Origin of the sequence: Brevibacterium sp. GP-SGM9 (genome assembly GCF_047300845.1) — a bacterium.
In the GTDB taxonomy this organism is placed as follows: Bacteria; Actinomycetota; Actinomycetes; order Actinomycetales; family Brevibacteriaceae; genus Brevibacterium.
In genome coordinates this window covers 1,540,170-1,596,009 of record NZ_CP178563.1, presented here as the reverse complement: position 1 = coordinate 1,596,009, position 55,840 = coordinate 1,540,170, and the positions used below count along the sequence as shown (strand labels likewise).

The window sequence follows — 55,840 nt, the reverse complement described above, 5'->3', positions numbered from 1 at the left end:
TCACTCCGGCCACACCCCCGTGTTCGGCCTCCGCCACGCAGACTCCATTATCTCGTAGGTGATCCGGCCGAGGAGGAGGCCGTCGGCGCGTTCCATCTCCGCGGCCCTGTAGCGCATCGACTCTTCGTCGGGCGGGATGCCGGCCTCGTGGTGGCAACTGCCGTCGTGGGTGAGGTCGATCGAGTAGCGAAGGAGTCCCATGCGCAGATGCTACTGCGGCAGGCCCGCGGGTGCGATTGCGGAGGGGCCGCGGAACGAGAAGAACCCCCGCGATCATCGCGAGGGTTCTTCCTAAGTGGTGGCTCCGACCGGCGTCGATCCGGTGACCTTTCGATTTTCAGTCGAACGCTCTACCAACTGAGCTACAGAGCCTGGTCGCCGGCATACCGAAGTATGCCGAGAGAAACAAAGGCTCTTCCGAAGAAGAGCCTTATGCTCCGCGACCCTGACGGGACTCGAACCCGCGACCTCCGCCGTGACAGGGCGGCGCGCTAACCAACTGCGCCACAGGGCCTTGCTGTTGTTGCGATGTGGAACCTCTCGATCCTACACCGTACCCCCAACGGGATTCGAACCCGTGTCGCCGCCGTGAAAGGGCGGTGTCCTAGGCCTCTAGACGATGGGGGCCTAGTTTGCTCTCGGATTCCCCGTGGGCAACGACGTTAAGCTTATCCCAAGGGTTTCCCGGAATGCAAAACGAACCCAGGTGTCCTCGGTCACAGAATTTCGGCCACCCGGGGCCCGCCTCGGCGAGGGGAACTCCAGAGCGCGAAAGCTAGAGTTGACGGCATGGAATACCTCAGCGACGACGAGTTCGAAGCGATCCTCGACGAGGCGCTGGACGAGCTGCCCGCGGGCGTGACCGACGAACTCGACAACGTTGCCCTCTTCGTCGAGGACCGCCCCGAGGACGGCAGCACCAACCTGCTCGGACTCTACGACGGCACACCGGTCGGCGAACGCGGCATCTCAGGTCTGGAGATGCCGGACAACATCTTCCTCTACCGCGACAACCTCATCGCCTTCTCCCGCGACCGCGATCACCTCAAGGACGAAATCGTCATCACCATCGTCCACGAGATCGCGCACTTCTATGGCATCGACGACGATCGCCTCCACGAACTCGGCTGGGGCTGAGTTGCGCACCGACCACCAGCGAGGACGCGTGCACGTGAAAAGTCGAACTGTCGTTTCACGCAGGGTCTTTGATTGGCGCTCGGCCCTCCACTTCGCCTATTGTGGGCGGGTACCCATCAGCATCGATACAACATTCCGTCCGTGTCGAGGCGGGAACACAGGAGCTGCGAAGCTTCGGGCCCAGTGCCCGCCGTGTCCCGACGCACCACGGGCAGGAGGCACGACCCCTTTATGACAGTTGCATCCACCAAGACGACAAGCGCGGCTACCCCGGCCGTTCGAGTGCTCAACCTGGCAGGCATCGAATACAGCCTGCACAGCTTCGATCATGATCCGAGCACTCGTCGCTATGGCTCCGAAGCCGCCGACAAGCTCGGCGTCGGCTCCGACCAGGTGTTCAAGACCCTGATGATCCAGGTCGACGGCGCCCCCGTGACCGCACTGGTTCCCGTGTCCGGTCAGCTCGACCTCAAAGGTCTCGCCTCTGCCCGCGGTGCGAAGAAGGCCCAGCTGGCCGGCGTCGCCGAGACCGAACGCCGCACCGGCTACCCTGTCGGGGGAGTCTCCCCGTTCGGGCAGCGCCATGCGGCCCCGGTCGTCATCGATCGCACGGCCCTCGAGCATTCCTCGGTCTTCGTCTCCGCCGGACGCCGCGGGCTCGAGATCGAGATCCGCCCCGAAGACCTCGTCATGCTCACCAACGCCCAGGTCGGCAAGATCGCCGCTCTGGACTGACCGTGACCGACCGTCCCCGCGGCTAGATCCATTCGATCTCGCCGATCTCGGGTTCGGCCCGACCGGCCGTGAGGTCGGCGTACATCGCAATCGCCGCCTCCACCTCGGCGACGGGGACGAGGACATCCACGTCGACACGCGCGCCGTACTCGGCCCGCGTCGACCAGCCCCGCACCTCGGCGCCGCGTTCGAGCGCATTGGCCTGCGCGTAGTCGACGCCGGCACGCACCGGCACCAGCTCATGCTTCGTCACGATCGACGCCGTTCCCACCGCCGCCGAGGTGGCCTGACCGTAGGCGCGCACGAGTCCGCCCGCACCCAGCAGGGTTCCCCCGAAATACCGGGTCACCACGGCGACGACATAGGTGAGTTCGTGCCCGGCCAGGACATCGAGGATCGGGGCACCGGCCGTGCCCGCGGGCTCCCCATCGTCATTGAAGCGCTGGGTCCGCGAATCCGGGTCGAGGATGAACGCCGTGCAGTGGTGGCGGGCCTTGGGATGGGCGCTCCGGCGCTCGGCGATGACCTCGCGGGCGGCCGCCTCGTCGACGACCGGAGCCAGAAGCGCGAGGAACCGTGAGCGCTTGATCTCGACTTCCGCCTCGGCGGTCCGTCTGATGGTCCGGTAGGGCATGCTCGTCACTCTATCGAATCTGATCTACGATGAGCGGACACGCGCAGATCACGCGCGCGGACAGCCTCCTCCGTGGTGAAAGGGTGATGCAGATGCAGCAGCTCAGCGATGACGAGATCACAGCGATCAGGGACGAATCGGCTCGCGCCTACGACCTCGATCGGGCCCACGTCTTCCACTCGTGGTCGGCGCAGCGCCTCATCGATCCGATGACCATCTCCCGGGCCTCGGGCTCGACCGTCGTCGACGGTCAGGGACAGTCGTTCCTCGACTTCTCCTCCCAGCTGGTCAACACGAACATCGGGCACCAGCATCCGGCCGTCGTCCAGGCGATCAAGGACCAGGCCGACCTTCTGTGCACGATCAGCCCCGCCCACGTCAACGCCGCCCGCTCCGAGGCGGCCCGGCTGATCACCGAACGCACTCCGGCCGGACTCGACCACGTCTTCTTCACCAACGGCGGTGCCGACGCGAACGAACACGCGATCCGGATGGCCCGACTGCACACCGGCAAACGCAAGGTCCTCTCCCGCTACCGCTCGTATCACGGCGGCACCGAGACGGCGATCAACGTCACCGGCGACCCGCGCCGCTGGTCGAACGACAACGGCGACTCCGGAGTCGTCCACTTCTTCGGCCCCTTCCTCTACCGGTCGGAGTTCTCTGCGACTACCGGGGCGGAGGAGACCGAGCGGGCCCTGCGCCACCTCGAACGGACCATCGAACTCGAAGGACCCTCGACGATCGCCGCGATCGTCCTCGAGTCGATCCCCGGCACCGCCGGAATCATGATCCCCAGCGCCGACTACATGCAGGGAGTGCGACAGCTGTGCGACAAGCACGGCATCGTCTACATCGCCGACGAGGTGATGGCCGGGTTCGGCCGGTCCGGGAAATGGTTCGCCTTCGAACACTTCGACATCGTGCCCGACATCATCACCTTCGCCAAGGGCGTGAACTCCGGGTATGTGCCCCTGGGCGGGGTGATCATGAACGAGGCGATCTATGACTCCTTCGGCGAACGCGCCTACCCCGGCGGACTGACTTACTCCGGGCACCCGCTGGCCTGCGCGGCGGCGGTGGCGACGCTGACCGCGATGGATTCCGAAGGCATGATCGACCACGCCGCGCGCATCGGCGAGGACATCATCGGGCCCCGGCTGCGTCAGATCGCTGAGAACTCCAAGCACGTCGGCGAGGTCCGCGGAGTCGGTGCGTTCTGGGCGATCGAACTCGTCTGGGACAAGGAGACGCGGGAGCCGCTGGCACCCTACGGCGGCGGCTCACCCGAGGTCGCCTCGGTGCTCGGGGCGCTCAAGGAGCACGGCGTCATCCCGTTCAACAACTACCACCGACTCCATGTGGTCCCGCCGATCAACATCAGCGACGAGGACCTCGAGCGCGGCCTCGGCGTCTTCGAGAAGGTCCTCACCGACCTTGACTTCTCCCGCTGACCACCCCGAATCTCCTCCCAAAACTACCTGACGGGGTCCCAGACACCTCGCGCCACGTTGCTGGGACCCCGTCAGGTAGTTGTCAGCGGGCGTCGTGGGTGAACTCGCCGCCGAGGACGGTCGCCCGCAACGGGATCTGCGCGATCTCGGTCGGGGCCACCTCGGCGGGATGAGCGTCGAGGGCGACGAAGTCGGCGAGCTTGCCGCGACTCAGCGTCCCCTTGTCCGCTCCCTGCCCGGAGCCGATCGCCGCGACCTTCGTGTACGCGGCGATCGCCTCGTCCGGTGACAGGCATTCGGCGGCCGAGCCCATCACGTCGCCCTCGCGCGTCGCCCGGGTGACGAAGGCTTCGATGCCGCGCAGCACATTCCCATCGGCGCAGGGCCGATCCGAGCTGCCGGCGAGGATCACCCCGGCGTCGATGAAGGACTTCGCGCGGTAGATCAGCTGCCGCCGGTCGGGGCCCACCGACCGGTTCATCCCGTCGCCGATGCCTTCGGCGAAGGCCGCCTGCGGGGTGACGACGATGCCGTTCTCGGCCAGTGTGCGCAGATGTTCCTCGTGGACGAGTCCGGCGTGTTCGATCCGGTTGGGCACCGCACGCCTGCCATAGCGGTTCTGCGCGTCGACGATATTGGCCACGGCCGCGTCCACTGCCGCGTCGCCGATCGCATGGACGGCCAGCGACCACCCGGAGGCGTAGGTGTCGAGGATCTGCCGGCGCAGCTCCGCGGCGTCGGCCTGCAGATACCCGGGGTGATCCTTGCCCGCGTAGTTCTCACGCAGCGCCGCGGTCTCCCCGCTCATCGCCCCGTCCATGAAGAATTTGACCGGGCCGATCGAGAGGAGCTCATCGCCGAGGCCGGTGCGCAGTCCCGCATCGAGGCCGATGCCGAAGCCGTCGGCGGAGTTCGCCGCGATCGCATGGAGGCCGTCGGCCTGCGGCAGCAGCTGGGCGCGGGCCCGCAGCTTCCCCTGCTCGCGGGCAGCGAGGTAGGCGGAGATCTCGATGGGGGAGTGGCCGATCCAGCCGTAGGCGATGCCGCATTCGCCGAAGGAGGTGATCCCCTCTTTCGCATAGTGTGCGGTCGCGAGGTCGAGGGCGTCGACGATCGTGTCGATCGAGTACGGCCGGATGAGGTTCTGCACGAGTTCTTGAGCGGTCTCCTCGAGCAGTCCGGTCGGATGCCCGGCGGCATCGCGGACGACCTTGCCGCCGACGGGTTCGGTGAAGTCCGGTGCGAGGATCCCGGCCCGCCGCATCGCTTCGGTGTTGACGATCGCGGCATGCCCCGAGGTCTGGCGCATGAACAGCGGCCGATCCCCGGTGATCTCGTCGAGCCGGGCCAGATCCGGGTACTGCCCGTCGTAGTCTCGGTGGGCGTAGCCGGTGGCGTTGATCCATTCGCCGGCCGGTGTCGTGGCCGCGGCGGTCTCGAGGGCCGCGTAGACCTCGTCCAGCCCGCCGGGCAGGGCGGTGACGTCGATCGAGGCGAGGGTGAGTCCGAACCAGGCGGTGTGGCAGTGGACGTCGTTGAAGCCCGGCAGAACGGTGGCACCGCCGAGGGATTCGACGCGGTCGGCATCGATGCCCTCGAGCTCCTCGTCGAAGCCGATGATCCGCCCGCCGAAGACCCCGATCTTCGTCGCCCGCGGCCGTGCGGGATCGAGGGTGCGGGCGTCGAGGTCGGTGAAGATCGCGTCGATTCTCATGAGCTCACTCTTTCATGCTCAGGCTCAGGCCCGGGCACCGCGGATCGCGGGATCGGTGATGCAGTGGACGAGGGCCGGTCCCTCGTGGGCGAGTACCGCGGCGAAGGCCTCCCTGAACTCCGAGGTGGACTCGACCCTGATGCCGAGCCCGCCGAAGGCCTGAGCCATGCCCGCGAAATCGGGATTGACCAGCGTCGTGCCCGTCGCCCGGCCCGGGTATTCGCGGTCCTGGTGGCCGCGGATCGTGCCGTAGACGGAGTTGTCGTTGACGACGACGGTGAGGTCGATCCCGTATTGGGCGGCGGTGGCGAGCTCCTGACCGTTCATGAGGAAGTCCCCGTCCCCGGCGATGCAGAACACGGCCCGTTCCGGATGGACGAGACCCGCGGCGACGGCGGCCGGCAGCCCGAAGCCCATCGATCCGTTCCGCGGTCCCAGAGCCGAGGGGAATCCGTGGGCGGGCAGGAACCGTGTCGCCCAGCCGGAGAAGTTCCCCGCCCCGTAGGTGATGATCGCGTTGTCCGGAAGGAGCTCGCGGACGTGGACGAAGGCCTCGTCCATGTCGACGAACTCCGGCGCCGAGGTGGTTGTGCCCACCCGTGGTTCACGCCAGTCCTCGAACTCGGCCCGGGCGCGACGGATCCATTCGGGCAGCGGCACGGCCGCCTCGGTGGGGGTCAGGGAGGAGTCCTCGGCGGCGGGTTCGTCGATCGACCCGTCCGAGGACACCGAGTAGGCGCGGGACCCGTCTTCGGTGAACAGCGATTGGGCGAAGCGACCCACCGAGGTGACGATGTGCTGGTCGAGGGGGCCGAAGTGACCGTGGGCATCGGCATCGGGGCCGATGACGACGGTCTTCTGCTCGGTGCCGATGGTGAAGCCGGCGGTGGACACATCGGTGCGGACACAGCCGAGGAAGATGTGCAGGTCAGCCTCGGCGAAGGTCCTCTTCGCCACCTCGGAGGCCCCGTAGCCGAGGATGCCGAGGAAATTGGGGCCGGCATGGTCGATGCCGTCATAGGCGCGGAAGGTGCCGATCACGCCGAGGCCGCGGTCGCGGGACCATTGGGCGATGCGCTTCGAGGTGCTCGGTGACCAGTCCTCGCCGCCGATGACGAGCACGGGACGGTCGGCCTGAAGGATCCGGGCGCGCAGCTCGGTGAGGTCCCCGCTGTACGGAGCAGGGGAGCCGAGGGTGCGCGGCGGAAGGGTCCGGGCGGTGGTCTCCCGGACGAGGACCTCCTCGGGGAGACCGACGATGACGGGACCCGGCCGCCCGGCTACGGCGGTGTGCATGGCGTCGGCGACCACCTCGGCGGCCTTGTCGGGGTCATCGAGGGTGAGGACCTTCTTCGCGGTCGTGGAGAACCAGCCGGACAGGTCGAACTCCTGGAAGGCCTCCCGACCGCGCTGCGCGGTGGGGATGAGACCGACGAACACGACCATCGGCGTCGCGTCCTGGAAGGCGGTGTGCACGGCGACCATGACGTTCGAGGCCCCGGGGCCGCGGGTGACCATGGCGATGCCGGGCACCCCGGTCATCCGGCCCTCGGCCACGGCCATGTAGCCGGCTCCGCCCTCCTGGCGGCAGACGATCGCACGGATGGACGAGTCGTGGAGGCTGTCGAGAACATCGAGATAGGACTCGCCCGGGACCAGGTATGCGCGTTGGACTCCGTGCGCCTCGAGCTCACGGACGAGAAGATGACCGGCGGATTTCGGCTCTGAATTGCCCATGCTTCATGCTTATCATTCTTTCGTCTCATATGGGCACACCGTTGACCATTCGGTCGCGGGAGGTCGTATGATCTGTGCACAACGGAATCCGCAGGGGGACGCCGTCCCAGCGAGAAGATTGACAGCCAGGAGGCTTACGCATGACCGGCATCGACTCCGACGACCATCCGGCACCGACTTCGTTCGGGCCGGATCGATCCGCCGCCGGAGCAGCGCCTCGAACGCACGCCGGCTCCGGGTTCCTGTCCCGACCGCGGAAGGCCAAGCTCGAACGCGATCCGGGAATGCCGGCAAGCACCTGGCGGCTGCGCTCCGATGCCTGGGAGTACCTCAAGTTCGCGATCAAACGCCTGGCGATGAGCGGTGGGGACTTCTCGATGATCGCCGAGGACGGGGAGGTCTGGCGCTCGCTGCGGTCGCTGAAGACCATCGAACTCTACTGGGGCGGATTCGGTCAGCGCTACGTTGAGGAGATCGCCGAACTGCTCTCCGACGGGGAGTTCGACAGGGCCCACGACATGATCACCCGAGCCGTCAACCGACTGCGTGGGACGACCGTGCCCGACGTCATGGACGAAGACCTCACCGAGGAGGAACGCGCCGAGCACAAGGACCGGCAGGACCCGCGTCCTCGCTTCGAAGTCCTCATCGTCGACGAGACCACCGAAGGCGGCCGCGATGAGCTGCACACCGACCTGCTCAAGCTGCGCAACGCCTCCGACCAGTTCATCTACGACTACGTCATCGTCCCGACCGCCGACGATGCGGTGGTCGCGGCCCTGACGAACCCGAACCTGCTCGCCTGCGTCATCCGTCCCGGCTTCACCGACCGGACCCGGGAGGTGCTCAGCCGGGACCTGCGCAATGCGGTGGCGCTCGCCCACGAGGGCACGGCCACCTCGCCGACGACGCCGATGAGTCCGCTCAACTCGGTTCGCCGGGTGCTGCGCCTGGCCGACACGCTGGCCGGTCTGCGCCCGGAGCTCGACCTCTACCTTATGGCCGGCGCCCATATCGAGAACCTGGCCGGTGCCCTGACCCACCGATTCCGTCGCGTCTTCCGCCGCGAGGACCAGTTCGAACTCCACCTGTCCCTGCTGCGCCGCGTCCAGCACCTCTACGACACGCCGTTCTTCACCGCGATCCGCGAACACGCCCGCCGTCCCGCCGGTGTCTTCCACGCCCTGCCCGTCTCCCGCGGCGGATCGGTCGTCGGCTCGAAGTGGATCAGCGACTTCGTCGACTTCTACGGCCTCAACCTGCTGCTCGCGGAGACCTCGGCGACCTCGGGTGAGTTGGATTCGCTGCTCGCCCCGGTGGGCACGATCAAGAAGGCGCAGTCCTTGGCGGCCCGTGCCTTCGGCGCCAAGCGGACCTACTTCGTCACGAACGGCACCTCGACGGCCAACAAGATCGTCCACCAGGCCGTGGTCTCACCCGACGAGGTCGTCATGGTCGACCGCAACTGCCACAAATCGCATCACCATGCGCTCATGCTCACCGGTGCCAGGACCGCGTACCTCGAGGCCTACCCGCTCAACGACGTCGCCTTCTACGGGGCCGTGCCGCTCGATAGGATCAAGCAGCTCCTGCTCGACTACCGTGCCGCCGGCCGCCTCGACGAGGTGCGGATGATCACCCTGACCAACTGCACCTTCGACGGCATCGTCTACGACCCGTACACGGTGATGGCCGAATGCCTCGCGATCAAACCGGATCTCGTGTTCCTGTGGGACGAGGCCTGGTTCGCCTTCGCCCGCTTCCACCCGGTCACCCGCAAGCGCACCGCGATGGTCGCGGCCGAACGCCTTGAAGAGGTCATCGGCACCAGCGCGCACGCCACCGCCTATCGTGAGCAGCAGCGCAGGCTCTTCGACCCCGAGACCGGGCAGCCGGCACCGGACGAGGTGTGGCTGAACGAATCGCTGCTGCCGCCGCCGGACGCCAGGATCCGGGTGTACGCGACCCAGTCGACGCACAAGACCCTGACCTCGCTGCGGCAGGGGTCGATGGTCCACGTCTACGATCAGGACTTCGCCCATGGGGCCGAGGAATCCTTCCACGAGGCGTACATGACGCACACCTCGACGTCCCCGAACTATCAGATCCTCGCTTCCTTGGATCTGGGCCGCCGGCAGGTCGAGATGGAGGGCTTCGCCCTCGTGCAGAAGCAGCTCGACCTGGCGATGAGCCTCGCCTCGGCGGTGGCCCGGCACCCCCTGCTGAAGAAGACCTTCCGCGTGCTCACCGCCGCCGATCTCATTCCCTCGGAGTACCGGGAGACCGAGCGGACGATGCCGCTGCGTGACGGTCTGGCGACCTTCTGGAAGGCCTGGGCGACCGACGAGTTCGTCGTCGATCCCAGTCGCATCACCGTCGAGATCAGCGGCACCGGGGTCGATGGGGACACGTTCAAGCACGAGCACCTGATGGACCGCTACGGCATCCAGGTGAATAAGACGAGCCGCAATACGGTGCTGTTCATGACGAACATCGGCACCTCGCGGTCGGCGGTGGCCTACCTCATCGAGGTCCTCGTCAAGCTGGCGCAGAAGTTCACCGATCCGCACGAACTCGACACTCCGGACGCCCGGAACGAACCGGCCGCGGTGATGCCGCCGCTGCCGGACTTCAGCGCCTTCGCCCCGGAATATGCCGCCGAGGTTCCGGCAGAGGATCCCTCGAAGCAGCTGCCCGATGGTGACCTGCGCACCGCCTACTATGCGGGTCTGCGCCGGTGGAACATCGAACACGTCCTGCCCCATGAGCTGCGCCGTCGGGTCGAGGCGGGGGAGCGGCCGGTCTCGGCCGGCTTCGTCACCCCGTATCCCCCCGGGTTCCCGGTGCTCGTGCCCGGCCAGGTCATCACCGCCGAGGTGCTCGACTTCATGTCCGCGCTCGACACCCGGGAGATCCACGGCTACGAGGCGAGGCTCGGGTACCGGGTGATCCTGCCGCAGGATGTGATCGAAGCCAAAGCCGCCGAGGCGGAGAAGAGCTGAGCGAGCATGCGCAGCAACCGTCTTCTGCAGACCGTCGAAGCCCACACCGAAGGCCTGCCCGTGCGGGTCGTTACCGGGGGAGCAGGAGTCTTCCCCGGGACGACCATGGCCGAGCGACGCGAGTGGTTCATCGAGAACTCCGATGACCTGCGCACCCTGCTGATGTGCGAACCGCGCGGGCACGGATGGCTGTCCGGGGCGATCCTGCAGCCGCCGACCCGCGACGATGCCGACTGGGGTGTACTGTTCATCGAGGTCACCGGGGTGCTGCCGATGTGCGGTGCCGGCACCATCGCCGTGGCCACGGTGCTCGTGGAGACCGAGATGGTCCCGGTCATGGAGCCCGTGACGACGGTGCGCCTCGATGCTCCGATCGGACTCATCACCGCCGAGGTGGCCGTTGCCGATGGCAAGGCCGAGGCGGTGACCATCGTCAACGTCGCTTCCTATGCCCATGCCCTCGACCAGACCGTCGAGGTGCCCGGGTTCGGGGCCGTGGCGTGCGACATCGCCTTCGGTGGGAACTTCTATGCGTTCGTCTCGGCCGAGGAGGTCGGCATTTCCTTCGAGCGGAACCGCTCCGAGGAGTTCATCGCCGCTGGGCGAGAGATCATGGCCGCGGTCAATGAGCAGATCGAACCCGTGCATCCGGACTCCGGGTTCCGCGGCTGTGAGCACGTGGTGTTCCTCGCCCCGGACTCGGGTGCCTCCGACGCTCGCCATGTGCTCATCAACCATCCCGGTTGGCTCGACCGCTCGCCCGGAGGCACCGGCACCAGCGCCCTCATGGCCGTCCGCCACGCCCGTGGCCAGCTGGGGCTGAACACGGACTTCGTCAACGAGTCCTTCATCGGCACCTCGTTCACCGGTCGACTCGTCGAGGAGACCACCGTCGGAGAGCATACGGCGGTGATTCCTACGATCACCGGTCGCTCCTGGCTGACGGCCACTTCGCAGTTCATGCTCGACCCGTCGGATCCGTTCCCCGCGGGGTTCACGCTCTGAGGCGCGGCTGAGTGTCGAAAGCAGACCGGAGCGCCGAAAGCCGACTTCCTGAAACCAACTCTCGACGCTCCACCCTGCGCTCGACGAATAGTCGGGCTCAGCCCCGCGGGATACGTGCCAACAGCGTGGGGAAGCGGGTGACGAAACGTCTCTGCCAGGGGGTTTCGACGGCCTTCGGGTCATAGCCTTCGCGGACGAACTCGACCGCTTCCTCGGCCGCAACTCCGTCGATGATCGCAATGCAGGCGAGTGCGGTTCCGGTCCTGCCACGACCGCCGCCGCAGGCGACGCACACCCGCGATGATTCGGCGCGTGTCCACAGGTCGAGCATGGCCGCGGCCGCATCGTGACGGTCGCTCGGCAGCAGGAAGTCGGGCCATTTCACCCATCGGGACTCCTCAGCGGAATCCGCGCCTTCGGCCACGTCGGTGAATTGCCGGCGGGATCCGAGGAGGACCAGCTCAAACTCCGCCGCAGCATCTGCGGCAGTCGACCCACGCAGAGAACGCCCTCGAACAAGCCGCCCAGAGAGCAGTTCGAGGACGTTCGCTGCTGTGGCGTCCCAAGTGCTCATGTGATGAGCCTAAGTGAAACGTCCCCGCGGGGACGTCCCGTGCACGCGAGCCCCTACCCCAGCTGGCCGGGGTTGAGCACGCGGGAGAGGAAGTCCTTCGTCCGCTGCTCCTGCGGGTTGCCGATGACCTCTTTGGCCGGACCGGCCTCGACGACGACTCCGCCGTCCATGAACAGTACGCGGTCGGCGACCTGACGGGCGAACTCCATCTCATGGGTGACGACGACCATCGTCATTCCGGCCTCGGCGAGGTTGCGCATGACTTGGAGGACGTCGCCGACGGTCTCGGGGTCGAGCGCCGAGGTGGGCTCGTCGAAGAGCATGACATCGGGATCCATGCTCAGTGCGCGGGCAATGGCCACTCGCTGCTGCTGGCCTCCGGAGAGTGAGCCGGGCTTGGCCTCGATCTTCTCCGACAGGCCGACCTTGGCGAGATTCGCCTCGGCGACCTTGTTCGCTTCGGCCTTCGAGCGTTTGAGGACTTTGGTCTGGGCGACCGTGAGGTTCTCGCGCACGGTGAGGTGGCCGAAGAGGTTGAAGGACTGGAAGACCATGCCGATGCGGGTACGGGCGGCATCGATGTCGAGATCGAGGTCCGTCATGTCCATGCCGTCGACGACGATGGAGCCGCCGGTCGGGGTCTCGAGGGTGTTGATGCACCGCAGCATTGTCGACTTGCCGGACCCCGAGGGCCCGATGACGCAGACGACTTCACCCTTGTCGACGTCGAGATTGATGTCGGTGAGGACTTTGTTCGAACCGAAGCTCTTCTTGAGTTTCTTGATTGAAATGATCGGAGTCGCGGTGCCCCGCGCCGATGCTCTGGTTCTGGTGGTCATCACTTCACTCCTGGCTCGGCGGAACCGTATTTGCGTTCAAGGACTCGGGACAGATATGACAACGGGATCGTGATGATCAGGTAGCAGACCGCGATGACGATGAACGGTGTGAGGTTCGCTGAGTTGACGATCTCGGCCCTGCCGAGCGCTGCGAGTTCACGTCCGTCGACCGAGGACCCGAGGATATAGGCCAGAGAGGAGTCTTTCGTCAGCAGAATGAGCTCATTGGTCAGCGGCGGCAGGATGATGCGCATCGCCTGCGGCAACACGATCGTGAACATTGCGCGAGAGGAGGACATGCCCAGTGATCGAGCCGCCTCGACCTGTCCCTTGGGCACGGCCTGGATGCCGGCACGGATCGTCTCGGCCATATATGCCGAGGAGACAAGTGCCAATGCGACCATGATGATGACCAGCTGCGGCAGATTGAATCCGGGGAATGCGACCGGGAGACCGAAACCCATGACGAGGAAGACGACCAGGGCAGGCAACCCGCGGAAGAACTCGATGTAACCGAACGAGATCCATCGGTAGATGCCGACCGAGGACAGGCGCATGAGCGCGAGCACGATCGCGATGAGAAGGCCGAGAATAAAGCCGAGGGCTGTGAACACCACAGTGTTCTTCAGTGCCTTGGTGATGACATCGGGAAACATATTGACGGCGATATCTACGCGACCGAAAGTGTCCAAAAGTGTAGGCCAGTCGGCGACCGCGATGATGATCACTACGACGATGAGCAGGATGGCGTACTGAATCCCGCGAGAGATCTTCGCCTTCTTGCGCTTGCTCATCTTGGCTTTGGGCGTCTCGTTGGCGACGGGTACTGCAGGGCCGGTCGGGCCGCGGCCTCCCGCCGTGGGTGAAGTCGACATGGGTATAGTCCTTCAACAGTGTCGGCAGATCGTGATCCGCCTGCGTTCAGATGGGGCTGTGGGCGCGAACACGCCCAGGGAAACGGGCGGCCGGCCCCGGCTCATAAGCCGGGGCCGGCCGCCCGATCACTGATCATTCTTTCGGGGGCTCCTGGTTGAACCATTCCTTGTAGATCTTGGCGTACTCGCCGTTGTCCTTGAGCTCCTTGAGGGTCTCGTCGACGGCCTTCTTCATCTCGGCATTGTCTTGCTTCATGCCGATGCCATAGTGCTCACCGGTGTCGATGTCGAAGCCAACAGCGAATCCGTCATTGTTCGCGGCGTAGTCGTAGAGAACTCCATTGTCATTGATAACTGCGTCGGCCTGCCCGTTCTTCAAAGCCTCGAGTGAGAGTGGCAGGTCTTCGTAGGTGATGACTTCGGCATCCTTGAAGTTCTCCGTCGCGTAGTCGAGACCGGTCGTGCCAGCCTGTGCGCCGACCTTGAAGTCCTTGAGCGCGTCGGCGTCCTTCGCGGTCTTGTCATCCTTGGTCAGGACGGCCTGGTTGGCGGCGAAGTACGGCTCGGAGAATCCGATGGCTTCTTCGCGTTCCGGGGTGATCGTCATGGCAGCTGCGGCGACATCGCATTGGTCCTGATTGAATGCGGCGCCGGTCGTGATCGTCTCGAACGGCGTATTGACGATCTCCTGCTCGACGCCGAGCTTCTTCGCCACGGCATCGACGATGTCGACGTCGAAGCCGACCACTTCACCGTCCTTCTCGAACTGGAACGGCTGGTAGGACAGGTGGGTGCAGGTCGTCAGCTTGCCCTCTTTGACGAGGGGGACACCGCCCTCGGCCGTCGCTGCGGGTTCGGAATCGCCGCCACCGCCGCAGGCGGACAGGGCGAGCATGGCGCCGACGGCCACAGTGGCCAGGGTCAAGCGTCGTTTCATGGTTCCTCCAGGAGTATCGGTGGCGTCGCTGCCACGTATCAAATGTCGCTCGGCCGGAAAGCCTGAGCAACGTCTGAATGGAATCGTACCGTGTCCTGAGTCACACCTGTAACCGACATCACCTCGCCGAGGTGGTCGTTGCCGAATCGTAGTGTTGAGTGCCGTGGCGGCAGAGACGCAAAGAGGCGGCCGCCGTCCCGGAGGACGACGGCCGCCTGGCCGATCACGACTGCGGAGCAGTCAGGCAAGGGGTGTCAGCTCAGCTGATCCTCCATGTCGAGATCCCGAGTGTCCTTGGCCAGCCAGAGGGCTACGAAGGTGAGGATCGCGGCGGCGACGATGTAGAGGCCGCACCAGAAGATCGTTCCTCCCTCGGTCTGCCACAGGGCGACCATCGCGAAGGGCGCAGGCCCGGCGCCGATGACGCTGGACATGTTGTAGGACACGGCCGAGCCGGTGTAGCGGACATTGGCCGGGAACAGCTCCGGCAGGTACGCGGCCATCGGACCGAAGGTCAGTCCCATCAGGATGAACCCGACGATGAGACCGGTGACCACACCGGCGGTGCCGGCATTGAACAGGGTGTTGACGACGAGCCCATAGGCGGCGATGAGCACCGTGACGCCCAGCAGTATCTTCCGCCGGCCCAGCCTCTCGGCCAGCGGACCGGAGACGACGGTGAAGATGCCGAAGAAGACGACGCCGATGATGAGATAGGTGAGGAACTCGCTCTTCTCATAGCCGAGCCCCGCGACGAACCCGGCGGGATCGAAGTCCTTGCCTGCCGCCTCGGCGACGGACTTGGCCTGATCGGTCGTGGCCGGGGAGGTGCCGTAGGTCAGCGTGAACGCGGTCATGAAGTAGAAGATCACGTAGGTCGCGAGCATGATGAACGTGCCCAGCACGAGCGGCTTCCAGCTCGTCGCGAACACGCGGCCGATGGGGGCCTTGGAGATCTGCTGCTTCTGGGCCACCAGCTGGAAGGCCGGGGTCTCCATGAGCGAAAGGCGGACGTAGAGTCCGACGGCGACGAGCAGCGCCGAGAGCAGGAACGGGATGCGCCAGCCCCAGGCGAGGAACGCCTCGGGGGAGGTCCAGGAGTTCAGGCCGATGAAGAGCAGGTTGGCGATGATGAAGCCCACGGGAGCGCCCAGTTGCGGGAACGTGCCCCAGATCGCGCGTTTGCCCTTCGGCGCGTTCTCGGTGGCGAGCAGCGCTGCCCCCGACCATTCGCCGCCGAGGCCCACGCCCTGGCAGAAACGGAGGAGGACGAGCATGGCCGGGGCGAGGACTGCCCAACCCGGCGCCGAGGCGGTCGGTAGCAAGCCGATGAGGAAGGTGCCGATGCCCATGATGAGCAGGGAGGCGATGAGGGTCTTCTTCCGGCCCACACGGTCACCGAAGTGACCGAAGATGATCGACCCGAGGGGACGGGCGACGAAGGCGACGCCGAAGATCGCGAACGAGCTCAGCAGCTGAGTCGTCGAGGTCTGATTGGGGAAGAAGAGGGCCGGGAAGACCAGCGACGAGGCGGTCGCGTAGGCGTAGAAGTCGAAGAATTCGATCGTCGTGCCGACCATCGACGCGGTGAGGACCTTGCCGCGGGTGTTGTTCTTCCGAGTGGCGGCGATGGCGTCGGAATCAGCTCCGGGTGCTGCCCCGGGACCGTTGTGCTGGGTTTCGGTGGACATGGTGGTGTGTGCTCCGCTGTTGAAGTGAATACGAAGGCACGGGCTCGGTGGTGCTCGTGTCGGTGTCAATGAGTTCGCCCGGTGCATTTGGGCACCGAGCGAACTGCAACGAGAAGACACTACGCTTGTCTCAGCATTCGCACGAATCGGATCTCAGGCTATGAGATCGGTTGAATATCCGAGTGTTTCAGAGCACATGAGGCAGCGGCCTCGATGTATTTTCCCGAGGCTCCTCTACTTCGTACTCACACCGGTGATGGTCACGGTTTCCTTGGGAGCTCCGTCTCCTGCACCGGTGTCGGTGCCTTTGGCCGCGATGTCGGCGACGGTCTTCGTGCCGTCCTCGTCGAGCTGGCCGAACACCGTGTAGTCCGGGGGCAGCGAGCTGTCGTCGTAGACGACGAAGAACTGGGAACCGTTGGTATCCGGTCCGGCGTTGGCCATCGCCAAGGTGCCTGCCGGATACTTCTCGGAGCCGTCGACCTCATCGGCGAAGGAGTAGCCGGGGCCTCCGCTGCCCGTGCCCGACGGGTCGCCGCACTGGAGGACGAAGATGCCCTCGGTGGTCAGGCGGTGGCAGTCGGTGTCATCAAAGTACGTCTGTTCGGCCAGGGAGAGGAAGCTGTTGACGGTGCAGGGTGCGCCATCGGCATCGAGGGTGACGGCCAGGTCGCCGACGTTCGTCGACACGGTGGCCGCAACCTCGCCGGAGGATTCCGGGTTCTCCGGTGGGGCCGTGACCTCTTTGGCCGCGCCCTCGGAATCAGCGGGGTAGGCGCAGGCGGCCGAGCCGGCATCGTCGGTCGACACCGAGTCCGCCGAATCATCGTCGGACTCGCCGGACCCGCACGCGCTCAGCGCGAGGAGGGCGAAGATCGCCACCGCGGCAAGAACGGCGAAGGCCGGGAGTCGGCGGCGGGTCAGGTCGTGGGAGCGCAGCCGCGCGAAGAGATCCATGCCCCCATCCTAGCCAGCTCGGTCGACAGCCAGCTCAGTCGACGACGGTGCGGTTCGCGTGCTCGGCGGAACCGCCTCGGCGCAGGGCGATCGCAATGAGGATGACGATGAGTCCGGCCAGGCACAGGCCCACGCCCACCCAGGCCGGGGCCCGGTAGCCGAGTCCGGCGGTGATGACGATACCGCCGAGCCACGCTCCGAGGGCGTTGGCGAGGTTGAAGGCGGCATGGTTCATCGCCGCCGACAGGCTCGGCGCATCCGTGGATTCGCGGAGCAGTCGCATCTGCAGGGCCGTGGTGATCATCGATCCGGCGATGCCGATGAGGAAGAGGGCGATGATCGCGATCGCCGCGATGTGGGTGAACGCGCCGAAGGTCGCGAGCACGAGGGCGGAGAGGATCATGCCGCCGATCCCCGAGCGCTCGATGGACTTGTCGACCAGCGGACCGGCGATCAGCGAACCGGCGGTCATGCCGAGGCCGTAGACCGCGAGCACCCAGGGGATGGCCGTCTCGGGGACGCCGGCGAGGTCGGTCATCGTCGGGGTGACGTAGGTGTAGACGGCGAACATGCCGCCGAAGCCGACCGATCCGGCCAGCAGGGTGAGGATGATCTGCGGGCGGGCGAGTGCCTTGAGCTCGCCGCGGGCCGAGGGTGCCTGGCCGAGCTTCACCCGGGGCACGGCGATGGCGACCATGATGACGGTGAGGATGCCCAGGGCCGCGACCAGGGCGTAGGCGCTGCGCCAGCCGAGCATGTTGCCCAAGGCCGCGGCGAAGGGAACTCCGAAGATGTTCGCGATCGTCAGGCCGAGCATGACCCTCGACATGGCCCGGCCGCGGCGATTGGCCGGAACCAGGGAGGAGGCGACGATCGCCCCGATGCCCAGGTAGGCGCCGTGGGGCAGGCCGGAGACGAAGCGGGCGATGTTGAACAGGGTGGCGTCGGGGGCGAGCATCGAGGCGAAGTTGCCGAGCGCGAAGAGACCCATGAGGCACAGCAGCAGGATCTTGCGATCCATGTGCGCGGCGATCGTGGTGATCAGCGGGGCGCCGATGACGACGCCGATCGCGTAGAAAGAGACCGCATGCCCGGCCTGCGGCACCGTGATGCCCAGCTCCCGGGCGATGTGCGGGAGCAGACCCATCGTCGCGAATTCGGTGACGCCGATCGCGAATGCACCGATGGCCAGGGCGAAGACAGCGAATTTGTAGACTCGACGTGGCACTGGAGCGTCGCTCATGAGGGTCCTTCGCTGGGATGGGTTGGTCAGGGAGATCGGCGGCACGGCAGCTCTCGCTCGGCGCACCGCAACCGCACCAGCCTATTGCCCATGGTCACGGGCCGAAAGCCCGATGGTCACAATGTGACGATTCGAACAGGGCCCTCAGCCCTCCGCATCGACCTCGGCCAGTGCCTGCGAGGCCACCGAGAACGCGGTGTTCGCACTCGGCACCGAGCAGTAGATGGCCGACTGCAGCAGCACCTCCTTGATCTCTTCGCGGCTCAGGCCGTTGCGCAGTGCTGCCTTGACGTGCATCGCGAGCTCGGCTTCGTGGCCGCCGGCGATCATCGCCGTGAGTGTGATGGCCGAGCGCATGCGCCGGTCGAGTCCGGGTCGTGTCCAGATCTCACCCCAGGCATAGCGGGTGATGAGGTCTTGGAAGTCGGCGGTGAAGTCGTCGATCTTCGCGTTCGCGCGGTCGACGTGGGCGCCGGAGAGGACCTCCCGGCGCACGCTCATGCCCGCTTCCCGCACCTCGTCCCGGCTGGCTTCGCGCGGTCCCGATGCGGTGGGCAGGTTCGCCGAGGAGGCCGCCGGGTCCCCGATCGCACCGGTCGTTCCGCCGTTCCCGGCCTTCCCGGCGAGGAAGTCACTGAGCAGTCCGGCGACCACGTCGGGTGCCTCGGCGGGCACCAGGTGGGCGGCGCCCTCGATGACCTCGAGCAGGGCGCCGGGCACGCCGTTGGCGATCTCGACGAGCTTCGTCGGCGGGGTGGGTTGGTCTTCGGAACCGGCGACGGCGAGCAGCGGCAGCGAGATCTCCGACAGGCGCTCACGGACATCGAAGCCGGCCAGGGCGTGGCAGAGTCCGGCGTAGGAGAAGCGGTCGGCGTCCTGGAGCGAATGGAGCAGCGCGGCCGAGGCTTCGGGTTCGCGGTCCATGAACCCTTCGCCGAACCATCGTTGGGCGGAGCCGATGATCTGCGTCGGCGTCCCCGAGGTCGCCACCGTCTCGGCTCGTTCGACCCAGGCGGAGGCCTCGCCGATCTTCGCGCCCGTGCAGAAGACGGCGACGCGGCCGAACCGCTCGGGATGGTCGAGGGCCAGCTGCAGGGCGATGGCCCCGCCGATGGAATCTCCGGCCAGATCGACCGGGGTGCCGGGGTCCACGGCGTCGGGCAGGACACGGTCGAGGGTGGCCAGCACCGCCTCGGCGAGGTCCGTCATCGACCACCGCGGGACCTCTGACGTCCCCGAGGGGACGTGGGGCGAGCGGCCGTGGCCCGGCAGGTCGACGCCGATGACCGTCGTCTCCGGGCTCAGTTCCGACAGCGCGCTGGCGGTCTGCTGCCACAGGGCCGCCGCGGAGGTGCCGAGCGAAGGGAGGACGATGAGGGCGCGGGCCTCGGCGGAGGGGATCGTCGGGGCGGCGAGTACGGAGGCGGTGAGGTCCACGAAAGTCTCTTTCTGAGTCTGCTGGGTCTGTCGATCAGTCGAAATAGGGCAGGTCGGGTTCCGGCTGGCCGGTCTCATCGATGGCGGCGAGGATGCTGCGGCGGATGTCCTCGGCGTCGCCGAGGCTCGACTCCGCGGTGAAGAAATCTTCGAGTCCCGGTTCGTCGCCGAGGGCCGATCGCAGCTCGGTGAGCGGATCGGCTCCCGGGGCGAGGATCGCGGTCCGCTGCTCCTTGGTCAGCCGGTCGCCGAAGACGATGTTGAGTTTCTCGCCGTAGATCCCGGGGCTGGCCGCCTCGAGGTTGGCGCGCATCGCTTCGGGGCTGACGCTCAGGCCCTCGATCATCTCGTCGAGGATGATGAGGGAGGAGATGGCCAGGGTCATCAGCTCGGACAGGGCCGGCCATTCCGCATGCCAGGCCCCGTCGGAGCGTTCCTCGACGGCTTCGGCCGCGGCCGTGGTCAGGGTCGACAGGGCGCCCGGGACGCGCATGCCGTTGCGATGGAGCAGCACCGCCGAGGTGGGGTTCGATTTGTGCGGCATCGCCGAGGATCCGCCGGTCGAGGCCAGTGCCAGCTCCCCGATCTCGGGGCGGACACCGATGAGGACGTCGCGGGCGATCGAGGCTCCGACGGTCACGCACTGGGCCAGGTGGGAGCCCCAGTTGAGGATGCGGACCCGGTCGGTGTGCCAGGGCACGGGGACGTGGGTGATGGCCGCATCGGGGCCGCGGAGCTGGACGTGGAACTCCCGCAGCAGGGAGTCCGTAGAGTCCCCGGCCATCTGGCGGATCGCCGCCCGAGTTCCGGCCGCCCCGCCGACCTGCACATAGTCGACGAAGGGGGCTTCGGTCTTGACCTCGTGGACTTCGGCGGCCCAGGTCGCCGCCTTGAGTCCGAAGGTCGTCGGCAGCGCCGGTTGGGTCAGGGTACGGGCCAGGCACAGCGTGCTCGCCTGGGCGTCAGAGAGTGAGACGAGGGTCTCGGCGATGACCTCGAGGCGGGCCTGCATCTGCCGGACGACTCGCCAGACGAGGAGTCCGAGAGCCGAATCCATCACGTCCTGGCTGGTCAGCCCCCGGTGCAGGGCGCGAGCGGCCTCGGGGCCGAGTCCGGTGCGGACGTGGGCGAGGAACGGAATGACCGGGTTGCCCCCTGCCTCAGCGTTCTCGCCCAGGGTCTCGAGCTCGCCGGGGTTGTCCTGCAGGGTGCGGATCGCGGCTTCGATGCCGGCGGTCGCCTCGGCGCGGATGTCCGAGGAGATCAGCCCGACGCGTGCCTGCGCCTCGACCCACGCGGATTCGACATTGCCGATCGCGGACACGAGGGCGACATCGTCGATGGCCTCGGCCCCGCGCAGATCGCCGGGGGCGAAGAGGAAGCGGGTGTGCGGGGCGTTCTCGGTCATGTGTGTCCTCACTGTCGGCGGCGGCTCAGTCCTCGTGTCCGGGGAAGCGGAGGAAGGGTGTTTCCTGCTCACCCTGCAACCGTATGTCGAAACGCAGTGATCCGTCAGCCTCTCGGCTGGCGATGAGGCGTCCGCGCTCCTCGGGCTCCAAGGATGACAGCAGCGGATCTGCAGCCAGCGCCTCGGTGTCCTCGGGCAGGTAGATCCTGGTGAAGAGCCTGTTGAGGAGGCCGCGGGCGAAGATCACGACGCTGATGAAGGGGGCCTTGCCCGCCTCGGTGGGTCCGGGATTGAGAGTGGAGAAGCTGAAGGCGCCCTCGGGGTCGACCGCGGCCCGGCCGAAGCCGGTGAAGGTGAAGCCGTTGCGGCGCAGGGAGCCTGTCGCTCGGGGCACCTCGCCGGTCTCGTCGGGCTGCCAGATCTCGAGGATCGCATCGGGTACCACGGCTCCGGCGCCGTCGTAGACGACTCCGTGCAGGCGCACGGCATTCGCCGATCCCGGTGGGACGAGTTCGCTGTCGTGCTCATAGGGCAGGGCGTAGCCGTAGAACGGGCCGACGGTCTGACCCGGTGTCGGGGTGAGATCGGGGGTGGTGGTCTGCTCAGTCATCGTCGTCCTCTTCCATCCAGGTGCGGTTCGCTCCGGTGAGCACGATGTCCCAGTTGTAGCCCATGAGGAATTCGTGTTCGGTGATGTCGTGGTTGTAGGTCGCGACCAGGCGGTCGCGAGCCTTCTGGTCGGTGATCGACTGGTAGATCGGGTCGAGTGCGAACAGGGGGTCGCTGGGGAAGTACATCTGGGTGATCATCCGCTGGGTGAACTCGGTGCCGAAGAGCGAGAAGTGGATGTGGGCCGGGCGCCAGGCGTTGTGGTGGTTCTTCCACGGATACGGACCCGGCTTGATCGTCGTGAACGAATACGAACCGTCATCGCCGGTCAGGGTCCGTCCCACTCCGGTGAAGTTCGGGTCGATCGGGGCCGGGTGCTGATCGCGTTTGTGGATGTAACGTCCGGCGGAGTTCGCCTGCCAGATCTCGACGAGTTGGTTGCGCACAGGTCGGCCGTTGCCGTCGAGGACGCGGCCGGTGACGCGGATGCGCTCGCCGATCGGTTCGCCGCCGGCCTGGATCGTCAGGTCCGATTCGAGGGTCCCGATGTCCCGGTGGCCGAAGGCGGGGGAGAAGAGTTCGATCGTCTCGGGGTCGGTGTGGCGGGGGTCCTTCGTCGGGTGACGCAGCAGGGAGGAGCGGTAGGGCGGGTAGTTCAGGCGCGGCTGCGTCTCTGCGGGAGTGCCGGCCGTGACGGCTGCCTTGTGCTCGGCTTCGATCTGCTTGATCTCGGCCGAGAGCGTGGCCTGGGATTCGGCGGCGTCGTCCGGTCCCTTCACAGGTTCGGTGATGACGGTCGAGGACGGGAACGTCTCGTCGACCGCATCGGGTTCGGTGAGCTGCTGTTCACTCATTGTCGTCCCTCTCTGACGGTGTGTACGTGTGTGCATTCTGTGGGGCGCTTCGCGGGCGGCTCAGCCACGGGGCCAGCCCGTATAGCATTCGGCGAGGTAGCGGCGACCGTGGTCGGAATCGAGGATGGATCCCAGCTCGCCGAGGCTGCGCTTCGTTTCGAAGGCATCCGCGCCAGGATCGGTGTGCAGCATCCGTGTCATCTGGTAAGAGAAGTTCTGGGCCTTCCACACGCGTTTCGTCGCGATCTGCGAGTACCCGGCCAGCGCCTCGGCGTCGGAGTCCCTGAAGGCTGCGATCAGGGCCGGGGCGAGCACGGAGACGTCGGCGAAGGCGAGGTTGAGGCCCTTCGCGCCGGTCGGGGGCACGGTGTGGGCGCTGTCGCCGGCGAGGAACAGGGAACCGTGCTGCATCGGTTCGGTCACGGCCGAGCGGAAGGGCAGGACCGTCTTGTCGATGATCGGTCCGGTCTTGAGCTGGAATCCGTCGGGACCATCCACCCTGGATTGGAGCTCGGACCAGATGCGGTCATCGGACCAGTCGGCCACCTCGGTGTCGGGGGAAGTCTGGAAGTACATGCGCTGGACATTCGCGCTGCGCTGGGAGATGAGCGCGAAACCGCGTTCGGAGCGGGAGTAGATGAGGACTTCGTGGCTGGGTGGGGCTTCGCAGAGGATCCCGAACCAGGCGAAGGGGTATTCATGGAAGAAGCGCTGCCGGGTGTCGTCGGGGATCATCGAGCGGCAGGGGCCGCGGGAGCCGTCGGCGCCGACGACGTAGCGGGCGCTGATCTGGAGATCCTCGCCGCCCTCGGTGGTCGCGCTGACCCAGGGGCGCTCGGATTCGACATCGCCGAGGCGGGTGTCGGTGACCGAGTAGAAGGTGGGCCGGCCGGTGTGGGCCCTGGCCGCGGCGAGGTCGACGAAGATCTCGTTCTGCGGGTAGAGCCAGACGGAGTCGCCGACGAGTTCGGGGAAGTCGAAGGAGTGGCTGATGCCGTTGACGCGGATGTCGATGCCGTCGTGGCGGTGGCCTTCGGTGTGGACGCGTGACTCGATGCCTGCGGATTCGAGCATGCGCACGGAGCCGGCCTCGAGGATGCCGGCGCGGTGGGTGTGCGCGATCTCGTCGTGGCTGCGGTTGTCGATGACGACGGAATCGATGCCCGCGATGTGGAGCAGATGGGCGAGCATGAGCCCGGCCGGGCCTGCCCCCACGATCGCCACGTCTGTCTGAAATTCCGGCACCGTTGCCTCCTTGCCTTGTCTGTCTTCACAGTGTGCGCCTGGTCACTGACACGAGGCGAGGCAGTTTTCATTGAATGGGATCAGCGCTTCGGGTAGAGGGGATCAGGTTCGGACGGCGCCGGGTCTGCGGGTTGACGCTCCGCGCCGGATATATAACATTTTGGGAACAAAAGACGTCCGTGGTGAATAAAAGTGTTATCAAAGTAATTCACCGGTCATTATTGAGTCATCACTTCCGCCTCTCACGCACCCGCGTCCGCATCAAGGAGTCCATCGTGGCGAAACCATCCACCCGCTCTCGCAAGTTCAAGGCCATCCTCGCCGGTGGCATCGTCCTCGGTGTCGGAGCTGCAGTCACGCTCGCGGCATGGACCGATCAGGAATGGGCCGAAGGTGTCTTCGGCGCCGGCGACTTCAACGTCGAAGGCAGCACGACGGGAGCTGAAGACAGTTTCAGCGACCACACGAGTTCCGACGGCGCAGCCTCTCTGAGCTTTGAACTTCCGGCCAGTGACAACCTGTCACCCGGCGACGCGGTGGCCGCGCCATTCGTCCTGCGTTTGGACGAGGCGACCACCTATGACGCGACCGTCGATCTCACCAGCGCGGCTGGAACGGGAAACAACGCTTCCAACCTGACCTACGGGATCGTTCAGGTTGCCAATGCAGGCGCCTGCGAGGTCGGTGCGACCGGCACACAGATCGTGCCTTCCGGCACCGCGCTCACTGCGACGACGGGCAAGCAGGGCTTCAACCTCGCGGCCGGAGCCGACGGCGCTGCAGGCGCACCAGTCACACTGTGCTTCACCGTCACCGCGGGTGATGACCTCGCCGAGGGCGACGCCGCGACTGCCCAGTGGCAGTTCACAGCGACCTCGGCCGAGTAGTCCGGCGGGAGTTCCATGCGCAATCTCCTCGCGTCGCTGCGCGACATCCTCTCGTCGAGGCGGGTCGACAGGTCGGCCCGCCCGGCGAGTAGACGCCGGATCCGAGAGAACCGGAAACGCCTGCGCAACCGCCGGATCAAGGCGATCTTGGCCGGCGGATTGGTGTTCGGGGTGGGTGCGACCGCCACCGTCGCCGCGTGGACCGACACGGAGACGGCGAACGGGTCGTTCGCGGCGGGGCGATTCAACATCGAGCTCTCGGTCGACGGGACGGCGTGGACGAGCAACCCTTCGATGGTCTTCAACGCCGGGAATATGTATCCCGGGTCGAAGGTCTATGCGAAGGTGTTCGTGAAGACGACGTCGAACACGACGATGAAGGGCGACGTCAAGGTGTCCGGTGGCGGCATCGGCAGTCCTGGGACCGGTATCGGAAACAGCCTCGCATACCGCGCAGTCACTCAGGCGACAACGGTCGGCGGTATGAACGGTTTCACATGCGGTGAGGCTTCATTCACGGGCTCACCCCAGTACGTTCTCGGCGGGGCGTCGCGGATCCCACTCAAAACCGGAGTCGAATCGGGTTCGACGCAGTCCCTGAGCTCCGCCGCGGCATCGGTTCAGGCGTACTGCTTCGAGGTCGCCCTCCCCGACACCACACCCAACGACGCGCAGGGCTCAACGGCCGACCATACGTGGACGTGGAAAGCCACGTCTGTTCAGGGCGGATGATGAATCCACGACAGGGCACCGCGAAACGGGGCCGAGTCGGCGCCTGGCTCGGCGCCGCTCTGCTCAACGTCCTCGCCGTCCTCGGGGTGGTCTGCATCGTTCTGGTCATTCTCAGCTTCATCTTCAACATCTCGATCATGATGTTCAAGACCGGTTCAATGGGTCCGACGATCCCGGCAGGATCGATCGCCTTCGTCCGCGAGATCCCGGCGACCGAGATGGAGGTCGGTGACGTCGTCACGGTCGATCGCGGTGAGGATACGTTGCCGGTCACACACCGAGTGATCGTCATCGACAATCCGGACGAGTCCTCAGGTCCGGTGACCTTCGAGATGCAGGGCGACGCCAATGATGTGAAGGATCCCGAGCCTTACACTGCGGAGTCCGTGCGGAAGGTGATGTTCTCGATTCCGGGTGTCGCACCGATCATCCAGTCCTGGCGCAATCCCTTCCTGCTCGGCGGCATCACCATCGCAGCCAGCCTGCTCGTCGTCTGGGCCTTTTGGCCGCGCCGAACAGATGAGGAAGAGTCGCCTGAGGGCCCAACTGATGACCGGCGCTCCGAAGTGGAAGCCCTTCGCACACCCGCCCGTTCCCCGAAGTACGCGGTAGCGACGCCGATCATCGCGGCGATGTTCCTTGGCGGAGAACTCTTCGCCCCAAGCGGTGTGATCGCCGCCGAATCACAGCAAGCGACGTCCAATGAGGTCCACGGCCAATATCTGAGAATGGAGACCTTCGGCGACGAAGCGCAGATGCGCAATCTCAGTCCGGGCGCCTCGGCGAACTGGTCGGTCGACGTGTGGACCGATGCGCCGGACGAAGGCACGGTGAAACTCGAAATCGGAGCCGGGCAGTTGTCGGAGCCGATAGCCTCGGCGCTGCTGGTCGATGTGCGCACCTGTCCGCGGACGGCTGCCTCGCAGGAGTGCCCGAGCGGGACACGTCCTCTGCTCGCCGACATTCCGATCGCCGATCTCGGGCAGGCCCCGAACGGCAATCGTTCGTTGTTGGAGATGACCAGTGACGAGGAGCAGAGGATTCAGGTGACGGTCACTCTTGCCTCGAATGCTGACGGGGGAGATGTTGCCGGGCTGACAAGCGGCGTGCGTCTCACCGCGATCGGTCACGGCGAAGAGATCTCAGCCGGTCCTGGTGATCCGGGGCCGGATCAACCCGGTGGGGGCGGCGACCTCCCGCGGACCGGTGTCGAGGGCTGGCTGTGGTTCCTGCTCGCGGCGTTCGTGCTCATCGCGATCGGCTCGGCAGTTGTTACGCGAACGAAGCGCGGGAAGGTGTCGTCATGACAGCTATCCGTCGCTCCAAGCCATGGTGGATAAGAAGCCGAGCCGTTCTCGCCTCAGTCGCTTTCCTGGCCCTCGTCCTCGGGCCTGCGGCAGTCAACGGAACACTCGCCGGCTGGACCGATTCCGAGACTAGCCGGGGGACGTTTCAAGCAGGAACAGTGCCCGCACCGTTATTGACGAAGACCTGCGTGTTCCAACCTGGGGTGCTCGGCGTCGGTGCTCGCGTTCGGATCTTCTGGAAACCGCCTGCAGGCTATCAACTCGGCGACATCGTCGTGACTGCATCGACCAGTGGGCTCGGATCTGTTCTGGCACCTATCACCGGGTTCAGCCTTGCTTCGAACACCACGTCGAATGGCGACGGTTCATACACGACAGCCGTCCCCACCAACCTCCTCGGCGGATTGCTGGGACTCGGATCGGAACTGGAGATTGCTTTCCAAGTCAAACACGCAAGCGGGTGGCTATCGGTGCCAGCCTCCGTTGCGAGCAACGCCGGGCTGCTTGCCGGACTCGGTGGAAATTGCCGCAACCTCACGTGAGCCGTTACGGCGGGCTCCGGTGAGAGCGACTGTTCGCGGATACGGGCGATTGGGATCATAGACAATGAGGAGAGCTCGGGGCGCCTTCTAGACCGTGCAGCCCGAGCTCTCCACCAGCGTCGTCTGCTACCTCACTTCGCCGGAGCCGGGTTGATCACGCGTCCCCAGGTGGACTTGTTGCCCCAGATGTTCTGGCGCAGTCCCTCGAGCTGGAGGATCTGCGAGTGGTCGACGAACAGGTTGCATTCGTTGCCGTAGTTCTTGATGTACCACTCGAAGACTGGCCCGTCCGCGGCTTCGAACATGACGTTCTCGAGGCCCAGGCCGTTGATGATCGACGCCGCCGCAGCGGTGTTCCACTCATCGACGTTCTCCGTGATGCCTTCGGACTCGATCATGATGATCGAGGCTCCGGCATCCAGGGCCCGCTGTCCGCGATCGACGAGGTCACCGATGTCCTTGGCGGACTCGGCAGCCAGCTCGGCCTCACCGGAATCGCCGCCGGAGCCGATCTGGATGCCCAGTTCCGGCTTGGCCTTGAGCCCGGTCTTGACGACCTTCTCCACCAGACGCTCCAGGCCCGAGGTCGGCAGCATGATGAAGCCGGTCGAGATCTCGATGACGTCGAAGCCGACCTCCTTGGCCTCCTTGAGGTACTGGTCGACCGCGTCATCGCCGTAGCGCAGCACGGTCTCGATCCAGCCACCGGAGGAGACGTACGAGCCGTTGTCATGGGCGATGTCGCTCATCGCCTTGACCTGCTCGGCGGGGACGAGGGAGAAGGATCCGCCCGCCCACTTGATGCCGTCGACCCACTGACCGGCGACGTCGAAGACGTCCTGGAGGTGGCGGGTGCCGAAGGTCGAGTAGTACGGGGCGCGGATCTCGGTCATCCCGATCGTGCGGGGCTTGGCCGGGCGCCAGGCGCGGGGGACGAAATTCATGGACACATCGAAATCGATGGCGTTCGACATTGTGTTTCCCTTCTTCAGGTGCCGACACTGTGTCGGCGGGGTGCCGGGGTCTCCGGCAGGGGAGGCTTGGTCAGCTGCGCGCGAGGGGAACTTGCGCGAGGACGGCGGTGAGCTCTTTGATTCGGTGATTCTCGAGGTCGTGGACGAGGTCGGCGATCTCGTCACGCAGCCCCGCCTCGGCGAATGGGGAGGTCAGCGCGTCGAACTTCTTCCTTGCGCCCGCCCAGTCGAGCGGGTGGGTGGTGAAGCCCTCGTAGTCGTCGGTGCTCGCCCGGAACTGCTTGCCGTCGCCGAGAGTGACGACGAGGTCGGCGCACATGTGCTCGGGGAACCGGTCGCTGAACTCCTTGGAGGGAGTGATCGTGACCTTGCGCATGAGGTCCTGCACATCATCGTCGATGATGCGCTCGGGCTCGTACTGCGCCGGGTTGAGCTCCCCGTCGAGGAGGACGACGGCGACCATCCACGGCAGTGAGTGGTCGGCTTCCTCCTTGGTCCGGATGGAGCGCTTGTCACCCTCTTCGCCGCCGCCGATGATCGAGTAGGCGACGTCGAAGGTCGTCAGTTCCACACTGGCGATGGCGTCGGCGCGGAATCCCTCCTGACTGCGGATGTCTTGGGCGGCATCGAGTGCGGACTGGGAGTGGATCTCGGCGTTGTGCTTCTTGATGATCGTGCCGGTGACCTTCTCCAGATCCTCGGCTGACCAATCGAGATCGAAGTCCCCGGCCAGGGCCTTGAAGCCCTTGTTGCCCTCGAAGACCTGGGCGGGGCCGGTGATGCCGTGCGCGGCGAGCAGGGCGTCGAAGACTCCCTCCTTCGACACGTGCGGGTAGGCCAGGCCCTTCCAATGGCTCAAGCTCCCGGTGCGCGTCACCCGCAGGGCGACGTTCGCGGTCCCGGCCATGGCGGCCGCATGAGCGATCTGCTCGGCGTTGAGTCCCAGTGCCTTCGCCGAGGCGGCGCCCGCAGCGAACGCACCCTGCGTCGTGTGGTCGAAGCCCAGGTCACGAACCGGGGCAACGTCCGAGAGGCGGGCGTGGATCTGGTAGGCGACGGCGAAGGCCGTGAGGAAGTCCTTCCCCGACGCGTCTGCGTGCTCGGCCGCGGCGAGGACTGCGCCCATATTGTCCGAGGGGTGGTTGGTCTCGCCCTTGGCGAGGTAGGCATCCATGAAGTCGAGATACCTGCTCAGGGCCGAGTTGTAGAAGGCAGCGTGGTCCGGGCTGGCGTGTCCGCCGCCGATCAGCGTGGCTCCCTGGCCGGCATCGAGATCTTCGATGAGTGCCCTGATCTCCTTGAGCGGTTCGGCATCGAGGGCGCCGATGGCGACGCCGATCGTGTCGAGAACGCGGATCTTCAGCTGTTCGAGTGCCTGTTCGCTGAGCATGTCCAGCGAGGCCTTGTCGACGAATTCGGCAAGTGCCTGAACGTCGGTGAGTGTCTGGGTGTCAGATGTCTGAATGTCTTTCATCGTGCCTCTCCTAGTTAGGTTAGGTATCCCTAATTATGCCGATTAAAGTATCTTGACGTCAAGATACTTTTCGTGAGACCTGAGTCACATGAGGCTATGTGGAGTGGTCGATGCCTCCTTGACGGTCATGAAATTGTTGAGCAATATGGATGGCTGTTGCCATCGCTCGGTACCCCTCAACTACAGAGAGCAGATTCATGATTTTCACCGGACTTCTCGTCGGACTGGTCCTCGGATTCGTGTTCCAGAGAGGGCGTTTCTGTGTCACGGGAGCCTTCCGCGATCTCACGCTGACCGGGAACACGCGCTGGTTCTCCGCGCTCATCGTGCTCATCGCTGTGCATTCGATCGGTCTGTTCCTGTTCAACAGCTTCGGCGTCATCACTCTTGAGGCCTCGCCCTTCCCATGGCTCGCCTCGATCGTCGGCGGCCTGATCTTCGGATTCGCGATGGTGCTCGCCGGCGGATGCGCGACCGGCACCTACTACCGTGCCGGTGAGGGGCTAGTCGGCAGCTGGTTCGCCCTCATCTTCTACGCCCTGTTCTCGGCAGTGATGAAGCTCGGCCCTGCCGCCGGATTCACCGAGGGGATTCGCGGAATCACCCTCGAGAGCGGAAGCGTGCAGGCGAGCACGGGGCTGAGTCCGTGGGTCTTCGTCGTCATCATCTCGGCCGTGGCGATCTGGGTGACCGTCCACCACCAGCGTAAGCTCAAGGCTCCGCTGGCGACCCTGCCGCCGCGGAAGAAGGGACTGTGGCCCACCTGCTCACCGAGAGGTGGTGGAACCCCTTCGCCACTGCGGTCGTCATCGGCATCATCGCCACGATCGCCTGGCCTCTCTCGGCGGCCACGGGACGCAACTCCGGGCTGGGAATCACGACACCCTCGGCGAATCTCACCGGGTACCTCGCCACCGGGGACACCGAGCTCATCGACTGGGGCGTCATGCTCGTCATCGGCATCCTCGTCGGCTCCTTCATCGCGGCAAAGGCCTCCGGCGAGTTCCGAATCCGTGTGCGCGATCAGGCCACCATCATCAAGTCGATCCTCGGCGGCATCGGCATGGGAGTGGGCGCGGCCATCGCCGGCGGCTGCACCGTCGGCAACGCCATGGTCTCGACCGCTCAGTTCGAGTATCAGGGCTGGGTGGCGACGCTGTTCATGATCGTCGGCGCCGGTGTTGCCGCGAAGGCCACCATCAAACCCAAGCAGTCGGCGGCCGCGGTGCCGACGACAGAAAGCAGGTCAGCGTGAAGCAGGTACTCGAAACCGACGGACTCGTCTGCCCGTTCCCCCTCGTTGAGGCGAAGGACGCGATCAGCGGCCTCGAGATCGGCGATGAACTCGTCATCAACTTCGACTGCACCCAGGCCACCGAGGCGATCCCGCAGTGGGCGGCCGAGAACGGCTATCCCGTCACGCACTTCGACCGGGTCACCGACGCGAGCTGGACGATCACCGTCCAGAAGGCCTGAGTCTCACACCCGCACCACATTCTCCGCCCCATCGGCCACGGTCAGCCGCATCGCGGTGTTCTGCTCGATGAGACTCCACCCTCTGTGCTCGAGGCCCGAGGACGAGACGATCGTCGCGCCGTCGTCGAAGCGCTGCCAGCTCATCCGGTAGTAGTGATCATGATGGTCGGGCGGCAGGTCTCCGTCGAGATAGGGAATCGGCGTGCCCGCCGTCGCGTGGACGACGATCATCTCCTCGGGCGAGAGGACGAGCAGGTTGATCCCCGGGTGGTCGAAGTCGGTGCGCAGCATCCGCACCGTCGCCACAGTCGCATCGAAGAGATTCTCGCCCTCGTCCATCCTGCGCAGAATCAGCGCGAAGATGATCGCGCTGTCCGTCGTCCCGCCGATACGCTCGACCTCGGCGGTCGTCACATACTCACGCAGCCGCTCGACGGGGTGGACCGAGCCGTTGTGGGCCAGCGCGATGTCCGAGGCGAGAAACGGGTGAGTGTTCTCTTCGAGATCGGCCATCCCTGTCGTCACAATCCGCAGGTGAGCGGTCCGCCCGGTGCTGGCATCGGCGTCGAGAGCCTCGGTCAACCGCGGATTATCGGCACCTTCATGGGGCGTGCGGAACCGCTGGACCACCTCGGTGCCGGTGGGGTCGTCATCGATCCACGCCGTGCCCCATCCATCCGCATGGAGCCGCCCCAGATTCTGCCACTGCCGGCCCTCATCGGCACCGATGAGGTCCGCCGCGCTCGGCGATGTGGGGGAGGTGTAGCCGAGCAGTCGGCACATGTTTCCCCTTCCCTTCTCAATCCCGGAGTACGTCCGGTCGGACTTACTGAGGTCGAACGCACCACCCCTGTTAGAGCCGACTTCCGCTGACTAGACTCGCACCATGAAGATCACGGTACTCGAGGGAGACATCACCGAGGCGGTCGTGGACGCGATCGTCAATGCCGCGAATTCGAGTCTGCTCGGCGGAGGCGGCGTCGACGGGGCGATCCACCGCGCGGCAGGGCCCACACTGCTCGAGGCGTGCCGCGAGGTCCGGCGCACGAGCCATCCGCGCGGTCTTCCCGCAGGTCAGGCGGCGGCAACTTCGGCCGGTGACCTTGAGGCGAGGTGGGTCATCCATACCGTCGGACCGAACCGTTACCAGGGTGAGGCGGATCCCGAGGTGCTCGAATCCTGCTTCGAGTCGAGCCTCAACTTGGCCGAGGAGCTCGGCGCCACCTCGGTGGCCTTCCCTGCCATCGGCGGGGGAGTCTATGGGTGGTCGGCGAGGGATGTCGCCGAGGCGGCCCATGCGGTCATCGTCGACGGCCGGGAGCGTGGGCGCTGGGAGACCATCGCCGAGGTGGTCTTCGTCCTCTTCAGCGACTCGATGACGAGTGTGTTCTGCCAGGTTTTCGACCACGATCAGTGGTGAGAGGAAGAATAGTGAAGGTCCATGAGGTCATTGCCGACATCCATGTTTCCGACCTCGAGGGAGCCAGGGACTTCTACGAAGGCTTCCTCGGACTCGGAACCGAAGAGTTCAACCTCGGTTGGGTCGCCCGCTTCACCTCACCGGAGACCGGTGCCCACGTCCAACTCGTCACTGAGGATGCGGCGGCCCCGGAGAGCCCTGTCGTCTCGATCAAGGTCGACGATGTCGATGCCGCCTTCGCCGAGGCGGTCGGGCGCGGGCTCGACATCGTCCATCCGCTCACCACGGAACCGTGGGGCGTCCGACGATTCTTCGTCCGTGACCCCGATGGCAACGTCATCAATATCGCTGCACATCGGGAGCCGGTGGACTGACGTCACACCGCGGTGTAGCCGCCGTCGATGAGGTAGTAGGCGCCGGTGACGAAGGATGCGTCACCCGAGAGCAGGAAGCTCACGACCTTGGCGACCTCCTCGGCGGTGCCGAGGCGACCCAGCGGGTGCTTGGCCTTGAGACCCTCAAGGGTATCGGCGTCGAGGCTCGATTCGAGCAGCGGAGTCGTGATGTAGCCAGGGCCGACGGCGTTGATGCGCAGCCCCTGAGCGCCGTATTCGGCGGCGGCGTTCTTCGTGATGCCGACGACGCCGTGCTTGGCTGCGGTGTAGGCGCCGTTGTTGATCGCGGCGACCGAACCGTGGACGGAGGCCATGTTGACGATCGCCGACTCCGACGCTCCGGCTTCCAGCATGGCGGGGATCTGATAGCGCATGCCGTAGAGGACGCCGTTGAGATTGACGTCGATGACCTTGTCCCACGAGTCGAGGTCGGTCTCTCCGACCGGCAGCTGCTTGCCGCCGATGCCGGCATTGTTGATCGCGTAGTTGAGTGAGCCGTAGGTGTCGACCGCGAATTTCACGACCTTCTCCGAGTCGTCCTTGCTGCTCGTGTCCTGCTTGGTCGCCGAGGCGGTTCCGCCGTTTCCGACGATCTCGCCGACGACCCGCTCGGCGGCGTCGAGGTTGATGTCCGTGACGACGACCTTCGCGCCCTTGGCTGCGAGATCCTTGCTGATGGCCTCGCCGAGTCCCGAGCCGCCGCCGGTGACGAGTGCGACCTTGCCGGTGAAATCTGACATTGAGATGACCTGCTTCCTGTCCGAGTTCGGGTCGGACTCTCCGGCCCTCATCAGGCACAACGCCATCATTGCTCGGTCCATTCCGGCCGAATCGGTTCCCTCGCTCACAGCCCGGTGCGGCCGGGGCCTTGCGCATCGTGATGCGTGATGCTTGAATCATTGCAGTTGCAATCTGCAACTACTGAGGCTCGAGGGGGAGCGATGGCACCAGTCACATGGGGATTCACGGCATCACTCGACGGGTTCATCACCGGCCCGAACCACGACATGTCCTGGATGTCCGGCCTCGGATCGTTGGCCGAGGGAACCGTCGAGGACCTGGCCTCCCAGGTCGGCGTCATCATCTCCGGCCGGCGTGGCTACGACGCCGCCAAGGCCCAGGCTGCCGACCGTGACGAACTCACCTCCGAAGCCTACGGGGGAGCGTGGTCGGGCACCGAGTTCATCCTCACCCACCGTCCCGAGGAATTGGCCGATGACACCTCCGTGACCGCCCTCAACTGCTCCATCGCCGAGGCGGTCGACCGTGCCCGGTCCATCGCCGGAGACCGGGACATCCAGATCATCAGTGCCGACATCGCCCGGCAGGCCCTCGAGGTCGACCTCATCGACGAGCTGCAGATCTTCGTCGTACCGGTCTTCCTCGGCGACGGGACACGGATCTTCGACGTCCCCGGCGGCAGACGCGTCGACTGGGAACTTACGGAAGTCGACGAGGCGAACACCGGCGCCTGGTTCCGTCGGTTCAGACCGACAACACGCTAGGACTCAGCTCTCGCGAGCGCTCAGCTCCCACAGGATGCGCAGGGACTCGTCATCGAAGTCCTCATCGGACTGATCGTCGGGTTCACCGTCGTGGACTTCGGCATGGAGCTGCTCCATCCGACGATCGAGCTGGCTGGCCACCTCGGCGGTCTGCGTGAGCTCCTCGAGGAGCCGGTCGGGAACTTCGCCGGCGAACTTGTAGTTGATCTTGTGCTCGAGGCTCGCCCAGAAATCCATCGCGATGGTGCGGATCTGAACCTCGCAGATCACCGGCGTCCGACCCTGGCTGAGGAAGATCGGCACCTCGAGGATCGCATGCAGGCTCTTGTAGCCGTTCGGCTTGGGATGGGCGATGTAGTCCTTGATCTCCACGACTCGCACATCGTCCTGCGAGGTGAGTGTCTCAAGCACGTGATAGGTGTCGGCGATGAAGCTGCAGGTGATGCGGATTCCGGCGATGTCGGTGATGGACTGCCGGATGACATCGATGTTGAGGGGCAGTCCTCGCCGATTGACCTTCTCGAGCAGGCTCCGCGGCGACTTCACCCGTGAGGTGATGTGTTCGATCGGATTGTAGCTGTGCGTGTGCAGGGACTCTTCGCGCAGGATCGAGGTCTTTGTCAGCAGCTCATCGATGACGAAGCGATGCTCCATGAGCAGACGTGAGAAGTCATTCCGCAGGGACCGGACGCTCGCCATCTGCTTCGGCGACAGGGGGAGGCCCTGAGGCTGCGGTTCGTCGGTCATGGTTCTCCAGGAGAGTGAGGCTGAGGGGTGCTCGGTCATTCTATCGACGGCCGCACCGCGCCACCCCCTACCTCATGTCAGGACCGCGGGGTACCGTTTGATCATGTGCAGGAACATCAGAACCCTTCATAATTTCGAACCCCAGGCCACCTCGGACGAAGTCAATGCCGCGGCATTGCAGTACGTGCGCAAGATCGCCGGCACGACGAAGCCGTCCCAGGCCAACCAGGAAGCCTTCGACACCGCCGTCGACGAGATCGCGCATGTTACTCAGCATCTGCTCGATGCGCTGGTGACGAACGCCCCGCCGAAGAACCGCGAGGTCGAAGCCGAGAAGCGACGAGCCAGATACGTGGCCCGCGCATGACGGTCATCGGACTCATCCTCGCCGGCCTCGCTGCGGCCCTCCACGTATTCATCTTCTTCATGGAATCGATCGCGTGGACGAGCCCACGGTCGCGCGCCACCTTCGGGACCACCGCAGAGGAAGCCGAGGCCACGAAGTCGCTAGCCTTCAACCAGGGCTTCTACAACCTGTTCCTCGCCCTCGCGGCATTCATCGGCATCATCGTCTTTGCGACGAGCTCGACCGCGGTCGGCCTCACCCTCGTGCTCACCGGCACCGGATCGATGCTCGCCGCCGCCCTCGTCCTGCTGCTCTCGAGCCCCGAGCTGCGCGCCTCGGCGATCAAGCAGGGAACTCTGCCTCTCCTCGCCGTCGCCGCACTCCTCGTCGGGTTGGCTCTCTGACACCAGGGCGGATCGTCGGCACTCTCAGACCACGGTGCGTCCCTGCGCCTCGAGATCGCGGGTGATCCCCGCCGAGGCGGTTCGCAGAGCCTGCATGATCGCCGGCACCCCGACGTGGTGCTCGGAGTCGACGACGACCCCGAGGCCGGCGATCGTCAGCCCCGAACCGTCGAAGACGGGGACGGCGATGCCGGTCGTGCCGTCATCGATATGGCCGACGAGCTCCGCGAAATGATAGGTCCGAATCGTCGCGAGCATCCTGCGCAGCTCGGTCAGATCCGTCGTCGTCCGCTCCGTGATCGCCGCCAACGGACCCCGCAGATAGGCCTCCCGCACATGCTTCGGCGCATGGGCGAGCAGCACCAGCCCGCAGGAGGACGCGTGCGCCGGCAGTCGCCCGGCGGTCTTCGAGCGGTGGATGACCGCACTCGGCTTCGACATCCGCTCGATGATGAGGACTTCGCGTTCCCGCAGGATCCCCAGTTGCGTGTTCTCCCCGACGAAGTCGTGGACGGCCGTCATGTGCGGCCTGGCCACCGATGCGAGATCGACCGCGTCCGAAGCTCGGTTCGATAACTCCCACATTCCCACGCCGATGCGAATCCGACCGCTCGGGTCGCGCTGAAGCAGATCGTGGCGCGTCATATCGGAGATCAGCCGGTAGGCCGTGGACTTCGGCAGCTGTGCCCGGTCGGCGATCTCCTCGGTGCTCAGGCTCGGATGCTCGGGATCGAACGAGCCGAGCACACGCACCAGCCGATCGATCATCGAATCGCCCGATTGAGAGTTCGCCATGGCCGCAATCGTAGCCGCCGACACTGAGATTTCTCAATCAATGGATCACCGATGGCACACCGTGTTCCCGATCACTATTGTTTCGAGAAGGCGTGGCCACCACGTGCAAGATCAGTGCCGGAAACGGTCGACCTCAAAGAAGCGGGAGCCAATGACAGCGATCTCCGTCCGTCGGGCGGTCCACGAACTCATGGCCTTCCACGGCATGACGACGATGTTCGGCAACCCCGGCTCCAACGAACTCCCGTTCCTCAAGGATCTGCCCGCCCGCTACATCCTCGGCCTGGGCGAATCCACCGTCGTCGCCATGGCCGACGGCTATTCGCAGATCACCGACCGGCCGACCTTGATCAACCTCCACGCCGCCTCTGGGACAGGCAACGGTCTCGGCGCGCTGACGAACTCGACGATCTCGCGCTCGAAGCTCGTCATCACCGCGGGCCAGCAGATCCGCGACATGGTCGGACCCGAGGTCATGCTCGCCAACGTCGAAGCCACGGCCCTGGCCAAACCGCTCGTCCACCAATCGCTCGAACCGCTGTCCGCCGCCGACGTCCCTCGTGCCTTCTCCCAATCGGTCTTCGCCGCCGAGCACGGGCCCGTCTACCTCTCCGTGCCCTACGACGACTGGGACGTCGAGGTGCCCGCGAGCCTGATCGACCAACTCTCCCGAACTGTGCGGCCGGCGCAGAGAGTCGACCCCGAGATCGTCGCCGAACTCACCGAGAAGCTGCGCACCGCGCAATCACCCGTCCTCGTGCTCGGCCCCGACGTCGACGACGAACGCGCATGGGTGGCCTCGATCGCCCTCGCCGAGGCGTACGACCTCCCGGTCTGGGCGGCACCGTCCCTGCCCCGCCTACCGTTTCCCAACCAGCACCCGAACTTCCGCGGCGTCCTGCCCGCCGGCATCGCCCCGATCGGCGAGATCCTCGGTGCCCACGACCTCGCCCTCGTCATCGGCGCACCGGTCTTCCGCTACCACCAGTGGCAGCCCGGCGAATATCTGCCGCCGAGCACCGAACTCATCCAGATCGGTGAGGACACCGCCGCCGCGGCCCGTGCTCCCTTCGGCGATGCGCTCATCGCCGACCCCGTCGAGACGATCATCGCCCTGGCCGCTGGCCTGAACCCCGCCCCACGCGAGGCCCACACGCAGATCGAACCCCCGACCGCCTCGGCGACGGAGGGCTTCCTCCACCCGGAGGAGGTCTTCGCGAGCCTGCGGGAGACCATGCCCGCCGACACACGCTTCGTCGTCGAATCGACCTCGACGAACGCCGCCTTCTGGTCGCAGATGGACCTCCGCCACCCCGGCTCCTACTTCTTCCCGGCCTCGGGCGGCCTCGGCTGGGGACTGCCCGCCTCGCTGGGCGTGGCCCTGGCCGACCCGGACCGTCCGGTCCTCGCCATCATCGGCGACGGCTCCGCCCACTACTCGATCTCTGCGCTGCGCACCGCAGTGGAGGAGAACATCGGCGTGGTCATCGTGCTGCTGCGCAACGGCACCTACGGTGCCCTCGACTGGTTCGCCGGAATGCTCGGCGTGGACAAGGCACCCGGACTCGACCTCGGCGAGGTCGACTTCGTCTCGATCGCCCGCGGCTACGGAATGTCCGCCGAGCATGCGGACTCGCGAGAGGAACTGGAGCGACTGCTCGCCGAGGCGGCCGAGCGTGCCCGCGACCGCGGAGAGCCGATGCTCATCGAGATCAGCACCGAGAAGACCCGACCCGAGAAGAAGTAGGAATCATCATGAGTGAGCACAGTTTCCTCGGCACCGATTGGCACGAGTTGATCTTCACCGGCGACTGGACCGCCGGCGAAGGCGAATCCTATGAGGTGATCGAACCCGCCACAGGGAACGTCCTCGGCAGGCTCGGAGCCGCGAGCGCCGACGACGTCAACGCCGCCGCCACCCGAGCCGCCGCAGCCCAGAAAGCCTGGGTGAAGCAGACCCCGGCCGAGCGTGCCGCGGTGCTGCGCCGGGCCGGAGCCCTGTGGGCCGAACACGCCGAGGAGATCTCGGACTGGATCGTCCGCGAATCCGGTGCCATCCCCGCCAAGGCCGGCCTCGAAGTCAGCAGCGCCGAAGCGATCTGCTTTGAATCCTCCGCCCTGCCCAGCCACCCCAAGGGGCAGGTGCTGACCTCGAACGAACCCCGCTGGTCCTTCTCCCGCCGCGTGCCCGCCGGCGTGGTCTCCGTCATCGCCCCGTTCAACTTCCCGCTCATCCTCTCCATCCGCTCGGTCGCCCCCGCGCTGGCCCTGGGCAACGCGGTCCTGCTCAAACCCGACCCACGCACCGCGGTCTGCGGCGGAGTGGCGCTGGCGAAGATCTTCGCCGAGGCGGGACTGCCCGAAGGACTCCTCCAGGTCCTGCCCGGCGGCCGGGACGCCGGCGAAGCCGTCGTCGCCGCTCCCGAAGTCTCGGTCATCTCCTTCACCGGATCGACCGCAGCGGGCCGCAAGGTCGGAGAGGCCGCCGGACGGCTGCTCAAACGCTGCCACCTCGAACTCGGTGGAAACAACGCACTCGTCGTCCTGCCCGGGGCCGAGGTCGGTCCGGCCACCTCGGCGGGGGCCTTCGGATCCTGGATGCATCAGGGTCAGATCTGCATGACCACCGGCCGTCACCTCGTCCACGAATCGATCTACGAGGAGTATGTCGACCAGTTGGCCGAGCGTGCCCGGAACCTGCCGGTCGGGAACCCCGCCGCCGAGGAGGTCGCGTTGGGTCCGATCATCGATGAGACCCAGCGCACCCGCGTCCGTGACATCATCGACAAGGCAGCCGCCGACGGGGCACGCGTCGTCGCCGGGGGAGTGGGCGAGGGAGCATTCGTACCGCCCACCGTGCTCGCCGATCTCAGCCCCTCGAACCCTGCCTGGACTCAGGAGATCTTCGGACCTGTCGCCCCGGTGAGCCGATTCTCGAGCCTCGAAGAAGCCGCGGAACTCGTCAACGCCAGCGAATACGGGCTGTCCCTGGGCATCCTCGGCGATGTCGGCATGGCCCTCGAACTCGCCGACCTCATCGACACCGGCAAGGTCCACATCAACGAACAGACCGTCTCCGATGAGGCGAACGTGCCCTTCGGGGGCATGAAGGACTCGGGCAACGGCTCTCGCTTCGGCGGGGCCGAGGCGAACATCGAGGCCTTCACCGAGACCCAATGGATCACGATGCGCTCGACGATCGCACCGTACCCCTTCTGAGGAGACACCCATGTCCGCTTCCACCGCCGCACGCGCGGCCACCACCCGCTGGCCTGCCGTACTCTGCTGGCTCGCCGTCGCCCTCGAAGGCTTCGACCTCGTCGTCCTCGGGGCGGTGATCCCCGAACTCATCGCCACCGGCGCCATCGGATTCACCCCTGAAGCCGCCACGCTCGTGGCGACGATGAGCCTCGTCGGCGTCGGCCTCGGCGCGGCCGCCGTCGGACCGGTCGTCGACCGCTTCGGGCGGCGCTGGTCGATCATCATCTGCGTGCTCGTCTTCAGCATCTTCACCCTGCTTGTGGCCTTCGCCCCGAACGTCGCACTGTTCACGATCTTCCGCTTCATCGCCGGCCTCGCCCTCGGCGCTGTCATGCCCAGCTGCCTGGCCTACATCAGCGAGTACAACAAGTCCGGCAAGACCGGCAAGGCGACGACGCTGACGATGACCGGCTACCACGCAGGTGCCGTGGCGATCTCCCTGCTCGCGGTCTTCTACTCCCACAACTGGCACCTGCTCTTCGCCGCCGGAGGCATCGTCGGCCTGCTCATGGTCCCCCTGCTGTGGTGGAAGCTCCCCGAATCCCAGGCCTTCCTCGACGCGCAGGCCGCGAAGGCCGCCGGGCAGGCCGAGATCGGTGCTCCGGCGAAGGCCGAGGCCGGGGCCGTGGATGCGGTAACGAACACCGAAGTCGCCGAGAAGACCGGGTTGGCCGGCCTCTTCGTCGGTCGTTTCGCACTCGTGACCATCGGCGTCTGGGCGGCGAGCTTCATGGGCCTGCTGCTGGTCTACGGACTCAACACCTGGCTGCCGAAGATCATGGCCGATGCCGGGTACGAGGTCTCCGACTCCCTCGTCATGCTCTTCGTCCTCAACGTCGGGGCCGTGGTCGGGCTCATCCTCGCCGGTTGGCTGGCGGACAAGCACGGGACGAAACCGATCGTGCTCATGTGGTTCATCCTCGCCGCCGTGTTCCTCGCCGCGCTCTCGATTCCGATGACCAGCCAGGTGCTGCTCAACATCGCCGTGTTCATCACCGGAGTCTTCGTGTTCTCCGCCCAGGTCCTCGTCTATGCCTTCGTCTCCGCGATCTACCCCGCCCAGGTCCGCGGTTCGGCACTCGGCATGGCCTCTGCCGTCGGCCGCCTCGGCGCGATCCTCGGCCCCTTCATCACCGGCACCCTGGTCACCGCTGGCATCGCCTACCCGTGGGGCTTCTACCTCTTCGCAGTCGTCGCCGTGCTCGGCTTCGCAGCGATGGCGATCGTGCCGAAGGCGGTCAGCGCCGCCGGACGGTGAACTCCGCTCGCTAGGGTGGGATCATGACTCGCTGGATCGACGCCGCCTTCGTGCGCGGCGGGACAAGCAAAGGCCTCTTCTTCCGTGCCGACGCGCTGCCGCCGCTCGGCGACGATGGGGACACGTCCGCGTGGGACTCCGTCTTCACCTCGGCGATGGGGTCACCGGACTCCTTCGCTCGGCAACTCGACGGGATGGGCGGCGGCATCTCCTCCCTGTCGAAGGTGATGGTGGTGTCCGCCTCGGCGCGGGAGGGCGTGGACCTCGACTACACCTTCGGGCAGGTCGCCGTCGCCGAGGCGGTCGTCGACTACTCGGGCAACTGCGGAAATCTGTCCTCGGGTGTCGTTCCCTTCGCGTTGGAGGCGGGATTGCTCTCGGCCTCCGACGGCTGGCACGTGTTCCGGCTGTTCAATACGAACACAGGCAAGCTCGTCGACGTGGGGCTGACCGTCATCGACGGGCGCGCGGCCGTCGAGGGGGACTTCGAACTGCCCGGAGTCAGCGGGCGAGGTGCACCGATCGAACTCATCTACCCCGACCCTGCCGGCAGCCGAACCGGTGCGCTGCTGCCGACGGGAGCGGCGCGCGATGACTTCGACGTGGACGGACAGAGATTCGAAGCGACACTCGTCGATGCGACCCTGCCGCTGGTCATCGTGCCGTCGACATTGGTCTCGCTCAAGGGCACGGAATCTCCGGAGGCCATCGACGCGAATGCCCATTCGCTGCGCCACATCGAGGAGCTGCGGTGCAAGGCCGCCGTGCGCATGGGGCTGTGCGAGACCCCGGAGACGGCGCCGCAGGTTGTGCCCAAGGTCGCGGTCGTCAGCCAACCGCGGCCGAGCGCGCTGCTCGACGGCACCGAGCTTCCAGCCGGCGACGTCCACCTGCTCGTCCGCGTCATCTCGATGGGGCAGGCGCACAGGGCGGTGCCGGGAACCGCGGCGATGTGCCTGGCCGCGACGGCGCTCATACCGAGCGACGATTCGTACGTGCGGGCCATCATCACACGGAACAACCCGGACTGGACCGGCCCCGAGGTGCGCCTGGGGACTCCCTCGGGCGTGGTCACGGCCTCGGCCGTCTGGGACTCGTCGCAGAAGACAGCGACGGCGACCTCCCTGTTCCGCACCGCGCGGGTGCTCATGCAGGGAAAGGTCGCCGTCGAGGCCCGGTAGCCGGCCTGCTGGTCAGCTCAGGCGGCGTCGGCGCACGATGAGGACGACGGTCGCGCCGATCGCGATGAGGCCTGCAGCGATCGCCATCATGATCGTCGGATCGGTGCCCGTCCGGGGCAGATCTCCTCCGGCCTCACTGTCCGAGGAGCCGTCGCTCGATGCAGACGATCCGTCGGACGAGGACGAGCCGCTGTCAGCGTTGCTGCCGCTGGAATCTCCACCGTCGGAGCCAGCACTGTCAGCATCGGAGCCGCTGCCGGCCGAGCTGCTGCCGGAATCCCCACCATCGGCATCGGCTTCGACGCCATCAGCGTCGTCCGAGCCCGCGGAATCCGCGGACCCCTCGGCCCCGTCGGCGTCATCCGAGCCGCCAGCGTTCTCCGAACCTTCGTCGTCTCCGCCGTCCGAGTCGTCGTCGAAGAGTCCGACGACCACCGGGTCATGATCCGAGGCCCGGAACTGATCCGGAGCGTAGAGATCGGCGACGTTGTAGTTGAAGCGGCTGTACTCGAGAGCGAGGGACTCCACCGAGTTGATGTTCCACACATCGGCACCCGTGATCGCGTCGAACGCGCTCGTCGGCAGGTCTGCCTCGGCGCCGGTCGCCTGACTCCGGCCGCCGGAGGTGTCGAGGGCGAGCACATGGTCGAGGCTGCCGGTCCGACTCTGATACACATAGGTCGACTTCTCGGTCTTCTCCGCGGCGACATCCTTGAACCCGGCCTCGTAGAAGACCTGCATCGGGTCCTCCTGCGTGTACGAGTTGAAGTCGCCGAGCATGAAGACATAGTCGCTGTCCGCGGCCTTCTGCTGCTCGCCGGCGAACTTCACAAGGGACTTCGCCTGCTTGACGCGGTCGGCGTTCGAGGCGCCCTGACCGTCGCCGTTGTCCTCATTGCCCGGGCCTTCGCCCGATCCCTTGGACTTGAAGTGGTTCGACAGAGTGACGAAGGTCTTCTCCTCCTCGACCTCACCGGCCTCATCCTTCGGAACGAAGGCCTGTGACAGAGGTTCGCGCGCATTCGAGAACGCGTCCTCATCGTCAAGGATCGTCGAGTCCTCCTGCGGGGCCACCTCGGCGGGCTGATAGATCAGCGCGGTGCGGATGACGTCCTCATCGGCAGGCACCTCGGCGGGCGAGGGCACGAAGTCCCACTTCTCGGACCCGGCTGCCTCGTTGAGTCGCTCGACCAGGGTGGCCAGGGCGGCATCGCGGTCCTCGTCGAAGGCCGCCGAGTTCTCGATCTCCATGAGGGAGACGACGGAGGTGTCGAGCTTGTTGATCGCCGTGACGATCTTCGTCTCCTGACGTTTGAGGCTCTCCGCGTTCGCCGCGCCGCGGGCATCGCAGCCGCCGCGGACGGTGATGTGGTTGCCCTCGCGATCGTCGTAGTACTGGCAGCCCTCGAGCTGATCACCGGTGGTGGTGAAGTAGTTGAGGACGTTGAAGCTGGCGAGGCTGACCTGCCCGCCGATCTCCTCGGGAGCCTCGGTGCGGGTGTCGGAGAAGCTCGCCGGCTGGATCGCCTCGGCGTTCTCACCGGTCAGGCGGGTGGTCGGCTGGAACCGCCACTTCTCATGATCGAACCCGAGCACGACCGGTGAGGTGATGGTCGCGGTGGCACCGACCCGCACGGGCTCATCCTTGGAGACGTAGGGGAGGGGAACGTCCTTGTCGTCGTTGAGGAAGTTCACGGTCGCACCGTCGTCGAGGACGACCTCACGCTCGAGGTTTTCGGCCTCGATGGCCTTCGCCTCCTCGGTGCCGGGGCGGGCGACATCGGTGGCCTGCGGCAGCGTGCCCTCGCCGGGAGCCAGGACCACCTCGCCGTAGGTGTTCGTGTTGTAGTTGTCGGCCACGGTCAGCTCGCCCCCGGGCTGCAGGAGCATGCCTTCGAGGGCTTCCCGCTCGGCAGCATCGGTGGGGAGCTCATCCTCGACGGGCTTGACCGCCTCGGCGGGTTCACTGAGGACCTCGAAGTTCTTCGCGCTCACCGACATCTGAGTCTGGCCGTAGCGCTCGGACACGGTGCCGGTGACCTCGACGTGATCGTCGATGTTCACCTCGCCGACGGTGTCGGGGGAGTAGACGAAGACGCCGTCCGAGGCTCCGGGGGTCTCATCCTCCGCACCGCCGGTGCCCGGGGTCTGGATGTAGTAGCCGTTCAGCCCGCCCTCGGGATAGGCGGCGGTGATGACGCCGCGGGTGCGGACGCTCTCACCCTGCAGCGGGCTCTCCGCGCCGGTTCCCTGGATCTCGGCGATCGGGGTGACATCGTCCGGGGTGTCACCGTCGTTGTCATCATCGTCGCCGTCATCGCCGGGAAGCGCATTTGGGGTCGGTGCCTGGGACTTCCAGACTCCCTCGATGAGCTGGATCGACTGACCCGCCGAGGCGGTGGTTCCGGTGGGTTCGGCCTCCTGACCGACGACAGGCTCGGGGGTGTGCTTCCCTTTTGTCCCCGTGACACCCTTGCCGCCGACCGTTCCGCCGATCTGCTCGAAGTCGACGAGGCTGTCCTCGGAGTCGATCGCGTAGGCGCTGGATCCGTAGTCCCCGTCGGCGGCATTGCCGGACTTCACGGAATTCGTGATCGGCACCTCGACAGCCAGCGCCCCGGAGTCGCCGACGGTAGTGTTCTCCGGCAGAGTCGTCGTGTTCTCTTCGGCCTGCACGCTGCCGCCGCGGGTGACCGAACCGATCGTCCACCCGGAGACGTCGGTGCCGGGGTCGGCGGCGATCTCGATGAAGTCGGTATCGAGGGTGTAGGCGATCTCGCTGATCCGGACGGCGTCTGCGGCATCCGAGATGGTGGCGGCCGTCGCCGGTGCGGCGAGACCGAGAGCGGTCACGAGGCTGAGGGCGGCGGCCGAGGAGAGGGTGGGCGTGACTTTCATGAAGGCCTTTCGAAAGGTCCGATTCGGGCACACGCATCGCGCGCACCCAGGCAAGAACGCAATCCACCCTAGCCTCGCGAGCGACGGCCACGGCGGCGAAGATGTGAACACGTTGTGAACACTCGAACAGTCCGCTGTGCGATGCAGATGTGACCGAGCTTACACGTCACCCCGGACACGCCCCCAAAACACCTGGCGGCGGCCCAGCACCCTTGCGCAAGGTTGCTGGGCCGCCGCCAGGTAGCAGTGGGAGGGAAAGCCTCAGGACCTGAGGCGGGCCGCCAGGTCGTGGAAGTCGCGGCTGGGGTTGCCGAAGCGGTGCAGAGTCATCGACACCGCCTGCTCCTGCACGTAGTAGCGCAGCTCGACCCGACCCGAGGAGGTCACCGGCTCATCGATGACCGCGACCTCGGGACGCTTCGCGGCGACCGCCAGCAGCTCCGGTTCCTGCTCCCCGAGCACGCGGATGCGGGCGCCGACGGTGTCGTCGTAGCTGCCCCCGGCGACCATCTCGGCGAAGGTCTCGGCGGACTCGGTGCGGGCGGCCACACCGGCGTTCGTCACGGCGATCTTCACCTCGGCGGGCACATCCTCGGCGACGGAGAGCTGCACCGTCGATCCCACGGTCCGTGCGGCATGCAGCGAACGTTCGAGGTCGAAGAGGCTCGCGGCCGAAGTCACGCGCAGAGTCACCGGACGCGGACGGTAGCGGAAGATGTTCGCCTCCGAGCGCAGCCCGGTGTGGTCCTTGGCCGCACCGAATTCGCGCTCGAGCCAGCGCCGGTCATCGGCCTGCGCGGCCTCGAGGCTCTGGGCCTGCTCAGCAGAGACACCCGGCAGGGAAGCCGGATCATCGGAGTAGTGGCCGAAGAGCATGAGGTAGTTCGGTCCACCGGCCTTCGAGCCCAGACCGACCGAGGACTGCTTCCAGCCGCCGAAGGACTGCCGGCGCACGATCGCCCCGGTGATGCCGCGGTTGACGTAAGCGTTGCCGACCTGGACCCGGTCGAGCCAGGTCTCGACCTCGTCGGGGTCGAGGGAGTGGATGCCGCCGGTCAGACCGAAGTCCACGGCGTTCTGGAACTCGATCGCCTCATCGAGATCACCAGCATGCATGAGCCCGAGGACGGGTCCGAAGACCTCGGTGAGGTGGAAGAACGAACCGGGTTTGACCCCGTCCTTGATGCCCGGGCTCCACAGGCGTCCGGTGTCGTCGAGCTGCTTGGGCTCAAGCAGCCAGGACTCGCCCGGCTCCAGGCTGGTCAGGGCCCGGCGCAGCTTGTCCGAGGGATCCTCGGTCAGCGGCCCCATCGTGGCCGAGAGGTTGGCCGGCCAGTCCACGACCATCGAGGCGGCGGCATCGATGAGCTGACGGCGGTAGCGCTCGGAGTCGTAGGTGGAGCCGACCATGATGCCCAGGGAGGCGGCAGAGCACTTCTGCCCGGCGTGGCCGAAGGCCGAGTGGACGAGGTCGGCCACGGCCAGGTCGCGGTCGGCCGCGGGGGTGATGACCAGCGCGTTCTTTCCCGAGGTCTCCGCATTGACGTGGAGTTCGGGGCGGAAGGACTTGAACAGGGCCGCCGTCTCAGACGCACCGGTGAGGATGACGCGGTCGACATCGGGATGGGAGACCAGGTGCTGGCCGAGTTCCCGTTCGATCGGTGCGCACAGCTGCAGCACCTCGCGGGGGACGCCGGCTTCCCAGAGGCAGTCGATGATGAGTGCCGAGCAGTACGGTGTCGGCTTCGACGGCTTGTGGATCACGGCCGAACCGGCCGCCAGCGCGGCCACCGTTCCGCCCGTCGGGATGGCGATGGGGAAGTTCCACGGGGGAGTGATGACGACCATCTCGTCGGGTGTGAACGTGGCTCCCTCGAGGTTCTCGAGTTCGAGGGAGTTGAGCGCGTAGTAGCGGATGAAGTCGATGGCCTCGGAGACCTCGGGATCCGACTGGGAGGGCATCTTGCCGACCTCGGCGGCCTCGACGGCGATGAACTCGCCGCGGCGGGCCGCGAAGATGTCGGCGGCCCGGTGGAGGATCTCGGCGCGGCCGGCGGCACCGAGTGCGCGCCAGTCCTTGGCTGCGGCGCGACCCGCGGCGATCATCCCATCGAGCTGCGCGGTCGATTCGATCGTCGGCGTCTGCGGGCGGTCATCGAGGTATCCGGGGGCGGTCGCCTCGGCGATGATCTTCCGCACCCAGGCTTGGTTGGCCGGCAGCGACGGATCGGTGTCGGGTTCGTTGCGGAACTCGGTGGGCACGACGGTCTCGGCCGCGGCAGATGAGGAATCAGCCTCGGCGGCCCGGTCCTGCTTCCGGTTCGGCCGCGGTGCACTTTCCCCGTCCTCGGCGAGGATGCCCTCGAGCTGGTGCACGGCGGCGGTGAAGCGATCGGCTTCGCGCGTGAAGACCTCATTGCCGTTGGCGAGGTCGAAGATGCCGGACATGAAGTTCTCCGAAGCGGAGTTCTCCTCGAGGCGGCGCACGAGGTAGGAGATCGCGACGTCGAACTCCTTCGGATGGACGGCGGGAACGTAGAGCAGGAGGTCCCCGACGTCCTCGGTCACGGCGGCGGCCTGCTCGCTGGCCATGCCCTGCAGCATCTCGAACTCGACCCGGTCGGTCACGGCCCGGTCGACGGAGAGGTGGTGGGCGAAGGCGATGTCGAAGAGATTGTGGCCGGCCACGCCGATGCGCAGGCCCTTCATCCGCTCAGGGGTGAACAGCCAGTGCAGCACGCGCTTGTAGTTGGCATCCGTCGACTGCTTCGAGTCGCAGGTCGTGGCGGGCCAGCCGGCGATCTCGGCATGAACGGTCTCGAGGGCGAGGTTCGCGCCCTTGACGAGGCGGACCTTGAGCCCGACTCCGCCGTTCTCGACCCGGCGGGCGGCGAATTCGCTCAGCCGCTGGATCGCCCCGAGCGCATCGGGCTGGTAGGCCTGAATGACGATGCCGGCCTCGAGGTCAGCGAACTCCGGTTCGGAGAGCAGGCGCGTGAACACCGCGATCGTAAGCTCGAGGTCCTGGTACTCCTCCATGTCGAGGTTGACGAACTTCGCCCCGGTCGGGGCCTTCGCAGCTTGGCTGTAGAGGGGGCGGAGGCGCTCGACGACGTAGTCGACGGTCTCGTCGAAGGCCCACATCGAGATCTGCGAAGCGACCGAGGAGACCTTGACGGAGACATAGTCGACGTCCTCGCGGGCGAGCAGACGGTGGGTCTCCTCGAGGTGGTGGTCGGCCTCCCCGTCACCGAGCACGGCCTCACCGAGGAGATTGATGTTGAGGCGGTGACCGTCGGCGGTCAGCGTCGACACGGCCTTGCCGAACTGCTTGTCGCGGGCGTCGACGACCATGTGCCCGACCATCTGGCGCAGTCGGGTGCGGGCGGCGGGCACGACGACCTGCGGGGCGATCTTCGCCAGGGCAGCGCCGGTCTTGATCTGCGCCCGGTCGAGGGCGGACATGGTCTCGGGTGCGAGCTTGCCGACCTCCGCCAGGGCATCGGCGGCGGCGTGCACGTCATCGGTGCGCACGACGCGGTCGACGAAGCCGACCGTGAAGTCGAGGCCGTTGGGATCCGAGAGGACCGCGGAGAGGCGTTCCGCGGCGGGGTTCTTCGCCCCGCTCATCGTCGTCGCCACGCGCAGCCAGCGGCGGACCGTGTCGATCGAGCGGGTGGTCAGCTGGTCGAGGTCGGTGTCGGTGTGCAGCACGTGCTCGTTCCCCTTCGGTAGGTCGGGCCGCAGCGTCGTCGTCGAACCGCCGCGGAATTCGTTCCCCTCAGTATGCGCCGCAGGTTTTCGGCGGTGAAGAGTCCATGTTCCCGGCGAAGACACCATGAGTCAGAAGTAATAGAATTGAGTGATGTATTCGACAGAGACGAGGCGTGCGGCGGTGGCCGCGGCGGGTGAGTCGTCCATCGCCGAGGCGGCCGTCGACTTCGGTGTGTCCGCGTCGAGTCTGCGGCGCTGGGTGGGCAGGAACGACCTGGCCGATCGTCCCCGCAACGGACGTCCGCCGATCCAGTCCACGGCCGATCAAGTGATCGAAGCGCTCGTGGGCACGGCGGGTGCGCGCATCTCCGGAAGCGACTACTCGACCCGGGCGCTCGCCGAGGCGACGGGGCTGAGTCAGAGCATCGTCTCGCGGGCCGTGCGGGGGATGACTGTCCCCACCGCCGAGGTGGCCGGAGGTGACGAGGTCACGGTCGTGGCCGCCGGCTTCCCGCTCATCGTCGTCGGGTTCCGGACGGCCGACGGCGGTGCGGAGTCGGCCTCACGGCAGGCGGTCCCGCCTCGGCGCATCCAACGTCGCATCGCCGGTGTGGTTGCGGCGCTGCGCTCCGGGGGAGTCCGGAACTGGCCCCAGCGCTTCGGCAGCGAGCACCGGCAGGCGGATCCGGGCGAACTGCTCGCACTTCTCCATGACACTTCGGCCGGGACGGGCGCCCGCACGCGCTTCCTCGTCTTCGACCCCCTGTCCGAGGTGCCCTCCACGGTGAGCTCCGTCGAGGTGCATCGGGACTTCGCCGAGTTCACTTCCGCGTTGCGAGCCGATCTGGCTTCCTGCCGGGACATCCCGGGCTCGCTGCTCGACCTGCTCGCCGCGCGCGTCCGCCACGGTCTCGAAGGGGTCATGTGGCGGTCGACGTCGCAGGGTGAGAGTCCGAGAAGTTCCAATACTTCTGACTCAATGGAGATCTCGTCCTGGCTTCCGAAGGAGACCCGCTCGATCACCGAGCACCTCGCGATCGCGCTGCGCGAGGAGATCATCGACTCCGGCTACCAGCCCGGGGACAGGATCAACCCCCGGCTGCTCTCGGCCCGAATGCAGGTCCCACGCGCCTCTGTGGACGCGGCCCTGCGCCGGATGGTCGATGACAAACTCCTCGACGGCTCCCGCGGCGGTGCCCGGATCCCGCTCATCACCACCGTCGACGTCCTCGATCTCTATGCCGCGCGCATGGCCGTGGGCGAAGTCGTGCTGCGGTCTCTGGCCCTGCGGCCGAAGCGCTATCTCGTCTCCGTCGGGATCGCTCTGCGACAGGTCGAAGCCTCGGCCGCGACGAAGAGCGGCATCGACGTCGAGGATGCCGACCTCCACTTCCAGCAGGAGCTCGCACGCGCCTCCGGGCTGCGCGAGTCCGCACGGACCTTCGAATCCCTGACGCTGCGTCTGCGTCTGTTCATCTCCGTCCTCCAGCTCGACTACTCCCCGGCCAGCGACCGCATCCTCAGCGATGACCAAGCGATGTTCGCCGCCCTGAGCCGCGGGGACGCCCGAGCCGCCATCGAACCGTGGCGGGCGAAGGTCGACAATGCGGTCCGGCACATGTCCGGACTGCTCGGACGGCGTCGTTTCGACCAGGAGCTGTGGACCCAGCTGACCCGACGCCTCGACTGAGTGTCGACGGTCACTGGGGGCCGCCTCGGCGCGGGTGGGTGGTATAGATTTGGGGGAGTCGACGCCGAGAAGGAAGAACGAACAGTGGAGACATTGGTTGTGGGAGTGGCCGGCGGAACCGGCAGCGGGAAGACGACGCTGACCCAGGCGCTGCTCGACAAATGCGCAGGGCCGCCCTCGGTGCTGTTCCACGACAACTACTACCGCAGGCGCGACGAGCTGACCTATGAGGAGCGGGAGAAGGTCAACTACGACGACCTCGACGCCTTCGACAACGACCTGTTCGTCGATCATCTCACGGCGCTGCGGGCCTCCGAGCCCGTCGACAGCCCGGTCTACGACTTCTCGATCCACAACCGCAGCGACGAGACGACCCTCGTCGAACCGGCGCCGGTGATCATCGTCGAAGGCATCCTCATCTTCGCCGAACCGCGGATCTGCGATCTGCTCGACATCAAGCTCTTCGTCGACACCGATGCCGATGTCCGGCTGCTGCGGCGGATCAAGCGCGATGTCGTCGAACGAGGTCGGACCCTGCAGTCGGTGGAAGACCAGTATCTGGGCACGGTCAAGCCGATGCACGAACTATACGTCGAACCCTCGAAGCGCAATGCGGACCTCATCATCCCTGATGGCGGGCACAATATCGTCGCCATGGACATGATCCTCAACCGGATCCAACGGGGTGTGAGCTAGGCCGACTCTCTTTGTCGGAAGCCTTGTGACGGGCCTCGTGTCAGGCCGGTGAGAATCTCGTGATGCTCCTATAGGTTGTCAAGCCGCTTGAAGGAGAAATTCTCGATAGGCCAAGGCAAATTCGTCATCGCGGGATTTCCCACGTTCGATGGTTGAGACCTTCATCGGCCAGATGCCGAAATGTTGGGCCACGAGTTGCAGGGTGATCTTCTTTGATTGTCGTAAGGGCCGCAGATCATCGACAGCAGGAACAGCGGGTGGCCTGGTGATCAGGGTGAATATCTCGTTCGCGACGTAGCGTTTGAGACATCGCATTATTTCTTTCGTGTTCTTGCCCTGGGCTTCTCGTTTCGCTTTGTAGGCCCGGGTTCGCGGGTCCCAATTTAGTCTGTTCTTGACGATGTCGTACAAGGCTGAGTTGGCTTGCCTGTCCCCGCCTTTGTTCAATCGGTGTCGACTGGTCTTACCAGATGACGCCTGCAATGGGCTGGTCCCGCACAGTGCCGCGAATGCTTCTTTCGACGTGATCCGTTCGGGATTCTCGCCCACGGTGTTGAGTAGTCTGGCCGCTGTGATGGAACCAACGCCCTTCGTTGCTCGTAGGGCTGGAGCTATTGCGGTGGTCTGGTCATCGAGGCGGGATTGTGCTTCGTCGATCTCGTCGGTGAGGAATTCGATCCTCAACGCCAGGCGGCGCAGCACTATACCGAGGTCGTCCTCGCCAGAGGGGTGTATTCGTGCCAGAGCAGGGACCAGTTCAGTGTCACTGTAGCGCGCATATGTCTCCCGGAGCTGAGCTGGGGCGGTGGTGAGGAAGTTCTTGATCTGGCAAATCGCAGCTGTGCGGGCCTTCAGCGCGGAGGCTCGGGCTTTCAATGTCATGCGGAGTCCATCGATGGCTCCACCGAGGAGTTTGGGTATCGGGAGGTCATCGAGGTCAGCGGCGACGGTTTTTGCCGCTGCGTAGGCATCGATGGGGTCGGATTTCCCGCCGCGGCGGGTTTGTCGGTTGGGGCGGATGACTTCCTTGACGAGTACCTCCTGGGATCGCAGATACGCGGTGATGCCTGCGCCGTACGATGCGGTTCCCTCGATGCCGACTGCGAGGAGGGTACCGAAGGACAGGATGAAGGTCAGGAGGGCTTGGTAGCCGGTGCTGGTGGTGGGAAACTCTTTGTCGCCGAGCTTCTTGCCGACTTCGTTGATGATGCCGACGTGGTTCGTGTTCTGGTGGGTGTCGATGCCGACGTACACATTCGCCTGTGTTGGTGTCATGATGGTGACTGCCTCTTCCCTTGGATTGGGTGGGGTAGGGCCAGTCGGTCGGGCAGACAGGACGTAGACGAGACTTCGGTGCTACGGAGTCACGCTCCTATGAGGTCATGTCCCCACCGGCTGGTTCCTTCGATGGACGACGAGGACCCCGGTGGACAGATCACGAAAAAGACATCACTGAGAGGGTCAGTCAGGGGCTGAGTCACACCGGGAAACTCGTCCCTATCATTCTCTACGTCAGGGGCGAGTCGTAGTCTGTTGAGCATGGACACCGATGTCGATGCGGAACCCGATCTGCTGACTGAGCTGGCTCGGTTCTCAGACATGCTCCGTCACGCCGAGGTGGGGTGGACGGAGGCGGGGACGCTCGCACGGATCGCGGCGCTCGAAGAGCTGAAGGCGACAGTGGTCGCGGCCCAGGCCCGGGAATCCGTCGCTTTCGCCGAGCTTCGCCGAGCCAGGGATCGGGCGAACCAGATTCCCGAACGCGACTGCGGCGTCCGCTCCGGTGAGGAGATCGGACTCGCGAAGAAGGTCTCACCGGCCGCCGGGCGGAAGTTCCTGACCACGGCCCGGGCGGTCGTGACCGACATGCCCAACACGCTCAAGGCGCTGAACTCGGGCGAGATCTCCGAGGACAAGGCCCGCATCATGGTCGATGAGACCGCGGTACTCGAGCCCGAAGACCGTCGGAAGGTCGACACCCGTATGCGCGGCAGCCTCGGGCCGGCCGGGCTGCGCAGTCTGCGCGCTGAGGCACGGGCACTGGCCGAGGAGATGGACGCCCGGTCCGCCGCCGAGCGAGCCGAGAAGGCCGCGGCGAATCGGCGGGTGACGATGACCCCGATCGCCGACGGCATGGGACGAGTCTCCGCGATCCTGCCTCTGCCGCAGGCCGTCGCCGTCTTCGAAGGGCTGACTGCCGCGGCCGAGGCCGTGATCGCCGCCGGCGGGGCCAATGGGCGGGGCCGACGGCAGGTGCTCGCCGATGCCTTCGTCGAACGGCTGACCGGGCAGGACTCTGCCCAGGCTGTGCCCGCCAAGGTGCATATCGTCATGGAAGCCGAATCTCTGCTCGCCGACGGACTCGTTCCTGCCTGGCTGCCCGGGTTCGGACCGCTCCCGGCGAAGACGGCTCGGAACTTCCTCGCCGCCACCGAGGCGAAGGTGCTCATCCGACGCCTCTTCACCAGGGCCGCCGACGGGCAGCTGGTGGGAATGGAAGCGCGCGGACGCGCCTTCACCGGGCAGCTGCGACAGATGGTGGTCTTCCGCGACGATGTCTGCCGGACACCCTGGTGCGATGCCCCGATCCGGCACGCCGATCACGCGGACCCTCACGCGGCGGGCGGAGACACCTCGTGGGAGAACGGCTCGGGACTGTGCGCGGCCTGCAACTACACAAAAGAGCACCCCGGCTGGAAACACGAGGCCACTGCCGAAGGACTGAGCGTCACCACGCCGAGCGGAAGCACCTATGAGACTGTGTCTCCGCCGTTGATGAAGCGCATGCGCTACCCCCGGGCCGAGGGAGGTTCACGGGCATCGCCTAGAGAAGACGATTGGCGACTGCAGCTGGCCGGACTGCTTGAACCGTCCAGGGCTGAACCGGAGGAATCGCCTCCTGAGACGGAGGTCGAACTCCCGTATCTGCCGCTGACCTCCGCCGAGGCCAGAGACTGGGAGGAACAGGTCGCCGTATCGGCGGAGGCTGTGGACAGTGCGATCGAAGCGTGCCTGCGCCAAGCCCTTGCCGAGGTCGGATGAGGTGTCGAGTCTGACACATCGCTGATACCGGCGGGGCAGCCGCGCGGCGAAGAATTCTTCGTATGGACACGAAGAGAGCTCTGTCGGCAGAGCATCGACGGTTGAGACTGCTCGCGCAGGTGCTGCCACTGGTGACGGTCGCCGCGTGGATCATCACGATCTTCGTGCCCGTGCTCGACAGTCGCACGTCCACGGGACCCGGAATCGTCATCACCTCTTTGGGGGATGCGGACAGCGGGGGCAGGGTCACTGAGAATCCCGGATTCGCGGCCCTGTGGCTCATCATCCTCGCGATCGCCGCTCTGGCGTGGGTCTTCCGCGCCCCGAAGTGGTGGTCCGGGGTGGCTATCATCGTTGCCGCGCTGCTGCTCATCTGTCTGATGTATCTGGTCATCGAACCACCGTTTCTCATGTGGGACGGGCAGACTCCGGGCGGTCGGCCCACGGGAGGCATGGAGGTTGCCTATCCGGGGCCGGGCTTCATCTTCTGGATCTTGGGAGTCGGAGCACTCGGAACGGCCGGCTTCTGCGGCCTCATCGCCGAAGACCGGGAAGCCGCAGCCTCGCGGTGTGTGAAGACAGGGACATGACCCGGCTGCTGCCGTTGGTGACGGCGTCCCGGTCGGCATCGTCATCACCTCGCTCGGCGGGAACGTCCTCGACCTCGAGTCGGCCCGACCGGCGTTCCTGCACATCTGGATCGGGGTGCTCACGGCCGCGGTAACCGTGTGGCTGGTCCGGTCGCTCGTCATCTGGTCCGCGGCCGTCACCGCGCTCGGAGCCCTCGCCCTCATCCGTCTGATCACGATGATCGGCGATCCGCCGAGGATCATGTGGGACGGCGCCGCCGATGACGGCAGTCGGGCTTCCGCCGAGGTCGTCGCTGTGCCCGCTCCCGGTGCTCTGCTGTGGACCGCAGGCAGCCTCTGCCTGATCGCGGCCGGCATCTGCGGTCTTGTCGAACAGCGCCGGCGGAATCGCCGGCGGCACAACTGGCACAACCGGCTAT

The 55,840-nt window shown here is 66.1% G+C and carries 50 protein-coding genes, 3 tRNA genes and 2 pseudogenes (1 of these 55 running past the window's edge); 26 read left to right on the top strand and 29 right to left on the bottom strand.

The genetic code is table 11. The annotated features are described in order from the left end of the window. From ACH82I_RS07355 to ACH82I_RS07340, 4 genes are all read right to left on the bottom strand, one after another. On the bottom strand, nt 1-201 hold the full coding sequence (locus tag ACH82I_RS07355; protein WP_413336495.1) for a hypothetical protein: 201 nt from the start codon (nt 199-201) through the stop codon (nt 1-3). A 95-nt stretch (nt 202-296) separates the two neighbouring features. After that, nucleotides 297-372 (bottom strand) — tRNA-Phe (locus tag ACH82I_RS07350). 68 nt (nt 373-440) lie between these two features. Beyond that, nucleotides 441-514: transfer RNA gene (locus ACH82I_RS07345), tRNA-Asp, on the bottom strand. A 40-nt stretch (nt 515-554) separates the two neighbouring features. Further along, nucleotides 555-627 (bottom strand) — tRNA-Glu (locus tag ACH82I_RS07340). A 162-nt stretch (nt 628-789) separates the two neighbouring features. On the opposite strand from ACH82I_RS07340, the gene ACH82I_RS07335 reads away from it, so the two are divergent. Further along, on the top strand, nt 790-1,137 hold the full coding sequence (locus ACH82I_RS07335) for a metallopeptidase family protein (protein WP_413336494.1): 348 nt from the start codon (nt 790-792) through the stop codon (nt 1,135-1,137). 231 nt (nt 1,138-1,368) lie between these two features. Beyond that, nucleotides 1,369-1,872, top strand: coding sequence for a Cys-tRNA(Pro) deacylase (ybaK, locus tag ACH82I_RS07330; protein WP_230747917.1), 504 nt, complete (start codon nt 1,369-1,371; stop codon nt 1,870-1,872). 22 nt (nt 1,873-1,894) lie between these two features. On the opposite strand, the gene ACH82I_RS07325 is transcribed toward ybaK, so the two are convergent. Then, the gene (locus tag ACH82I_RS07325) at nt 1,895-2,506 is read right to left on the bottom strand and encodes an IMPACT family protein (RefSeq protein WP_413336493.1); all 612 of its coding nucleotides are present in this window, start codon (nt 2,504-2,506) and stop codon (nt 1,895-1,897) included. Nucleotides 2,507-2,598: 92 nt separating this feature from the next. On the opposite strand from ACH82I_RS07325, the gene ACH82I_RS07320 reads away from it, so the two are divergent. After that, nucleotides 2,599-3,960, top strand: coding sequence for an aspartate aminotransferase family protein (locus ACH82I_RS07320; protein WP_413336744.1), 1,362 nt, complete (start codon nt 2,599-2,601; stop codon nt 3,958-3,960). Nucleotides 3,961-4,042: 82 nt separating this feature from the next. On the opposite strand, the gene ACH82I_RS07315 is transcribed toward ACH82I_RS07320, so the two are convergent. Both ACH82I_RS07315 and ACH82I_RS07310 read right to left on the bottom strand, forming a co-directional pair. Continuing rightward, complete coding sequence (locus tag ACH82I_RS07315) at nt 4,043-5,674, bottom strand: amidohydrolase (RefSeq protein WP_413336492.1); 1,632 nt, start codon at nt 5,672-5,674, stop codon at nt 4,043-4,045. A gap of 24 nt (nt 5,675-5,698) precedes the next feature. Further along, a complete protein-coding gene (locus tag ACH82I_RS07310; protein WP_413336491.1) occupies nt 5,699-7,411 on the bottom strand; it encodes a thiamine pyrophosphate-dependent enzyme in 1,713 nt (570 codons plus the stop codon). 140 nt (nt 7,412-7,551) lie between these two features. On the opposite strand from ACH82I_RS07310, the gene ACH82I_RS07305 reads away from it, so the two are divergent. Together ACH82I_RS07305 and ACH82I_RS07300 are read left to right on the top strand one after the other, a co-directional pair. Further along, a complete protein-coding gene (locus ACH82I_RS07305; protein ID WP_413336490.1) occupies nt 7,552-10,413 on the top strand; it encodes an aminotransferase class I/II-fold pyridoxal phosphate-dependent enzyme in 2,862 nt (953 codons plus the stop codon). Between the two features lie 6 nt (nt 10,414-10,419). Continuing rightward, nucleotides 10,420-11,418: a proline racemase family protein gene (locus ACH82I_RS07300; RefSeq protein WP_413336489.1), complete on the top strand. Its 999-nt coding sequence runs from the start codon at nt 10,420-10,422 to the stop codon at nt 11,416-11,418. A gap of 97 nt (nt 11,419-11,515) precedes the next feature. Here the strand turns inward: ACH82I_RS07300 and ACH82I_RS07295 are convergent, their stop codons facing one another. From ACH82I_RS07295 to ACH82I_RS07235, 13 genes and pseudogenes are all read right to left on the bottom strand, one after another. Beyond that, nucleotides 11,516-11,992: a protein-tyrosine phosphatase family protein gene (locus ACH82I_RS07295; protein WP_413336488.1), complete on the bottom strand. Its 477-nt coding sequence runs from the start codon at nt 11,990-11,992 to the stop codon at nt 11,516-11,518. A 53-nt stretch (nt 11,993-12,045) separates the two neighbouring features. After that, a complete protein-coding gene (locus ACH82I_RS07290) occupies nt 12,046-12,831 on the bottom strand; it encodes an amino acid ABC transporter ATP-binding protein (protein ID WP_413336487.1) in 786 nt (261 codons plus the stop codon). Next, nucleotides 12,831-13,625, bottom strand: a complete 795-nt coding sequence (locus tag ACH82I_RS07285; RefSeq protein WP_413336743.1) for an amino acid ABC transporter permease — start codon at nt 13,623-13,625, stop codon at nt 12,831-12,833. Before ACH82I_RS07285 ends, ACH82I_RS07290 begins: the two co-directional genes overlap by 1 nt. A 214-nt stretch (nt 13,626-13,839) precedes the next feature. Continuing rightward, the gene (locus ACH82I_RS07280) at nt 13,840-14,643 is read right to left on the bottom strand and encodes a transporter substrate-binding domain-containing protein (RefSeq protein ID WP_413336486.1); all 804 of its coding nucleotides are present in this window, start codon (nt 14,641-14,643) and stop codon (nt 13,840-13,842) included. Between the two features lie 254 nt (nt 14,644-14,897). Then, nucleotides 14,898-16,334: an MFS transporter gene (locus tag ACH82I_RS07275; RefSeq protein ID WP_413336485.1), complete on the bottom strand. Its 1,437-nt coding sequence runs from the start codon at nt 16,332-16,334 to the stop codon at nt 14,898-14,900. A 234-nt stretch (nt 16,335-16,568) separates the two neighbouring features. Further along, nucleotides 16,569-17,291: a peptidylprolyl isomerase gene (locus tag ACH82I_RS07270; protein WP_413336484.1), complete on the bottom strand. Its 723-nt coding sequence runs from the start codon at nt 17,289-17,291 to the stop codon at nt 16,569-16,571. A 34-nt stretch (nt 17,292-17,325) separates the two neighbouring features. Then, complete coding sequence (locus ACH82I_RS07265; RefSeq protein ID WP_413336483.1) at nt 17,326-18,534, bottom strand: MFS transporter; 1,209 nt, start codon at nt 18,532-18,534, stop codon at nt 17,326-17,328. Nucleotides 18,535-18,678: 144 nt separating this feature from the next. Beyond that, on the bottom strand, nt 18,679-19,092 hold the full coding sequence (gene pcaC / locus ACH82I_RS07260; RefSeq protein ID WP_413336742.1) for a 4-carboxymuconolactone decarboxylase: 414 nt from the start codon (nt 19,090-19,092) through the stop codon (nt 18,679-18,681). Nucleotides 19,093-19,191: 99 nt separating this feature from the next. After that, nucleotides 19,192-20,049, bottom strand: a pseudogene (locus ACH82I_RS07255) (alpha/beta fold hydrolase); the annotation flags it as partial. Beyond that, nucleotides 20,006-21,379: a lyase family protein gene (locus ACH82I_RS07250; protein WP_413336482.1), complete on the bottom strand. Its 1,374-nt coding sequence runs from the start codon at nt 21,377-21,379 to the stop codon at nt 20,006-20,008. The pseudogene ACH82I_RS07255 and the gene ACH82I_RS07250, both read right to left, overlap by 44 nt. A 25-nt stretch (nt 21,380-21,404) precedes the next feature. Next, a complete protein-coding gene (pcaG, locus tag ACH82I_RS07245) occupies nt 21,405-21,989 on the bottom strand; it encodes a protocatechuate 3,4-dioxygenase subunit alpha (RefSeq protein ID WP_413336481.1) in 585 nt (194 codons plus the stop codon). After that, nucleotides 21,982-22,842, bottom strand: a complete 861-nt coding sequence (gene pcaH, locus ACH82I_RS07240; RefSeq protein ID WP_413336480.1) for a protocatechuate 3,4-dioxygenase subunit beta — start codon at nt 22,840-22,842, stop codon at nt 21,982-21,984. Before pcaH ends, pcaG begins: the two co-directional genes overlap by 8 nt. 60 nt (nt 22,843-22,902) lie before the next feature. After that, nucleotides 22,903-24,087, bottom strand: coding sequence for a 4-hydroxybenzoate 3-monooxygenase (locus ACH82I_RS07235; RefSeq protein WP_413336479.1), 1,185 nt, complete (start codon nt 24,085-24,087; stop codon nt 22,903-22,905). Nucleotides 24,088-24,266: 179 nt separating this feature from the next. On the opposite strand from ACH82I_RS07235, the gene ACH82I_RS07230 reads away from it, so the two are divergent. The 4 genes from ACH82I_RS07230 to ACH82I_RS07215 all read left to right on the top strand — a co-directional run bounded on the left by ACH82I_RS07230 (nt 24,267) and on the right by ACH82I_RS07215 (nt 27,555). Further along, a complete protein-coding gene (locus tag ACH82I_RS07230) occupies nt 24,267-24,974 on the top strand; it encodes a SipW-dependent-type signal peptide-containing protein (RefSeq protein ID WP_413336478.1) in 708 nt (235 codons plus the stop codon). Nucleotides 24,975-24,989: 15 nt separating this feature from the next. Beyond that, nucleotides 24,990-25,706 (top strand): SipW-dependent-type signal peptide-containing protein, encoded by a 717-nt coding sequence (locus ACH82I_RS07225; RefSeq protein WP_230747891.1) that lies wholly within the window; start codon nt 24,990-24,992, stop codon nt 25,704-25,706. Beyond that, nucleotides 25,706-27,013: a signal peptidase I gene (locus tag ACH82I_RS07220; RefSeq protein WP_413336477.1), complete on the top strand. Its 1,308-nt coding sequence runs from the start codon at nt 25,706-25,708 to the stop codon at nt 27,011-27,013. The genes ACH82I_RS07225 and ACH82I_RS07220 overlap by 1 nt, the downstream gene beginning before the upstream one ends. Nucleotides 27,014-27,186: 173 nt before the next feature. Continuing rightward, complete coding sequence (locus ACH82I_RS07215; protein ID WP_413336476.1) at nt 27,187-27,555, top strand: hypothetical protein; 369 nt, start codon at nt 27,187-27,189, stop codon at nt 27,553-27,555. A gap of 131 nt (nt 27,556-27,686) precedes the next feature. Here ACH82I_RS07215 and ACH82I_RS07210 read toward each other — a convergent pair whose 3' ends face one another. Both ACH82I_RS07210 and ACH82I_RS07205 read right to left on the bottom strand, forming a co-directional pair. Further along, nucleotides 27,687-28,529 (bottom strand): phosphosulfolactate synthase, encoded by an 843-nt coding sequence (locus ACH82I_RS07210; protein ID WP_230747885.1) that lies wholly within the window; start codon nt 28,527-28,529, stop codon nt 27,687-27,689. A gap of 70 nt (nt 28,530-28,599) precedes the next feature. Beyond that, entirely contained in the window at nt 28,600-30,003 is a 1,404-nt protein-coding gene (locus ACH82I_RS07205; RefSeq protein ID WP_230747883.1) for an MmgE/PrpD family protein, read from the bottom strand. Nucleotides 30,004-30,152: 149 nt separating this feature from the next. On the opposite strand from ACH82I_RS07205, the pseudogene ACH82I_RS07200 reads away from it, so the two are divergent. From ACH82I_RS07200 to ACH82I_RS07190, 3 genes and pseudogenes are all read left to right on the top strand, one after another. Beyond that, a pseudogene (locus tag ACH82I_RS07200) lies at nt 30,153-30,701 on the top strand (YeeE/YedE family protein); the annotation flags it as partial. 56 nt (nt 30,702-30,757) lie between these two features. Beyond that, on the top strand, nt 30,758-31,258 hold the full coding sequence (locus ACH82I_RS07195; RefSeq protein WP_413336475.1) for a YeeE/YedE family protein: 501 nt from the start codon (nt 30,758-30,760) through the stop codon (nt 31,256-31,258). Next, a complete protein-coding gene (locus tag ACH82I_RS07190) occupies nt 31,255-31,479 on the top strand; it encodes a sulfurtransferase TusA family protein (RefSeq protein ID WP_413336474.1) in 225 nt (74 codons plus the stop codon). The genes ACH82I_RS07195 and ACH82I_RS07190 overlap by 4 nt, the downstream gene beginning before the upstream one ends. Nucleotides 31,480-31,482: 3 nt before the next feature. Here ACH82I_RS07190 and ACH82I_RS07185 read toward each other — a convergent pair whose 3' ends face one another. Next, nucleotides 31,483-32,262 (bottom strand): class II glutamine amidotransferase, encoded by a 780-nt coding sequence (locus tag ACH82I_RS07185; RefSeq protein ID WP_413336473.1) that lies wholly within the window; start codon nt 32,260-32,262, stop codon nt 31,483-31,485. A 103-nt stretch (nt 32,263-32,365) separates the two neighbouring features. Between ACH82I_RS07185 and ACH82I_RS07180 the strand changes: the two genes are divergently transcribed. Both ACH82I_RS07180 and ACH82I_RS07175 read left to right on the top strand, forming a co-directional pair. After that, nucleotides 32,366-32,899, top strand: coding sequence for an O-acetyl-ADP-ribose deacetylase (locus tag ACH82I_RS07180; RefSeq protein ID WP_230747875.1), 534 nt, complete (start codon nt 32,366-32,368; stop codon nt 32,897-32,899). 11 nt (nt 32,900-32,910) lie between these two features. After that, complete coding sequence (locus ACH82I_RS07175) at nt 32,911-33,273, top strand: VOC family protein (RefSeq protein ID WP_230747872.1); 363 nt, start codon at nt 32,911-32,913, stop codon at nt 33,271-33,273. A 2-nt stretch (nt 33,274-33,275) separates the two neighbouring features. Here the strand turns inward: ACH82I_RS07175 and ACH82I_RS07170 are convergent, their stop codons facing one another. After that, complete coding sequence (locus ACH82I_RS07170) at nt 33,276-34,034, bottom strand: SDR family NAD(P)-dependent oxidoreductase (protein WP_413336472.1); 759 nt, start codon at nt 34,032-34,034, stop codon at nt 33,276-33,278. Nucleotides 34,035-34,235: 201 nt separating this feature from the next. Here ACH82I_RS07170 and ACH82I_RS07165 point away from each other — a divergent pair, with 201 nt between their 5' ends. Further along, on the top strand, nt 34,236-34,799 hold the full coding sequence (locus ACH82I_RS07165; protein ID WP_413336471.1) for a dihydrofolate reductase family protein: 564 nt from the start codon (nt 34,236-34,238) through the stop codon (nt 34,797-34,799). A gap of 3 nt (nt 34,800-34,802) precedes the next feature. Here ACH82I_RS07165 and ACH82I_RS07160 read toward each other — a convergent pair whose 3' ends face one another. Beyond that, complete coding sequence (locus tag ACH82I_RS07160; protein WP_413336470.1) at nt 34,803-35,546, bottom strand: GTP pyrophosphokinase family protein; 744 nt, start codon at nt 35,544-35,546, stop codon at nt 34,803-34,805. A gap of 103 nt (nt 35,547-35,649) precedes the next feature. Here ACH82I_RS07160 and ACH82I_RS07155 point away from each other — a divergent pair, with 103 nt between their 5' ends. Continuing rightward, entirely contained in the window at nt 35,650-35,913 is a 264-nt protein-coding gene (locus ACH82I_RS07155) for a DUF2277 domain-containing protein (RefSeq protein WP_413336469.1), read from the top strand. Beyond that, the gene (locus ACH82I_RS07150) at nt 35,910-36,296 is read left to right on the top strand and encodes a DUF1304 domain-containing protein (RefSeq protein WP_413336468.1); all 387 of its coding nucleotides are present in this window, start codon (nt 35,910-35,912) and stop codon (nt 36,294-36,296) included. The genes ACH82I_RS07155 and ACH82I_RS07150 overlap by 4 nt, the downstream gene beginning before the upstream one ends. Nucleotides 36,297-36,320: 24 nt before the next feature. Here ACH82I_RS07150 and ACH82I_RS07145 read toward each other — a convergent pair whose 3' ends face one another. Next, nucleotides 36,321-37,091 (bottom strand): IclR family transcriptional regulator, encoded by a 771-nt coding sequence (locus tag ACH82I_RS07145; protein WP_413336467.1) that lies wholly within the window; start codon nt 37,089-37,091, stop codon nt 36,321-36,323. A gap of 151 nt (nt 37,092-37,242) precedes the next feature. On the opposite strand from ACH82I_RS07145, the gene mdlC reads away from it, so the two are divergent. From mdlC to ACH82I_RS07125, 4 genes are read left to right on the top strand one after another with little or no spacing between them, the layout of a single operon-like run. After that, the gene (mdlC, locus tag ACH82I_RS07140) at nt 37,243-38,838 is read left to right on the top strand and encodes a benzoylformate decarboxylase (RefSeq protein ID WP_413336466.1); all 1,596 of its coding nucleotides are present in this window, start codon (nt 37,243-37,245) and stop codon (nt 38,836-38,838) included. An 8-nt stretch (nt 38,839-38,846) separates the two neighbouring features. Beyond that, on the top strand, nt 38,847-40,310 hold the full coding sequence (locus tag ACH82I_RS07135; protein WP_230747861.1) for a benzaldehyde dehydrogenase: 1,464 nt from the start codon (nt 38,847-38,849) through the stop codon (nt 40,308-40,310). A 10-nt stretch (nt 40,311-40,320) separates the two neighbouring features. Continuing rightward, a complete protein-coding gene (locus ACH82I_RS07130; RefSeq protein ID WP_413336465.1) occupies nt 40,321-41,610 on the top strand; it encodes an MFS transporter in 1,290 nt (429 codons plus the stop codon). A gap of 23 nt (nt 41,611-41,633) precedes the next feature. Continuing rightward, entirely contained in the window at nt 41,634-42,791 is a 1,158-nt protein-coding gene (locus ACH82I_RS07125; protein ID WP_413336464.1) for a PrpF domain-containing protein, read from the top strand. Nucleotides 42,792-42,803: 12 nt separating this feature from the next. Here the strand turns inward: ACH82I_RS07125 and ACH82I_RS07120 are convergent, their stop codons facing one another. After that, a complete protein-coding gene (locus tag ACH82I_RS07120; protein WP_413336463.1) occupies nt 42,804-45,689 on the bottom strand; it encodes an ExeM/NucH family extracellular endonuclease in 2,886 nt (961 codons plus the stop codon). Between the two features lie 261 nt (nt 45,690-45,950). Continuing rightward, on the bottom strand, nt 45,951-49,403 hold the full coding sequence (locus ACH82I_RS07115; protein WP_413336462.1) for a proline dehydrogenase family protein: 3,453 nt from the start codon (nt 49,401-49,403) through the stop codon (nt 45,951-45,953). Nucleotides 49,404-49,554: 151 nt separating this feature from the next. Here ACH82I_RS07115 and ACH82I_RS07110 point away from each other — a divergent pair, with 151 nt between their 5' ends. Then, the gene (locus ACH82I_RS07110; protein WP_413336461.1) at nt 49,555-51,093 is read left to right on the top strand and encodes an FCD domain-containing protein; all 1,539 of its coding nucleotides are present in this window, start codon (nt 49,555-49,557) and stop codon (nt 51,091-51,093) included. A gap of 84 nt (nt 51,094-51,177) precedes the next feature. Further along, entirely contained in the window at nt 51,178-51,789 is a 612-nt protein-coding gene (gene udk, locus ACH82I_RS07105; protein ID WP_230747850.1) for a uridine kinase, read from the top strand. Nucleotides 51,790-51,867: 78 nt separating this feature from the next. Here the strand turns inward: udk and ACH82I_RS07100 are convergent, their stop codons facing one another. Continuing rightward, complete coding sequence (locus ACH82I_RS07100) at nt 51,868-53,064, bottom strand: IS110 family transposase (RefSeq protein WP_230747848.1); 1,197 nt, start codon at nt 53,062-53,064, stop codon at nt 51,868-51,870. A gap of 264 nt (nt 53,065-53,328) precedes the next feature. Here ACH82I_RS07100 and ACH82I_RS07095 point away from each other — a divergent pair, with 264 nt between their 5' ends. The 3 genes from ACH82I_RS07095 to ACH82I_RS07085 form a co-directional block, all read left to right on the top strand. Beyond that, entirely contained in the window at nt 53,329-54,831 is a 1,503-nt protein-coding gene (locus ACH82I_RS07095) for a DUF222 domain-containing protein (RefSeq protein ID WP_413336460.1), read from the top strand. Nucleotides 54,832-54,893: 62 nt separating this feature from the next. Then, nucleotides 54,894-55,421, top strand: coding sequence for a hypothetical protein (locus ACH82I_RS07090; protein ID WP_413336459.1), 528 nt, complete (start codon nt 54,894-54,896; stop codon nt 55,419-55,421). A 115-nt stretch (nt 55,422-55,536) separates the two neighbouring features. Continuing rightward, nucleotides 55,537-55,840, top strand: the 5' portion of a protein-coding gene (locus tag ACH82I_RS07085; RefSeq protein WP_230747840.1) for a hypothetical protein. Its footprint extends 29 nt past the window's final position; 304 of the gene's 333 nt are visible here — the first part of the coding sequence; the start codon lies at nt 55,537-55,539; its stop codon lies off the right edge, out of view.

Excerpts from the sequence above, each read along its gene's own strand:
- ACH82I_RS07185 (WP_413336473.1), bottom strand. The coding sequence starts at position 32,262 with ATGTGCCGACTGCTCGGCTACACCTCCCCCACATCGCCGAGCGCGGCG.
- ACH82I_RS07160 (WP_413336470.1), bottom strand. The coding sequence starts at position 35,546 with ATGACCGACGAACCGCAGCCTCAGGGCCTCCCCCTGTCGCCGAAGCAG.
- ACH82I_RS07325 (WP_413336493.1), bottom strand. The coding sequence starts at position 2,506 with ATGCCCTACCGGACCATCAGACGGACCGCCGAGGCGGAAGTCGAGATC.
- ACH82I_RS07100 (WP_230747848.1), bottom strand. The coding sequence starts at position 53,064 with ATGACACCAACACAGGCGAATGTGTACGTCGGCATCGACACCCACCAG.
- ACH82I_RS07285 (WP_413336743.1), bottom strand. The coding sequence starts at position 13,625 with ATGAGCAAGCGCAAGAAGGCGAAGATCTCTCGCGGGATTCAGTACGCC.
- ACH82I_RS07300 (WP_413336489.1), top strand. The coding sequence starts at position 10,420 with ATGCGCAGCAACCGTCTTCTGCAGACCGTCGAAGCCCACACCGAAGGC.
- ACH82I_RS07125 (WP_413336464.1), top strand. The coding sequence starts at position 41,634 with ATGACTCGCTGGATCGACGCCGCCTTCGTGCGCGGCGGGACAAGCAAA.
- ACH82I_RS07210 (WP_230747885.1), bottom strand. The coding sequence starts at position 28,529 with ATGTCGAACGCCATCGATTTCGATGTGTCCATGAATTTCGTCCCCCGC.
- ybaK (WP_230747917.1), top strand. The coding sequence starts at position 1,369 with ATGACAGTTGCATCCACCAAGACGACAAGCGCGGCTACCCCGGCCGTT.
- ACH82I_RS07180 (WP_230747875.1), top strand. The coding sequence starts at position 32,366 with ATGAAGATCACGGTACTCGAGGGAGACATCACCGAGGCGGTCGTGGAC.
- ACH82I_RS07305 (WP_413336490.1), top strand. The coding sequence starts at position 7,552 with ATGACCGGCATCGACTCCGACGACCATCCGGCACCGACTTCGTTCGGG.
- ACH82I_RS07120 (WP_413336463.1), bottom strand. The coding sequence starts at position 45,689 with ATGAAAGTCACGCCCACCCTCTCCTCGGCCGCCGCCCTCAGCCTCGTG.
- ACH82I_RS07310 (WP_413336491.1), bottom strand. The coding sequence starts at position 7,411 with ATGGGCAATTCAGAGCCGAAATCCGCCGGTCATCTTCTCGTCCGTGAG.
- ACH82I_RS07220 (WP_413336477.1), top strand. The coding sequence starts at position 25,706 with ATGAATCCACGACAGGGCACCGCGAAACGGGGCCGAGTCGGCGCCTGG.
- ACH82I_RS07205 (WP_230747883.1), bottom strand. The coding sequence starts at position 30,003 with ATGAAAGACATTCAGACATCTGACACCCAGACACTCACCGACGTTCAG.
- ACH82I_RS07225 (WP_230747891.1), top strand. The coding sequence starts at position 24,990 with ATGCGCAATCTCCTCGCGTCGCTGCGCGACATCCTCTCGTCGAGGCGG.
- ACH82I_RS07090 (WP_413336459.1), top strand. The coding sequence starts at position 54,894 with ATGGACACGAAGAGAGCTCTGTCGGCAGAGCATCGACGGTTGAGACTG.
- ACH82I_RS07275 (WP_413336485.1), bottom strand. The coding sequence starts at position 16,334 with ATGTCCACCGAAACCCAGCACAACGGTCCCGGGGCAGCACCCGGAGCT.
- ACH82I_RS07290 (WP_413336487.1), bottom strand. The coding sequence starts at position 12,831 with ATGACCACCAGAACCAGAGCATCGGCGCGGGGCACCGCGACTCCGATC.
- ACH82I_RS07095 (WP_413336460.1), top strand. The coding sequence starts at position 53,329 with ATGGACACCGATGTCGATGCGGAACCCGATCTGCTGACTGAGCTGGCT.
- ACH82I_RS07165 (WP_413336471.1), top strand. The coding sequence starts at position 34,236 with ATGGCACCAGTCACATGGGGATTCACGGCATCACTCGACGGGTTCATC.
- ACH82I_RS07335 (WP_413336494.1), top strand. The coding sequence starts at position 790 with ATGGAATACCTCAGCGACGACGAGTTCGAAGCGATCCTCGACGAGGCG.
- ACH82I_RS07280 (WP_413336486.1), bottom strand. The coding sequence starts at position 14,643 with ATGAAACGACGCTTGACCCTGGCCACTGTGGCCGTCGGCGCCATGCTC.
- ACH82I_RS07265 (WP_413336483.1), bottom strand. The coding sequence starts at position 18,534 with ATGAGCGACGCTCCAGTGCCACGTCGAGTCTACAAATTCGCTGTCTTC.
- ACH82I_RS07320 (WP_413336744.1), top strand. The coding sequence starts at position 2,599 with ATGCAGCAGCTCAGCGATGACGAGATCACAGCGATCAGGGACGAATCG.
- ACH82I_RS07155 (WP_413336469.1), top strand. The coding sequence starts at position 35,650 with ATGTGCAGGAACATCAGAACCCTTCATAATTTCGAACCCCAGGCCACC.
- ACH82I_RS07145 (WP_413336467.1), bottom strand. The coding sequence starts at position 37,091 with ATGGCGAACTCTCAATCGGGCGATTCGATGATCGATCGGCTGGTGCGT.
- ACH82I_RS07170 (WP_413336472.1), bottom strand. The coding sequence starts at position 34,034 with ATGTCAGATTTCACCGGCAAGGTCGCACTCGTCACCGGCGGCGGCTCG.
- pcaH (WP_413336480.1), bottom strand. The coding sequence starts at position 22,842 with ATGAGTGAACAGCAGCTCACCGAACCCGATGCGGTCGACGAGACGTTC.
- pcaG (WP_413336481.1), bottom strand. The coding sequence starts at position 21,989 with ATGACTGAGCAGACCACCACCCCCGATCTCACCCCGACACCGGGTCAG.
- ACH82I_RS07110 (WP_413336461.1), top strand. The coding sequence starts at position 49,555 with ATGTATTCGACAGAGACGAGGCGTGCGGCGGTGGCCGCGGCGGGTGAG.
- ACH82I_RS07270 (WP_413336484.1), bottom strand. The coding sequence starts at position 17,291 with ATGGATCTCTTCGCGCGGCTGCGCTCCCACGACCTGACCCGCCGCCGA.
- ACH82I_RS07295 (WP_413336488.1), bottom strand. The coding sequence starts at position 11,992 with ATGAGCACTTGGGACGCCACAGCAGCGAACGTCCTCGAACTGCTCTCT.
- ACH82I_RS07355 (WP_413336495.1), bottom strand. The coding sequence starts at position 201 with ATGGGACTCCTTCGCTACTCGATCGACCTCACCCACGACGGCAGTTGC.
- ACH82I_RS07315 (WP_413336492.1), bottom strand. The coding sequence starts at position 5,674 with ATGAGAATCGACGCGATCTTCACCGACCTCGACGCCCGCACCCTCGAT.
- ACH82I_RS07135 (WP_230747861.1), top strand. The coding sequence starts at position 38,847 with ATGAGTGAGCACAGTTTCCTCGGCACCGATTGGCACGAGTTGATCTTC.
- ACH82I_RS07130 (WP_413336465.1), top strand. The coding sequence starts at position 40,321 with ATGTCCGCTTCCACCGCCGCACGCGCGGCCACCACCCGCTGGCCTGCC.
- mdlC (WP_413336466.1), top strand. The coding sequence starts at position 37,243 with ATGACAGCGATCTCCGTCCGTCGGGCGGTCCACGAACTCATGGCCTTC.
- ACH82I_RS07250 (WP_413336482.1), bottom strand. The coding sequence starts at position 21,379 with ATGACCGAGAACGCCCCGCACACCCGCTTCCTCTTCGCCCCCGGCGAT.
- ACH82I_RS07150 (WP_413336468.1), top strand. The coding sequence starts at position 35,910 with ATGACGGTCATCGGACTCATCCTCGCCGGCCTCGCTGCGGCCCTCCAC.